Below are 57,671 nucleotides of genomic sequence, written 5' to 3' on the forward strand. Positions count from 1 at the left end.
ACGGCGCTCCGGGGACGGGCCAGAACGGTGGTGCCGGCGGATGGTTGATCGGCAACGGCGGGGCCGGTGGGGCGGGTGGCAACGCCGGCATGTTCAGCTTCGGCGATGGCGGCGCCGGTGGCGCCGGCGGGGAAGGACTCAACAACGGCCAGACCGCCGGCGGGGTGGGCGGTGCCGGTGGCAACGCCGGCCTGCTCACCGGCAACGGTGGCGCCGGCGGCGCCGGCGGCTTGGGGCGCACCGCGGGCGGCACCGGTGGCGCCGGCGGCAACGCCGGCCAGCTGTTCGGCTCCGGCGGTGCCGGCGGCAGCGGTGGGGCCGCTGTCACCACCGGCGGAGCCGGCGGGGCCGGAGGCAAGTCCGGGGTGTTCGGCACCGGGGGCGCCGGCGGCAGCGGTGGGGCCGGGGTCACGACCGGCGGAGCCGGCGGGGCCGGCGGCAACGGTGTGCTGATAGGAAACGGCGGCAACGCCGGCAGCGGCGGAACGGGCGGGGTGACCGCGGGCAAGACCGGAATAGGCGGCATCGGTGGGCAGCTGTTGGGCGCCGACGGCTTCAACGCACCTCTGAGCACCAACCCGGTGCACGTCCTGCAACAAGATGTGCTCAACATCGTCAATCAGCCCGTCCAGGCACTGACCGGGCGTCCGCTGATCGGCAACGGCGCCAACGGGACGCCGGGCACCGGAGCGGCCGGCGGAGACGGCGGCTGGCTGTTCGGCAATGGCGGCAACGGCGCGCACGGCGCGACCAACACCGCCGCCGGTGGGCACGGCGGGGCCGGCGGCAGCACCACCCAACAGGGCGGCGCCGGAGGCGCCGGTGGCAACGCCGGTCTCCTGGCCGGCTCGGGCGGCGCCGGCGGAGCCGGCGGGTCCGGTGCCAACGCCAACGGCAACGGCACCGGCGGTGCCGGCGGAAACGGCGGAAAGTCCGGTGTCTCCGGCAGCGGCGGCGACGGCGGGGCCGGCGGATTCGGAGCCACCACCGCGGGCAAGGGCGGCAACGGCGGCAACGCACTACTCGTCGGCGACGGCGGCAACGGCGGCAACGCCGGCAAGGCCGGCGGCACAGCGGGCACCGGCGGAACCGGCGGACTGCTCCTCGGCAACAACGGAACCAACGGGAAGGCGTAGCCGTGCGGGTGGTCGGCCGAAGCCCGAAGCTGGCTGACTTCTGGGCCTTACCCGGATTTCGTATCGCCCCCGCCGACCCAAGCTGTTGGCGTCGGCAGAAGGGCGACGGCATGATGAGCCGAACGCCGGATTCGAGGAGCCAGGACCAGCATGCGCAAGGCCGCCGTCAAGATCGTGATCTTGTTGGCGCTGACGTCTCTGTCGTTATGTGCCGCGGCGCGTGCACCACTAACGACCAACGCTCCGTCTGCCGCACCGGAACACCTTGAATTGTCGAACAATTGGACGCTGTCGGAGGCCGAGACGGTCAAGGCGGACGGCGACGCCCTGTCCTCGCCGGACTATTACTCCGCTGCGGAGTACCGGATTCGCCGCATGCCGGCCACCGTGCTGGAGATACTCCGCGAGAACGGTGTCTACCGAGATCTGTACGTAGGAAAGAACCTTCGCGATCACGTGCCGCAGGACCTCTATCGACACGACTGGTGGTACCGCACCCAGTTCACCGCACCGGCGGGCCGCCAGACCTACCTGTTGGAATTCCCCGGCATCAATTACCGGGGCGACATCTGGTTGAACGGCCGCAGGGTGGCGGGCGGCGACCAGGTCGTCGGGATGTACGCGGCTCATCGATTCGACGTGACGCCGCTGATCCGGGCGGGTCAGCCCAATGTTCTGGCGGTGAAAGTCACTCCGGAGCGTGCCCTGCAGGACATCGACGGCGTCGAGTTGGCCGACAGCTGGAACGACTGGATCAACTGGGACTACCTCGGCCTGCCCTCACCCGACCGTGATCCGGACCGGCGGGGAACGTCCTTCGTTCCCGACCGCAACGCCGGCATCTGGAAGCCGGTGTACCTGCATGCGCTGGGAGGCGTGGGAATCGGTTCGGCAACGGTCAATTCAGAGCTACCGCTGCCACGCACAGACAGCGCCCGGATCACGATCCGAGCCGACGTGCACAACTACACCACCGGACGCGCGCGCGGCGTTCTACGCGCCACCATCACACGTCCCGACCAGTCCTCGGTCTACGCCGAGCAGGCGGTCGCCCTGGCGCCTGGTGAGGATCGCCAGCTCACCCTGGCACCGGAATCGTTCCCGCAGTTGAGCTTTCAGCATCCCGACCTCTGGTGGCCCTACACCATGGGTCGGCCGAATCTGCACGGTCTTCGGCTCGAGTTCCGGGTGGACAATCGGCCAAGCGATGCCAAGGAATTGCGCTTCGGTATCCGGACCGTCACCCAGCACCGTGCCGAAGGTATCTCGGGCGACGGCGGGGATTTCTTCCTGGAAGTCAACGGCAAGAACTTCCCGATCCGCGGAGCGGCCTACACGCCCGATCTGCTCTTCAGGTACGACCCCGACCGGGAAACCGCAATCCTGCGGTACGCGAAGGACATCGGTCTCAACATGCTGCGGCTCGAGGGCAAACTGGCCAGTGAACATCTCGTCGAAGAGGCCGACGAGATGGGCATTCCGCTCATGGCCGGCTGGATGTGCTGCAACCAGTGGGAGAAATGGGAGCAGTGGGACGCCGAAGACGACCGGGTGGCGATGGCCAGCCTGCGTTCGCAGATCCAGGTGCTCCGACCACATGCGTCGGTGTTCATCTGGGCAAACGGCAGCGACGGTTTGCCGCCACCGGCCATCCGCGCCCGCTACCGGTCCATTCTCGATGAGTTGCATTGGCAGAACGCCACTGTCGACACCGCCTCCCTGCAGACGCGCGATGGCGACGGCATCGCGCAATGGGACGGAATCGACATGGCGGGGCCCTACACGTGGCGACCCCCTACCTATTGGTTCAGCCACCGATACGGTGCTACCTGGGGGGCATCCGCCGAACAGGGCAGCAATGAACAGATCCCCCCGTACGCCAGCCTGCGGAAGTTCATCCCGCCGGACAGACTGTGGCCCATCAACGACACCTGGTATTTCCACGCCGGCGGGCAGCCCAAGAATGCCGCGTTACTCAGTGCCCAGCGATCGATCGGCATGCGCTACGGACCGTCCGACAATGCCGAGATATTCGCCGCCAAAGCGCAATTGGCCCAGTACGAGGCCGCGCGGGCGCAGTTCGAGGCATTCGCCGCCGCCGGATGGGACAGCCACAAGATGACCATTTACTGGATGCTGAACAGTCATTGGCCGTCATTCTTCGGGCAGCTGTTCGATTACTACCTGCGCCCCGGCGGTGCATATTTCGGAGCCAAAAAAGGCCTACGGCGGCTTTCGGTGGTCTTCGACTCCTACGCCGGTGGCACCGGCAGCCCGGGGCGCGTCAGCGTCGTCAATCAGACGCAGCACCAAGAGGACGACCTCCGCGCTCGTGTCCGTGTCTACGACCTGCAGGGAACGCTGCAGGCCGATCAAACTTCAAGGCGCATAGATCTATCCGCGGGCGACGCCGTGGAAGCCATGACGCTACCGCACGGCATCGCCAGGACGCCGGTCTTCTTCGTTCGATGTCAGTTGACCCGCGGATCCGGTGAGGTGCTTGCCGAGAACGTCTATTGGCAGTCTCAACAGCCCGACGACGTGGGCGATCCGGATAATGACCGAGCCTTCGACTCGACGCAAGCGAGCTGGGCGGACATGACCGCCTTGCACTCGATGCCGCCCGTGCCGCTGGATGTCACGGCACACGCGACCGACGGGCACGTGGTCATCCGGCTACGCAACCCGACCGACAAGGTCGCGTTCTTCGAACGGGCCGAAATCGTGTCGTTGCGGGACGGCGACGAGATCCTGCCGGTCGAGTACGACGACAACTATCTGACCGTGTTTCCCGGAGAGACCGCCGAGATCCGCGGAACCGTCGCAGAGCAGGGCCCCTCAGCGCACTGGGTCCGGGTGACCGGACACAACACGTCGACGGTCACCGTCCCCGTTTCGTAACGCCCCGCGGGTCAAACCCGGTTGCGCGCAGGGGAAAACCGCTCCAGTTGCACTGGTGGTCCGTCCGCCGACGGCGGTGGCACCAGAGCAGCGACACCGTCGATCACACTGGAGACCGTCCGGCTCCGACGGTCCTGATTCAGCGTGCCGTGCTGGAAATTCTGGGCGATCCACTCAGGTTCTTGGATCTCGGCGCTGGTCGGCAGCCCTAAAGCGCTGTGTTCGTAGCCCAGTGCACCCCAGGCGGCGTAGATGGAGCCGGTGACAGGCTGGGCTCCGGTTACCGCTGACCAGTACATCGCGCCCTTGTCGAAGATGACGTATCGCGTGGTGCCCGCCCCTTGCGATTCCGGCGATCTCGGTGCCCCCAGTGCGCTGTTCATACCACCCATCGCCTGCCACCGGTCATAGATGGCAGTCCCTTCCAGCGACTGCGCCAGATCCGAGGCGCTCGGGCGCCGACTGAACTGGGCAGCAACGTCGCGAATCTGGTTCATCAGCACGTATCCCAGCTTGCCCGGGCAATCGGTGTCGCTGACGTCGCGATGGGCGAAAATGCTCGGCAAGCTCACAACGGCGCCGCGCGGGACGCGGGTGTAGGGCCCGCCGTCCGACGTCAACGCGGTACTGCCGCGGGGGTCGACGCCGTCCATGGCCAGCCGCCACCCGAGTAATCTCCCCGTCGTGCGCACCTGAACCGGCGTGGGGCCCACCGCATCGAACTCGCCGATCATGCACACGGCCCACGTGTTGCGGTTGAACCCACCGGTATGAGTGCCCTGAACCGGCCTGGCCAGTCCGCCGAACCGGCCCTCGAATACCTGCCCGTACTTGTCGACGAGGGCGTTGTAGGCGATGTCCGGCCAGCTCAGGTTGCGGGTGTGGTAGGCGTAGATCGACCGCACGATTGCCGCAGAATCCTGCGGTGCATACTCGTTGACGGTGGCGGTATGGTGCACGACTGCGGCCTTGATTCCGTTGTCATACACCGGGGCTCGGCTGCGAAGCGACTCGTCGGCGCCCCATTGCGCGCGGCTGATGACGTTGGGTGCCTGGCCGGGAGCTTCGACCGCCGCAACCAGGACGGGATCGGCTCCCGCATTCGGAGGTGCGGTCAGGCCCGATGCGACGGCTCCCAAGCCCAGCGCAACCGGTGCCGCCGCAACGTATTTCAACACATTGCGGCGGGAAACAGCGGGTGTCGCTGAGCACCCGCACGATAACGGCACGGCAACACCGTACTCGCGTCGGCGGAATTTCCACCGCGACCCGCCGCAACGGATGTCGTTTCAACACAGCGGATTCGCGGCACCGCCGACAGGATTTCAACGTGTGCCACACCCATCCGCGAAAATCCTGGTCGGCCAACGTATGTCAGGACAGCAAATCCGTAATCCGTTGGCGAATAAGCGGCTTCACGATTTCGCTGAAAGGACTCTGGCTTCGCTCAGCGGCTCGCCGTCGGCGGTGGGCTGGTCCCGGAACGCCGGTGAGCGCCGGTTGGGCGAGGTCTTGGCTGGAACACCCATCGGAAAAAGGGAGTCCCCAACGTCGCCGTCATTGTGCTATAGCAAATCTGTCGGGTAACGGCGGCAGCACTGGGAGAGGACCGGACCATGATGGTTGTTTCACGAGGCATCGTCTCAGCCGCCGTGCTCGCCGGATGGCTGACTGTCGGGTCAGCCGCTACCGCCTCGGCCGCTCCGGCGATGAGCGGCCACTACGTCTCGAGTGTGACCTCGACATCCGGGGAGGTCACAAGCAGCGACTGGTACTTCACGCCATGCGGTGACGGATGCGCATCGGTGTCCGGCACACCCGGTGGGCCCCCCTTCGGGGAGGCGCGGATGTTCGACGGGCAATGGACACTGGCGTGGCACTCTGACGCATTTTGTCCGTCGGGCACGCGGGTTCCGGGGGCGTACGCCAGCTATGCCACTTGGGATCCCAACACTTTGACCGGCAAGAATGAATCGGGCATCACGAAGCCGATTTGCGGCTCCGACAAGGGGTTGCCGCGGGTCATCCAGCATTTGGAGCTCACGCAAGTGGGATAGTGCTCGTCTGCTCGCCGCGGACCTCGTAAGGGCACCCCTGCGGCCAGTGGCCGGCAGAGCGCCCGTCCTCTCCAGCGTTGACCTGGTCCTACCGTGAGAAAACCAGAATTTCGCAAGCACGCCTTTGTACGGTGCTACTACAACGCTGACACCTACCGAAAAGGAGAACTCGACATGCAGCGAATCATTGCAGGAGCAGTGCTCTCGGGCGCGCTCGGCTTGGCAACGCTGGGGCTCGGCGCAGGGAGCGCGCAAGCCGACCCGGGGACGGGCATCTGTAACCAATTGGCGATGTGCAGCCGCATTTGGTGCCCCGGCAGTCCGCTGCCTATGCCGGACGTGGTCTGGGACATGAATACGTGCCACCACTACTACGGCGGCAGCCTCGGACATCCGGGAACCGAGGGCGGCATTCAGGTTGGCGCGCACATTCTCGAGGGAGACCCATCCCCGGCGAATACCTGCAATGGATCGCCCATCTGCTTGCCCGGCCTGTGACAGGCGGCACGCGATAGCCGGTGCTCACCTGGGCGACCAGGCGAACGCGTCCACACCCGTGTCGATCTGCCTGGGTGACCGATTGTCCACATCGGTCACCACCAGGTGTCGGTCCGAATCCACATACGCGACAACGTCTCCGGGTCCCCAAGCCGGACCTGGGCTGTCCGTAGCGACCTTGCCGACCGTCGTGCGGGCCACCGACGAGTGCGCATCGACAACTTTGAGGCTCTTGGATGATCCGTTCGCGCTCGTTTCGGTGAATGCGACGGCGCCCGACGAGAGTGCCGCGATGTCGCCGTAGAGCGTCTGTCCTTTGATCAGCAGTGCCGCCGCGCCCGGCGGATCGGCGGGTGTGCCGCCGGGAGTGGCGATCGAGTAGATGCCGCCGTCGCGCAGCGCGAATGCAATGCCGTCGAACAGCTCACCGGTCGCGTCCCCGTTGGCGAACCAGATCGCCTGGCCTGCAACGTCATAGGTGACGGAGAAAGCGTTGGTGCCTTTCGCGACCGGAACCGAGGCGGCGCCGACGGTGAGCACGTTGACGTCGACGGGGGAGACGTCGCTGCGACCGCCCGTCCAGGCGATGTGCCGGCCGTCGGGTGCCCACGCGTAGTGGTCGTCGGCGAACATTGGTTGTCGGTGCTCTACGGTCCGACCGGTTGTGGCATCGGCGACGAGGAGCAGTCCGCCGCCCTCGCCGGCCTCCAGGAAGGCGATCCGGTCTCCGCTGGGCGACCAGCGCGGGCGCACGATGGTCGAAACGCCGCCCGATGCCGGGTTGCTCACACCTGGCGGCAGCGCGCCCGGATCCACGAGTCGCCGCGGCGCGCCCACGGGTGCCAGCAGTGGCGACAGATCCAGAACCCACAACTCGCCGCCGTAGTCGGAGGCGTTCGCCTTGTGGATGTATGCCACATGCGTGAGGTCGGGGGAAGGTGCCGGCTCGCTGTCTGCCGGTCCGTCGGTGAGCTTGCGGCCCGGCGTGCCGGCCGGGTCGCTGAGGTAGAGCGAACCGGCTTTCGAATAGAAGAGTGCGGTCTGGCCGCTCCGAGAAGTGCTGGGTGTCAAGGGCTTTGATGGAGCCGGCGGGGGAGTGGACGTACAGGCGGCGACGGCCAGGACAAGGACCCATGCGGCGAGCGCCAGGCGTCGGTGATGTCCGGAATACCCCCAACCGGTCATCCCGGCGAGCGCCCTTGATAGGTCCCGTCGACGTACTCGTCGCAGTGGTCTTGGAAGCAGCAGTTCGAGTAGTAGATTCCGGCGTCGCCATGCCAGGCGGTGTACTTGCCCCCCGAGGCTGCGCAGTCGCTCTCGATCTGCTGTGCTCTCACCCAGTTGAACAGGCTGGCCGGATAGGCTTGGCCTTGATACCCGACATATGCCACACCCAGGAAGTGGTCGGCGTTGCGCGTCCACGCCACGGCTCCGTCTTTGGCTTGCCAATCGGCGCCGGTGCCCCGGCCACATGCGATGAAGCCGTACTGTTTGCCGTCCGATCCGAGCACCGCTGCCGGGTCAGACGATTGTTTTCCAGGGCATGTCGCGGGTGCCCACGTCGGGCTCTTCAGCCCGGCGGTGAAGGCGTCATACATTCCGTTGTAGTCGCGATACAGCGTGTAGGTCGCGTACGTCGGGCCGTCGGGTACCGAGTTGTCCTGGCACTCGACGGCGGCCAATGCGACCTTCGAAGTGGCCGGCTTGCAAGAGTCGCTGCTGTAGCCCGAAGGCAGCATCCTCATCAGGTCGGCCAAGGGATCTGCGCTGGCTCGCGGAGCTGCGCCAAGGGCGGTGGTCACCAGGAGGGTCGCAGCAAGAGGCAGTGCGCGAAGCATGAAGCTCATGTTCGGCCTGTCACTGTCGTAGCGACAGGGACTTTCTGCCCTACTTCGCCGGCCAATCCGGCGCACCGGGCTAAGGGCGTCTCAGCGGCGCTTGGCCCGATGCCGTGAACTGGTCCGGAGATGGACCCAGAGCACGAAAACCCCGGCCAGGACGATGCCCGTCAGGTTCACCAGGAGCTGCATGGCGGACTGCTGGGCGACCTGCCAGTCGCCCATGGTGGCGGCGACCACCGCGAACCCAGCGGCCGGAACCGTCGTCACCGAAATGAAAACACCAACCAGCGCAGCGGATTTCGCGGATACCAGCGAGAGCATCCCCGCCGCACCGGCGAACATCGCGACCACGAACGACAACGGGCCGACCTGAAAGATGAAGTCGACTTGATTCAGCTGTCGGAGGGTGCCCAGCTTGATCCAGCCCACCGCCTCACCGCCCAGCACCGCGATCGCGGTGACCAGCATCGCCACCGGAAAACCGACCAGCAATGCCAGGGCCGCCCGCCGGGCGAGGTAACGCCGGCGTCGCACGACCGCTACCGCGAGCGCGGCCAGCGGACCGAACTCCGGCCCGACCACCATGGCGCCGACCACCGTCACCGGCGAATCCGTCACGACGCCGACCGCCGCGATGAGACAGGCCAGTGTCAGGAACGTCAGGAAGGTGGCGTTCAGCGTGGACTCTTCCCGAGACCGCTCGGCCAGTTCGTCCCAGACGACCGCGTCGGCGGGGTCGCCTTCGGCCTCGTTCTCGGCGCGATATGCCGCCGTCGACACCACCGTGTCGACCACGTCGAGGGTGATCGCACCGCGACGTTTGAGGCCGAGCGCCTTGAGTTCGTCGATGACGTCGTTGGCGCTTTCGCGGGCGATGTCCGCGGTGATCTCGTCACCCGGTGGTTCCAGTGCGGCCTTGCGGTGCACGACGATATGGGTCACCCCCACCTCGCGGCGCAGGACTTCGAGGACCGAATCGCTCGACTCGGTCGGCGCGATCACCCGCAGATGGAGCATTCATCGCACATTAGCGGCAAGCCCGGTCGGGCCGGCGGACGCCGCCTATCGGGCCAGCAGGGCTTCGATGGCGCTGATGACCTCCGGAGCGTCCGGCTCGGTCCGGGGCCGAAACCGATTGACCACGTCCCCGTCCGGTGCCACCAGGAACTTCTCGAAGTTCCACTGGATGTCGCCGGCCTTGCCGTCGGCGTCTGCGGCCTTGGTCAGCTCGGCGTAGAGCGGATGGCGGTTGTCGCCATTGACGTCGGTTTTCGCCAGCAGCGGGAACGTCACTCCGTAGGTGGTCGAGCAGAACGTCTGGATCTCTTCGGCCGTGCCCGGTTCCTGGCCCATGAACTGATTACACGGGACACCAATGACCGTCAGGCCTCGGTCTGCGTAGTCCTTCGCCAGCTTCTCCAGCGCCGAGTACTGCGGAGTCAGGCCGCACTTGGAGGCGACGTTCACGACAAGCGTTGCGCCGTCTGACAATTGGGCCAGCGTGGCCGGTTTGCCGTCCAGGGTGGTCAGGGCGATGTCTTTGAGGGTCACCCCGCTGACGCTAGCACCGGGGCGTGTCTGTCCGATTTGTTCATGACGGCCACGGCTGCCGCGATCTAACGTCGCGCCCATGGACAACCAACTCGTTTCCGTTGCCACCGAAATCGTGGCCAGTGACCTGCCGCGCACGCTGGAGTTCTACCGCCTGGTGGGTCTGGCGATCCCCGACACCGATGCTTCGCACGTCGAGGTACCACTACCCGGCGGGAGCCGCCTGTTGTTCGACACCGAAGAGACGATCGCCAGCTTTCATCCCGGCTGGACGTCGCCGGCGTCCTGCGGACGGGTCACGCTCGCATTCGGCCTGGCCACGCCCGCAGAAGTCGACGCCCTCTTCGGCCGGCTCGCGAAGGCTGGTCATCCCGCGGTCCTGAAACCCTTCGACGCGCCGTGGGGGCAACGCTATGCCACGGTCACCGACCCGGACGGCACCTCGGTCGACCTTTACGCCCCGTTGCCGAGCTGACTGACGCTCACCCCGGCCAGGTCACGCACCTGCCGCGACAGGTGCGACTGGTCGGCATACCCGGCCAGGGCCGCGGTATCAGCGGCGGACATGCCGGCATCGAGCAACCGCAACGCCGTGCGGAATCGCAGAATTCGGCGCAGGGTGGCCGGGCCGTAGCCATACACCGCGACGCACTGTCGCTGCAAACTCCTTGTCGACCAACCATTTTCATCAGCTACCGATTGAACTGCCGCTCCGCAGCCCAGCCGTTCGGTGATGTGGCGCAGAACGGCGGGTCGCCACGGGGCGGTCTCGGCGGAAGTTTCCCGGGTCAACAGCCGGCCGGTAAGCGAAAGTAACGGACCGCCACTGATCTCAGGGCGCAACACTTGCAGGTCGACCCGTGCGTTGCGCAGTTCAGCGGCCGGGATCCCTAGCAGCCTCGGTAACACACCCGGGCGGAAGCGGATTCCCTTCGCGACGGCGCAGCTTTGATCGGTGATGAACGCGGTGGTGTCCGGCCCGGCCACCAGTACCCGGTCGTCCATCTCGATGAGGTCCATGCACCCGTCGGGCAGCACCCGCGCCCGCCGCGGCGCGTCGCTGACCCACATGCACTCCACCAGCTCCCGCAGCGGCCCGGGAGCCGGCAGCTCGCGATAGCTCACCCCATCCAGCCTATCGACGGCAGCGCATAACGCGATAAAGCCGCGGAAGCGCCGGGGTCGGTAGCCTGGTGGCGATGCCCGCCGTCTTCGATCTGCGCCGAATGGAGGTGCCGGTCGTTCAGGCCGGGATGGGCGCCGTCGCCGGCCACGAACTTGCGGCGGCAGTTTCGGAGGCGGGGGCTCTGGGAACGATCGCCGGCGCGCGTGCCCGAATCGCCGATGAGGTGGCGGCCGCACGCCGGCTCACCGGACGACCGGTGGCGGTGAATCTGCTGTTGCCGTTCGTGCGTCCGGGCGACGTGGAGGCGGCCGCTGCCGCCGATGTGATCGTGACGTTCTGGGGCGTTCCGCGTCGGCTTACCGCGACCACCTGGCTTCACCAGTGCGGGTCCGTCGAGGAGGCGAAAGCGGCCGCGGCCGCGGGCGCCGACGGTGTCATCGCACAGGGAGTTGAGGCCGGCGGCCACGTCCGCGGGACGACCCCGGCGCTCGAACTGCTCGAGCAGGTGCGCAGGGCGGTCGACATCCCGGTCCTGGTGGCCGGCGGAATCGTCGACGCCCAAGGCGTGCGCGAGGCGCTGGACGCCGGAGCGGCCGCCGCCGTCGTCGGCACTCGCTTCCTGCTCAGCGAGGAATGCCGCGCGCACCCGGCGTACAAGAGGCGCTGCCTACAGGCCAGCGAGACCGTGCTGACCGAACTGTTCGGCTTGGGCTGGCCGGACGCGCCGCACCGGGTGATCCCCAACGCTGCCACCCGCCGCTGGCTCGGCGACGACGCCCGCGGGCCGCGCTGGATCCGCGCCGGTAACCGCATGATGTCTCGTCTCGTCAACGCGATGCCGGCCGCGGCCCAGGATCGTGCCGTCAGGGCGCTCGCGCCCTCGTGGCTGCCCTATGCGATCGCCCAACCGCCCACCGACGACGGACCCGCCGAATTGGTCGACGGGCGTCCGCTCTATGCGGGTGCGAATGTCGGGCGCATCGACGACATCCGCGGGGCCGCGGATCTCGTCAGGGCGCTCACCCCGTAAGTACGCGCGAGCGACGTTATGCCGCTGCGTCATCTGGATGAGCGGCGACCGTCCGGCTTGCGGGAGGGTGGCGTCGTCTGGATGTTGTTGTGTCAGTACGTTCGGATTCTTCGCCGTCACCGGCATCGCATTTCGGTGCCAGCTGGAACCTCGAACCGTGGCGACCATCGGCGGCTGTCACGATGATCGCCGCTGCACCCGGCAGATCGAGCATCCACTCCACACTCGCGGCGCGCTGTCAGCATGGGGGTGCGGCGTCCTTTGATTGCGCACGAAACTACTCGCTGCCTATTTCGCCTCGCGGTACGATCTGGCCCGAAGTCGTTGGACGACGACCCCTACGAGAACTGGTTCAGCAACGGGGGAGTGGGCTATGCCGCACGTCAACGTTACGCCGCACGCGCTGAATGCGGCCGCTAATGACCTGGCCGCGATCAGCTCCAACGTGCACGGGGCCAACAAGGCTGCGGCCTCGCCGACCACAGGTCTGTCGCCTGCGGGTGCCGATCCCGTGTCGGCGCTCATCGCCGGACTCTTCACCCAACACGCGCAGTCCTATCAGGCCGTCGGCGCCCACGCGGCGACGTTCCACGACAAGTTTGTTGAGATCATGCGCGAAGGCGCGGGATCGTATACCAATACCGAAGCCGCCAACGCGTTGCCGATTGAGCATCTGCGTGACGCCGTCAGCACGGCCGCCCAGAGTCCGACGGGGCGCGGCCTGATTGACGGCGCCAATAGGGCGGTCACTGCCGGAAAGGATGCCGCTGGGCATTTGTTCGGCAACGACGGCACCGGCAGCGGTGGGTGGGGCGTCGCCGGCCAGGGCGGCGGGAACAGTGCGAATCCGGGGCTTCCCGGCGCCGCCGCCAACGGTTCCGGGTCGGCCGGCGCAAGCGGCGGTTCCAATGCCGGTCCGGCCGCTGCCGTCGGAGGCGCACACGGCGGCAACGGCGGCGCCGCCCCGCCGGGTGGTGTGCAGGGCACTGGCGGCGACTTAGGCGGGCACGGCACGACCACCGGGTCTGGCGGTGGGACTCAGCCAGGTGGCGGCGGCTCGACCGGAGGCGCCGGCGGCAGTGGCGGCAGTGGCGGCGGCAGTGCCGACTCCGGTCCCGGTACTGCCGGGGGCAGTAGCGTATCGCCACCGGGATGGGCCGGCGGTGCGGGCGCCGGCCCCTATTACGGCGGGGCTGCGGCAGGCATCGGCCCCGCTGGATGGCCATTCGGCGGCGGTCCGTTGGGAGCCGGTCCGGCTTGGACGGCCGGATTCAGCGGCGACTCCGGTGCCGTGTCCGGTATGGCTACTCCTGCTGGGGCGGCGGCCTCGATGCCATCGACGGCACCCGCCGCCGCTGAACCTGCGCTCCCAACGGCCAGTAGGGCTGCAGCGATGCCGCTGGGCCAGATGGCGCCACAGGGCAACTCGGTGCGTGCGGACCCCGCGGCACACCCTGCCGGTCCCGATGCCGACAAGTCGCTGCTGATCGTTCCGCTACCACGCCTGCGTCTTCGGGGGTTGCGGGAACGGTTACGGGCGCGTTCGGAGCTTCGGGACGGAAGTGACTCCGAGCTGCGGGCTGGAAGCGAATTCTTCCAACGCTCACGTGAAGCTCAGTTCACCCAGCTGAGCAGCCGAGACCAACTTTTGCAAGCTCTCGGACTTCGGGTGCCGGCCTACGAGTGATCGCGTCGGCTTCGCTGAGGCTCAGGTGTTCTCAGCGCCAGGGACGTGGAATCAGCATGGGCACGCGTCGCTGGTAACGCCGGTATTGCTCACCAAGCGCCGCCACCAGATCCCGCTCTTCGAACTGCACCGCGACCACTATGTAAACCGTGAAGGCCGCGGCGAACAGCACATGTCCCGCCGTCATGGTCGGGGCCGCCCAGAAGGCGATCACGAATCCCAGCATCAGCGGATGCCGCACCAGGCGGTAGAGCAGTACGACGCGAAAGCCCTTCTGCACGAGCGGCTTCGACAGCAGGTTGTGCAGCACCTGCCGAAGCCCGAAAAGCTCGAAGTGATCGATCATGAACGTCGACGCGAGCGCGATCAGCCAGCCGAGAGCACCGACCGAGTACACCACCATCCGCGCCAACGTGGAATCGACCTGCCAGACGATGGTGCCGATCGAGCGCCACTGCCAGAACAACAGCACGAAGACCGCGCTGGACACCAGCACGTAAGTGCTGCGCTCGATGGGCGCGGGTACCAATCGGGTCCACCATCGTTTGAAGGCGGGTCGCGCCATCACGCTGTGCTGCATCGCGAACAGCAACAGCAGGCCGAGATCGATCGGCACCGCCTGCGCAACGGGTCCGTCGATGGCGCGGTCGACGCTGCGTGGTACCGCGACATCAACCACGAAACCCACCAGGTACAAGAAGACTCCGAGGAATGCGGCGTAGCTGATGACACCATAGAGCAATGCAAGCAGGCGAAGGGGTGTCGCGGGGGCAGCCGTCGGAGTGTGGCTGCGCACCGGGCACCCGGTAGCCTTATCGTCAACACTGACAGGGTATTTCGGGATGTTGTTCATGGCGCCGTTCACCTCGCGGGGACGATGTTCTGATTGACACGGAACGTGTTGTCGGGGTCGTATTCCGCCTTGATCTCGGTGAGCCGGCGGTAGTTCGGCCCGTAGGTGGCGCGGACCCGGTCCTGACCTTCCTCCATCATGAAGTTGATATAGGCGCCGCCCGCGGAATACGGATGAGTGGCCGCCCAGTAGTCCGCCGTAAACTGCTTCAGGGCAGGGCCGTTCGCCGGATCGGGATCGACACCGACGATGACTTGCGAGAAGTTCACGTCGCGGTAGGCCCACGCTGTCTCGGTCTGCCCGACTCGGTGCACGGCCCCATCAATCGGGTACAGGTGCATCGCGGAGTGCATCGTCGGCAGTTCTTCGGCGAACCGGGCGTGCGCCTGCACGGCGCCGTCGTCGATCGTCCGGAAGAAGTCGCCGCGCCAGTACCACTGCAGCCCTTTGGGATACAACCCGTCGAACGTCGACTGTAGCGCCGGGTACGGGGCTTCACCGACAGCGTCGAAGGCCGGCTTCATCAGCCGGACAGGCGCGAACACCTCCTCGGCTCGCGCCGGATCACCGGTATAGCACCAGACGACAGAGCAGGCCTTCTGCAAGTGGAACTCCGGCGGGAAGGGATCGCCTGGCGGCACGGTCATCGTCGCGAAAAAGCCGTACAGGTCGTCGTCTTGAGCGGGAATGAAGTCGCGGAACCAGCTCAGGATGTCGGCGGTGGCGGCGGCCGGCCACGCGGTCGGACCGCAGATCACCGACTGCACCGGATGCAGCCGGAACATGAACGCGGTGACCACGCCGAAGTTGCCGCCGCCGCCGCGCAACGCCCAGAAGAGATCGGGGTGCTGCGACTCGGAGGCGGTGACCACCCGCCCGTCGGCCAGCACCACCTCGGCTGCCAGCAGGTTATCGATGGTCAGGCCGTACTTGCGCGACAGATAGCCGTGGCCGCCGCCCAGCGTCAGCCCACCGACTCCCGTTGTGGCGATGACGCCCGAGGGCGTCGCCAACCCGTATGCGTGGGTGGCGGAGTCCACCCGGCCCCACGTCGCGCCGCCCTGCACCCACACGGTGCGGGCGTCGGCGTCGACCTCGATGCGGTCCATCGGCGACAGGTCGATCACGATCCCGTGGTCGACGGCTCCGAAGCCGGGGCCGCTGTGGCCGCCTCCGCGGACCGCGACGGGCAGGCCGGTGGTGCGCGCGTGGGCGAGCACCGCAGCGACGTCGCCGGCCGATGCGCACCGGACGATCATGGCGGGCCGCTTGTCGATCATGGCGTTGTAGAGCGAACGGGCATCGTCGTACCCCGGGTCATCCGGGAGAATCACCCTCCCGTTCAACGACTCTGGGACCCTGACCGCGCTCGCAGCAGACATCTCGCCACCTTCCGTCGGGTTTGGAATCGATGTGGAGACGCTACGTCGCCGCGACGCCGCACCGCATGACCACAACGAAGCATTTCGCTGAGCGTCCGTGAATGGTCAGATCTGACTATCGACTCGGTGGCCGCGGTGCCGTTACGTTGGGCACATGGCGCAGTGGGTGCCACCACGGCTTCCGGCCGAGGTCGTCGTACGTCGCCGCGGATCGTTCGTGGGCCGTGCCGGTGAACTTGCGGCGCTGGAAAAGGCGTGGGAGCGGGTCGAAAGCGGCGATCGCCAAGCAATCTTCGTCGGCGGTGAGCCCGGGGCGGGCAAGTCTCGGCTGGTCGCCGAGATCGCCGGTTCCCTGGCAGACCACGGAGTCGCCGTCCTTCTCGGCAGCTGTACTGCCGATGCCGGCGTGCCCTACGAACCGTTCGCCGAGGCGCTCGACCGCCTGCTGTCGGCAAGTCCTGCCGGATCTTTCGCGGAACCGTTGGTCGATGCGGGACCTCAACTGAGCCGGTTGTCGTCGCACGTGCAGCGGCATACGTCCGGCTCGCCGATCACCGACCACGCGGCGACCGGCCGGCGGCTACTCCTGGATGCGCTGACCGGGTTCTTGCGGCGGTTGGCGGCGGACCGCCCCATTGCGCTGATCCTCGAAGACCTGCATTGGGCGCAGCTCCCGACGCTGGCCATGCTCGAACACGTGCTGGCCGGTTGCGCCGACGCACGCATGCTGGTGGTCGCGACATTCCGCACCACCGCGCCGGAGCGCTCCGATGAGCTGCTGACCCGAATGGCAGAAATGCATCGGTTCGATGGTGTGCGCCGCCTGGATCTGGACGGCCTCGACACCGAGTCGATCGCTGAATTCGTATGTCACACAGAACAATTGTCCCGGTCAGCGCTGCGCACCGCGGCGGCCCTGCTGCGCGACAAGACCGGTGGCAACCCGTTCTTCCTGACCGAGCTCTGTAAAGACCTGGAAAGACGAGGCGGCGTCGCTGCGCTGAGCTCACACCAATCCGTCCCCAGTTCCATCGGCGACGCCATTGCCGGGCGGCTGGCCGGACTGGGGGCTGGTGTGCGGGGGATCGTCGAGCAAGCCGCGGTGCTGGGCGAGACGTTCGACCTGCCGGCGCTGATCGCTGCCAGTGAAGCCGATTTGGCGGTGACGCTGGCGGCTGTCGATTCCGCCGAGGGCGTGGGCTTGATCAGGGCGGTGCAGGGATCCGACGGGGAATTCGCGTTCGTGCATGCGCTGACCCGCGAAGCCGTGATCGCCCGCATGGCGGCGTCACGGCTGCGGATTCTGCACGCCCGCGCCGCGGCAGCGCTCGAGGAACGCGCCGACCCTTCGGTGATCCCACGCGTGGCCAATCACTACCTGCTGGCCCACGTGCTCGGCTATCACGAGCAGGCCCTGCGCTACGCGCGGGAGGCGGCCCGCATCGCCGAGCACAGTCTGGCCTATGAGGACGCCGCGACGTGGTACGAACGCGCCTCCTCGCTGCCTGAACTCGGCCGCACCGAACGGGCCAGGTTGCGGCTCAGATCCGCCGCGAATCACGTCCGGGCCGGAGACTTCGCGCGCGCCCGCGGCATGTACGAGAACATCAGCGCGACCGATGATGCCTTGGTGCGACTCGAGGCGGCCATCGGTTACGAGGACGCGAATTGGCGTCCCGGACTGGCTGATTCGAAGGCGGCCGATCTGCTGGCCGCAGCGCTGGAATCATGCGGCCTGGACGCCGAGGACCCACGCTACGTGCAGGCGCTGGGCAGTTTCGGCCGCGCGCTGGCTTTTGCCGGTGAGACGAAGCGGGCCCGAGAAGTCAGCAGCCTCGCGATCGAACACGCACGCGTGGGGGATGATCCGGCGGTGCTTCTGCACGCCTTGGAAACAAGTCTCTGGCACGGTCTCACGCCGGACATGTGCGAACAACAGTTGGACCGGTCGACCGAATTGTCACGAATGGCGCTGTCGCGGCGGGACTACGAGGCGCTGGGCTCCGCTTCGCACTTCCGCGCGCTGGCCAGTTATCAAGCAGGCCGCCCGGACGACCTCTCCGCAGCGACGGGCGACATGGAGCGCGCCGGCCAGACCTCCGGACAACCTTTCTTCAGCTTCGTCGGCGCCTGTGCCCAAGGCGGCTTGGCCTACCTGCGCGGTGACTTCGACGATGCCGAGCGGTGGGCGGAGATCGCCGTGCGCACCGGCGGATTGTTCGGCAGCGACACGACGGAAGGCTCCTACGGAGTCCAGATGTTCATGATCCGGCGCGAGACCGGCGCCCTCAAGCGATTCAGCGGATTCGTCGACGGCAGTGAAACTTTCGCCGGCCGCTGGCTGCCCGGACTGCTGGCCCTGTATACCGAGTTGGACTGCGAGCGGGGCATGAACCGCGCTCTGAATCATTTGCTCAGCCGCAACCTCGGGGTACGGACCGAGGCGGCGCGGTGGCCGATGGAATTGATCTTCATGGTGGAAGCGGCGCTGGCGTTGGGGAACCGGGAAGCGGTCCATGCGCTACGCCCATTCGTCGCATGCTACGAAGGCAAGAACGTCATGGCGGGACAGTTCGTCGCGCTGTTCGGGAGTGCGGACCGATACCTCGCGCGGATGGCGGCGCTCAACGGCGAAACCGACGCTGCCGAAGCGTATTTCAACTCAGCGCTGGAGATGGATCGGAGGATGGGTTCGGTGGTGCACATCGCCGAGACGCTCGCCCGACGTGCGCTGTTCGCGCTCGCGCAGGGTCATACCGAGAAGGCCGGGCAGTGGGCCGACGAGGCGCGCGCCATCGCCGCGCCGATCGGGCAGACGCGCGTCGTCGACCTCATGGACCTGCTGATGACGCCGAACGGTCCGGACGGCCTGACCGAGCGAGAGGTCGAGGTGTTGCGACTGCTGGCCGAGGGCCTGAGCAACCGGGCGATCGGTGAACGTCTTTACATCAGCTCGAACACGGCCGCCAACCATGTCCGCAGCATCCTGCTCAAGACTGGCGCGGCCAACCGCACCCAGGCGGCGATGTACGCCGCCGATCACGAATTGCTCAGCTAGCGATCAAATCTCGGTCATCGCTCCGGTCGGCATCACCCGGCCGGAGACCTCGACGATCACATCTGCCGGCAGGCCGGCCCGCACCGCCGCGGACCTGATCGCCTCCGGCGTCGGCGCCTCATACAGGCAGTAGGTCTTGCGCTTGTCCGCGGACAAGAACGAGTACAGCCAGCGAACGCCCTCCTGGTCGTTGATCCGAGTGATGCCATCGGCGGCTTCCAGGCTCGGTTCCAACTCCTCGGCGTAATTCCGTTCGACCATGAATATCGGCACCGCGTCTCCTTCGCTTGCGGTCGAACCCCCCGCCACGGCCGCCGAATATAGGGCCGTGCTTTCTCAAGATAGCCCGCTCGCGGCGGGCTACATTACCCGCATGCGCATTGTTCGCCTGGTCGGTGTCGTCCTGTCGGTCCTCGCGGCGAGTTTGCTGCTGGCAATCCCCGCGAGCGCGCAGCCGCCGTCCAAGCTCACCGACCACATCACCGACACCACCGGAGCCTTGACGGATTCGGGGCGGGCAGCGGTCAGCTCGGCGGTCGATCGGCTCTACCGCGATAAGCACCTACAGCTGTGGGTGGTCTACGTCGACAACTTCTCCCGGTTCAAGCCCGAAAACTGGGCGACCCAAACCCGCAGCGCCACCGGGATGGGCGAGCACGACGCCCTACTGGCGGTGGCCATCAACACCAAGCTCTACACCTTCACCGCGCCGGGGATCGCGGCAGACGAAATGAGCAGTCTGCAGAGCACCCGCATCGAGCCGGCGGTGAACGCCAAAGACTGGAGCGGTGCTGCTGTCGCCGCGGCCGACGGGTTGAACAAGACGGCAAACTCGTCGAAGCGGATCTGGCTTGTCATCGCGATCGGTGTCGGCGCGGTGGTGCTCGTGTTGGTGGGTTTCCTGCTCTACCGCAGGCACCGCCGGCGGCGCGCCGCGCGGGCGATGGAAGCCGGCGACGCCGGGGCGAGTATCGACGGGCCCCGCGATCCGGCGGGGCGCGCATTGTCCACCGCGGAGGCCAGAGTGCGCCAGATCTCCGACTACGCCGCTAAGTACCGTCAGAGCGTCGGGTCCGAGGCCAAGTCCCGGCTCGACGAGGCGAAACGGCATTTGGCGGCCGCGCACGGCTGCTCGTCCGGTAACCAACGCGACGCCATCGCATACGCCAACCAGGCCTCGAAGCTGGCCGCGCAGGCACAGACGCTGGCAAACGCAGACGTCCAGGCAGCGCACCGCGCGCGCAGCTCTCGAAGCGCCCGCTGATCAGCTGCCTGGGGGCCGACCTGCGCGAGCGGCAGCGGGTGCGAATTATCCGGTGAGATAACGCTTTCCGACATACCGGTCGGCGTCGCGTCATTACGCCGCTGGCACTGCAGGTCCCCGCGGGAGTATCCGCTCGACAGACGATTCAAGGCGCGCGCCTGACGGCGGGGAAGCGCACCGAAGCGAGCGCTCTTCGGTTGCTTACCGTAGCCTCAACCCAGATGGCTCGATGCCCGAAGTTCCATGCTCCCGGACAACGGAGTCGAAACCAGGTGCCTGACACTGGTTTCGGTGCGCGGGACTCCGACAGCACCCCGAACCCGAGGACCTGATCTATGCCCGCCACAACCGCTATCCACTTCTTCCTCGAATTGGCCGTCATTCTGGGAGCCTGCCGTCTGGTAGGGCTGCTGGCCCGCCGCGTCGGCCAGCCGCAAGTCGTGGGCGAGATGATCGCCGGCGTCCTTCTCGGGCCGTCCCTGCTGGGCCGAATCGCGCCGGGTATACAACACCACTTATTTCCGCCGGGACAATCAAACACGGTGCTCTACACCATGGCGCAAATCGGCTTGGTGCTTTACATGTTCCTCATCGGTCTCAATTTCGACGCCAACCTCATCAAACATCGCGCCGGCACTGCCGTCGCCGTCTCGGCCGCGGGCATATTCGCACCGCTCGCGCTCGGATCGCTCCTCGCTATGCCCTTGCTGGCGCGGGGAATTTATTTCGACAAAAGCGTCACCCTCGTCATGGCCATGATGTTTTTGGGGGCATCAATCGCAACCACCGCTTTTCCGATGCTGGCCCGCATCATCTTCGAACAGCGCCTGTCCGGAACACCGTTAGGGACCCTGGCGCTGGCCTGCGGCGCTGCCGACGATGCGCTCTCCTGGTGCCTGCTGGCCGTGGTGCTCGCCATCCACCGCGGAAATCCCGCCCTGGCTGCCACGGCGATAATCGGCGGAATCCTGTACAGCGTGCTACTCGTGACGATCGGACGAAAGGCGCTTACTGTGCTGGGCACGATTCCCGAGCGGCGCAAGACGATCACCGCGCCCGTGCTGAGCACCGTCCTGATTCTGCTCATGGCATGCGCCTGGTTCACCGACACGATCGGCATCTATGCGATATTCGGCGCCTTTATCCTCGGCGTCGCGATGCCGTCGGGTTTTTTCGCACAAGAACTCACCACCAGGCTGGAACCACTGGTGACCACATTCCTGCTGCCACTGTTTTTCGTCTATTCGGGACTTAACACGCAGATCGGCCTGCTCAACAGCCCGGCGTTGTGGGCAGTGACATTGGGCATACTGGTCGTGTCGATCGCGGGAAAAGGTGTCGCGTGCACAGTGGCCGCCCGGTTGAACAAGGTCCCGCTCCGGGAATCGATCGCATTGGGATCATTGATGAATGCCCGAGGACTGATTGAGCTCATCCTGCTCAACATAGGTCTGCAGGCAGGGATTATCACACCGACGCTCTTCACCATTCTGGTCTTGGTCGCCATCGTCACAACCCTGATGGCCACGCCCATATTCGAATTCGTCTACGGGCGGCACCGCGTCGACGAGCCGAGCGTCCCCCCGGAGCACGCGACGACGCCGACGGAGGGCTAGTCCGGCCACGGATGTGGCCCGGCCCCGGTACCTCGGCCCCGGACGGCCGGCTCGACTTGCCCGCGAACCGGAGCCTGATTTCGTGTAACCTACTTAACTATTAAGGAACTTCGCCAAACGCACTTGCGAAGGGGGACGAGTGGACGTGCGAGCGCAGCTGTCGCAACTGAGCTCGGAGGCACGGGGGGCGCTGGCGCAGAAGATCAAGAATCAGCTGTCAGACAGCGGCACGAGTGCGCCGGAATACGACGTGGCCATCATCGGAGGCGGCGTCGCGGCGCTGACGCTAGCCCTGGAAATTCTCCGCGCGCGGCCGCAGACGCGGCTGCTCGTCGTCGAACCGAACCCCTATCCCGCTCCCGAGATCACCCACACGGTCGGTGAATCGACGGTCGAGATTTCCGCGCAGTACCTCCGCGACCGCCTCGGCCTGGCTGACCATTTGAACACGGCGCAGATCCGCAAAATGGGTCTGCGAATGTTCTTCTCCCACGACGGCAACACCGATATCGCCAGACGAATGGAACTTGGCAGTTCGTCGTTCACGGCTCAGGTGACCTATCAGATCGACCGCGGCAGGTTGGAGAACGAACTGACCCGACGCTGCCTTTCGGCGGGCGTCAGCATTGTTTCCGGCCGGGTCAGGTCCGTCGAATTTGGTCACGGAAATCGTCCCCATTCCCTTTCCATACAGGATGGCGAAGCCATTATCCACAAGACCGCTCGTTGGGTTGCCGACGCGTCGGGGCGAAATCGGGCGTTGCCCCGGCAATTGGAGCTGAGGCGGCCCAACGAGCACAACTGCAACGCCGTGTGGCTGCGCGTCGCGGCGGAGATAGATGTCGGTCAGTGGAGTGACGAGCCCAATTGGCAAGCGCGCCTCATCGAAGGCGACCGGGCGATGTCGACCAATCACCTGATGGGCGAGGGCTATTGGGTCTGGCTTATCCGGCTTGCCTCCGGAGCCACCAGCGTCGGCATTGTCGCCGACCCTGCATTCCACGCGTTCACCGATTTCAACACGCCGGCCAAAGCCAAAAACTGGCTACGCGAACACGAGCCGCAATGCGCCGCGGTATTGGCCGATATCGACCACCTGATCAAAGACTTCCGGGTGATGAAGAACTACAGTCACGGCGCCACCCAGGTGTATGACGGCCGCAACCGCTGGTGCGTCACCGGCGACGCCGGAATCTTCCTCGATCCGCTCTATTCGTCGGGACTCGACCTCGTCGCGATCGGCAACGGGCTCATCACCGACATGATCGTCCGCGAACTCGACGGTGAGGATGTCGTGGGGCGGGCCGGAATAAGTGATTCGCTGTTTCGTTCACTCACCGAAATGTGGCTTGCCATCTATTGCAACCAGTACATTCTGATGGGATCGCCGGCCGTCATGGCCGCCAAAGTGATCTGGGACATCGCATTTTACTGGGGATTTCTGGGTCTGCTCTACAGCAATGACCGATTTGTCAGTGTCGCTGACGATCCCGGGGTGGTACCCCATCTGGAGGGACTCATCGCGCTCAGCAACCGGATGCAACAGTTCTTCCGGGAGTGGGCGGCAGTCGAGGACCTGCGTCCATGCGGGGGCTTTGTCGACTTGTACGCCCCGCTGAACTTCATGGTGACGCTGCACAAGGCCATGATGGGACGCGCCGCCGATTTCACCGCTCAGTTCGACGCGAACGCGCTGCTACTTCGGCAGATAGCAGGCCAATTGGCCGAGACGGTAGTTGCGGAGAAACGCGAGAGGTTTTCCGATGACGAGGTCATGCGGCAGGTCCAGGCGTGGCAACGGGATTCCTTCCTGCAAGAACTCCGCGCGATCTACCGCCGGGAGCAGGCGACCAATCCGATCAACGACGAGTGGATTGTCAGCACCACGGCCGCGCTCGAATTCAGTTGACCCTGTTCGACATTCACCTCACAGACGGGCCCGTCCTCGCGCGGAACCGGCTGAACCCAGCAGCCTCGGCGGATCACCAGGCAACCTCCCGGCAGCGATCAAGCGATAGTCGCGATCGGTCTGTCGGTCAGAAAGGATGAACATGCGCGCCGAGCAAGGCACTCGAGAACCCTTGGCGGTAGTCGGAATCGGGTGTCGCTTTCCAGGCGGCGCCGACACCCCACAAGAGTTCTGGACTCTGCTGTGCAGCGGCACCGACGCGACCTGCGTCGTCCCCGAGACACGCTGGAACGCCGACAAATACCACGACCCGAACCCGGCCAAGGTCGGCAAGATGGTCACCCGCCGCGGCGGGTTCCTCCCCGAGATCGACAAATTCGACCCCCAGTTCTTCGGCATCTCCCCGCGCGAGGCGAACCTGCTCGACCCGCAGCAACGGTTGATGCTGCAGACCACGTGGGAGGCGTTGGAAGACGGCGGTATCCCGGCAGACGACTTGGCCGGCACCGACGTCGGCGTGTTCATCGGCGGCTTCACTCTTGACTACCAGCTGCTGCAGAACCAGGGCCGCACCAGTCGCTACCGCTTCAAGACCCATTCCGCCACCGGAATGATGATGACGATGCTGGCCAACCGGATCTCGTTCACCTTCGACTTCCGCGGTCCGAGCATGACGGTCGATACGGCATGCTCAAGCTCACTGGTGGCGGTACACCTTGCGGCGCAGAGCATCTGGAATGGCGAATGTCATCTGGCGCTGGCCGGCGGCGTCAACATCATGGTCGGCCCCAACACGGCCATCGCCGAATCCAAGAGTGGGTTCCTCAGCCCCGACGGGCGGTGCAAGGCATTCGACGAGTCCGCTGACGGTTACGCGCGAGGAGAAGGCGGCGCCGTCGTCGTCATCAAGCCACTCGATCAGGCGCTCCGGGCCGGGGACGAGATATACGCGCAGATCCTGGGCACTGCGGTGTCGCAGGACGGCCACACCGACAGCATCACCGTCCCCAGCGAGGCAGCGCAACAGGCCGCGATCACCACAGCCCTGCAGCGTGCCGGCGTGCGCCCCGACGAGATCGGGTACGTGGAGGCGCACGGCACCGGCACCCCGGTCGGCGACCCGGTCGAAATGCAGGCCCTGGCCAGCGCGCTCGCCGCGGACCGGCCCGCGACGAGTCCTCTGCTGATCGGATCGGTCAAGACCAACATCGGTCATCTCGAGGCCGGCGCCGGTGTCGCCGGACTGATCAAGACGGCCCTGGTGCTCAAGCACGGCTACATCCCAGCGAACCTGCATTTGAAGAACCCCAGCGGGCGCATTCCGCTGGCGGAACTGAACATCGACATTCCGCGAACCGGTCGGCAGTTTCCCGCCGGCAAACCGCGCCTGGCGGGGGTCAACTCTTTCGGCTTCGGCGGCACCAACGCGCACGTTGTGCTCGCCGAACCGCCGTCCGGCACCGGAGCGTCCGTGCCGTCTGGACGTCCCCCGCTGGCGGTGCTGCCCATCTCGGCGCGCAACGAGGACGCCCTGCTGGCGACCGCGCAGAACCTGGCGCAGCACCTGCGCGCCCATCCCGATCTGACGCTGCGAGATCTCGGTTACACGCTGGGCCGACGCCGCTCGCATCTGAACTATCGGCGTGCCCTCGTTGCCGACAGCGTCGCGGACGCGCGAGATCAACTGCAAGCACTGGCCGATGGCGGGCAGATTGCCGTGCAACGCATCCAGCCGACCACGCCGAAACTGGCCTTCGTGTGCACCGGCATGGGCCCGCAGTGGTGGAAGATGTGCCGGGGGCTGCTCGATGTCTATCCGGCCTTCACCGAGAGCATCGTGCGAAGCGATCGCGAGTTGTCCCGCTACACGGACTGGTCGTTGATCGATGAACTTCTGGCCGACGAGTCCCGATCCCGGATGGCGCAGACCGCGATAGCGCAGCCGGCCAACTTCGCGATCCAGGTGGCACTTGCGGCACAACTCGGGCAGTGGGGGATCAAACCCGACGCGGTGATCGGACACAGTGCCGGTGAGGTGGCCGCACATCACCTCGCCGGTGTGCTGACCTTCGAGGACGCCGTCCAGGTGATCTATCACCGCAGTCGCCTTCAGCAACGCACCACTGGACTCGGTCGCATGCTCGCCGTCGGCCTCGGCGCCGACGTGCTGGTGCACACGCTCGACGACAAAGCGCGCGACGAGATCGGGCGGCGGGTCTCCATCGCTGCCATCAACAGCCCGTCGGCGGTGACCATCGCCGGCGACAGTGACGTGCTGGACGACATCGCCGCCCAGCTCGACGACGCGAAGGCCTTCAATAGGTTCCTCAACGTCCAGGTGCCCTACCACACCCATTACATGGACGCGGTGAAAGACGACCTCCGCAGCGCTCTGCAGGGGCTGTCCTCGGATAACGCAACCATCCCGCTGTACTCCACGGTCACCGGTGAACTGTTGGAACGCTACACCGCCGGTGCCGCCTACTGGTGGCAGAACACCCGTGCCACAGTACTTTTCGAGCCCGCGGTCCGTCGTATGCTGGAAGACGGATACACGCACTTCGTCGAGTTGGGCCCGCACCCCGTTCTGGCGTCGTCGCTCGTCGAGATCGCCGGCAGCCAGAACACAGACCGCAAGACCGATGTCGTTGTCATCGCCGCCCAGCGTCGCGACGACGACGATGCGCGCACGCTGATGAATTGCGTCGGCGCACTGCACTGTCACGGCCACCGGATCGCGTGGGGGGCGCTCTATCCCGGCGGGGGAGCGCGACTGCTCAAGCTGCCCGGCTACCCGTGGCAATCCAAACGCTTCTGGAACGAGACCCAGGAGGCCGTGGAGGACCTGCACTACAACCCGATCCACCCCCTGCTGGGGCAACCGGTGAGTGCGGTGCACCCCACCTGGGAAGTCGAGTTGAGCACCGCCATGGCGCCCTTCCTCGCCGACCATCAGGTGCAGGGCAGCACGGTCGTGCCCGGGGCGGCGTTCGTCGAAATGGCGCTGGCGGCAGCGCAAACCAGTTACGGATCATCGAACCACTGTGTCGACAACCTCGTACTCAAACGCGCCCTCATCCTCGACGAAACCTGCGATCCGGTGCTGCGCACCACGCTCAACCAGGACACCGGAACCCTGGAATTCGCCGCATTCACCGCGACCCGCGATGGGGAACTGCAGTGGGCGATCACGGCCACCGCGGAATTGAACACTCGCCCAAGGACATCCGGGCCCGGCCGCACTGACACCGCGCAAGACGGCGAACTAGTCACCACGCTCAGCGGCGAGGAGTTCTACGACCGCACCCGCGCCGTCGGCTTCGCATACGGGGAGGCGTTTCAGACCGTCACGAAACTGACATGCGGTGATGGCTGGGCCACCGCCGCGATCTCCATTCCGGCGCCGATCACCGCCGAACTCGACCGATATGGATTCCACCCCGCGCTCATCGACGGCGCGTTCCAAACGCTGTTCGGCGCGAACATCCTCGGGCAGGACGCCGACCAGAGCCCCTACCTTCCCACCCGCATCCGCCGCAGCGTCATCTACGGTTCTCCGCGGGAAAACATGACCGCTCACGTGAGCGTCGTGTCGGCCACCAGGGAGCTGATCGAAAGCGACATCACGATCACCGACGGCTCGGGGCAGCCGCTTGCCGTCTTCACCGGTTTCACCGTCGAATCCCTCAGCGCCTCGTCTCGCCTGTCACCCGAGCGTATCGACAAGGGGCTCTACGAGATTCAATGGGAAGCGATCGAGGACACCGGGCACGAGGACACCGGGCACAATCAGGAGAACGCGGCCCACGAACGCGGCTGGCTCGTCCTCGTCGACAACGCCGGCGTCGGCGCCGAGGTTGTGGAACAGCTGCGCAGCCGTGGCCAGCGGGTGCATGCCGTCGAGCGCCGGTCCGGCGCGGCACTGACCGAAGTCGACGGAGGGTACGCGGTCGATCCTGAGCACCCCGCACAGCTACGCCAATTGCTGGCAGCATATGTGCAACGTGCAGACGACTTCGCCGGGGTGGTCAACTGCTGGCCGCTGGATATCGCCGACGGCTCCGAAACCGACTGCCAGGCAGGACTTTTTGCCATCCTGCGCCTCGTCAAGGCGCTCGCTGAGCACGACACTGTCCGCCCACGCTTGTATTTGATCACCGGCAACGCGCAACCGGCACCCGGAACGAGCACGCTTGCCGTCGACCAGGCCCCGGTCTGGGGGCTCGGCCGTGTCATCGGGCACCAGGAATTCGCCAATCAGTGGGGCGGGCTGCTCGACATCGACGACGCCGACGCCCCAGCGCAGAATGCCGCGCGAATCTGTGAGCACCTCCTCGCCGACGACCCCGAGGACCAGGTGGCGATACGGGGCGAGACCAGCTATGTGCCCCGGCTTCGCCTGTGCGGCGGCCTGACCAGACCATTCCCCACCAAACTCACCAGCGATGCCACCTATGTGGTCACCGGTGGGGGCGGCGCCCTCGGCCGGATCGTGGCCACCTACCTCGCCGAGCGCGGCGCGCGGCACATCGCATTGCTGAGCCGAACCGAGGTCCCGTCGCGGGAGGGGTGGCCGGCACTGGCCCGGAACAGCGCGCACTACGCCACCGTCGACACCATTCAGACGATCGAACGCTTCGGTGCGCAGGTGATCACCGCCAGTGTCGACATCACCGACGCCGACCAGGTCCAGGCGTGGCTGCGCAATCACATCCGGGCCGGCGGCCGACCGGTCCGCGGCGTCATCCACGCCGCCGGGTCAGTTGACGATCAACTCCTGGTGAACATGAGTGAAGCCGATTTCGCCACGGTGCTGGCTCCGAAAATCACCGGTACCCGGTTGCTGCACAACGCTTTCCGAGGCTGCGACCTGGAATTCTTCGTGATGTTCGGCTCGGCCGGTTCGGTCATCGCCTCGCCCGGGCAGGGCAACTATGCCGCCGGCAACGCGTTCCTCGATGCCTTCGCGCACTATCGGCAGGCCCACGGGCTGCCCGCGCTCACCATCGGATGGGGCCCCTGGTCGGTGGGCATGGTGGAGGAACTCAAGCTGGAAAAAGTGTACGCACAGCGTGGAATCGAGCTCATCACGCCCGCGGCGGGCACCCGCATACTCGACCGGCTGATCAATCAGCAGACCCCCAACGTCGTTGCCATCAGCGCCGACTGGAGGCGGGCCCGCACCGCCGGGATCGGCGCGGAGCTCCCGCGGATGTTCTCGGAGCTGGGTACGGCCGAGACTGGGCCTGATCCGGTGGATTCTCAATCGTCGGTACTCGAGTTCCTGTCGGCTATTCCTGACTCCGACCGGCTCGACGCCGTCGCGGGCCATGTTCGTCAGATAGCTGCTGCGGTATTCGATCTCGGCGTCGGCGACATCGGTCTTGACGACACCCTCAACGACATCGGCCTGGACTCGATGATGGCCATGGACTTTCGGGTGCGGCTCAATTCGATGTTCGTAATCGACCTGCCGGTGCTCGAACTACTCAGAGGCGTGACTGTCAACTCGCTGGCCGCCCGGATACTTGCGGAGCTGGCGCTGCCCGGTGCCGACGCCGCGGCGCCCGGGGATCAGACATCGGAACCGGCAGTCGCTGACGACGACGTCGAGCGACTCCTCGAACAGCTGTCCGAAGCCGAACTGCGGCAGCTACTGGCCGAACTCGAAGAAGGCGAGCGGCACGCCGGAGGGGCATCGTCGTGAGTTCGGCTCCGGGCACCGCCACCGATCAGCCGTCCGCGGTGCGCGTCCGCGGTTTGTCCAAGGCCTACGGACGGATTCAGGCGGTACGGGAACTGGACCTCGATGTCGGATACGGCGAGATATTCGCCATTCTGGGACCCAACGGCGCGGGCAAGTCGACCACCATCGAAATTCTCGAGGGCCACCGCAAACGCGATGCCGGTGACGTACGGGTGCTGGGCGCAGATCCCGGAACCGCCGGCAGGTCCTGGCGCGCCAGGATCGGCATCGTGCTGCAGGAGGCCAGCGACTTCGGCATGCTGACCGTGTCCGAAACCATCCAGATGTTCGCGAAATGCTATGGCAGATACCGGGTTCCCGATGAAGTGCTCGAACTCGTCGGGCTCGGTTCGGTGTCGGGTTCGAAGGTGCGGACGCTTTCCGGCGGCCAACGCCGTCGGCTCGACGTCGCGCTCGGCATCATCGCCATGCCCGAACTGCTCTTCCTCGACGAACCGACGACCGGGTTCGACCCGGAAGCCAGACGGCAGTTTTGGGACCTGATCAGGCTGTTGGCCGACGACGGCACGACCATCGTGCTCACCACCCATTACCTGGACGAAGCCGCCACCCTGGCCGACCGCGTGGCCGTCATCGCCGCGGGACGAGTGGTCGCAGTCGATTCGCCGGCCAAGTTGACCGGCTACGTGAACGCGGCGGCGACGGTCCGGTGGCTGGAGGGCGACCAGGTCCACGTGGAGGAGACCGATCATCCGACCGAGCTGATCAGACAGCGGTCCCGCGACGGAGCGGAATTGACTCAACTGACCGTCACCCGGCCAACGCTGGAAGACGCGTATCTGCAGCTGATCGGCCACGCATGATGTCCATCGACCAGGCAAGAAGCACCCGACCGATCAAACACCGCGCCGCTGAGCCGGATTCGGCGCTGCCTTCGTCGCTGTGCATCGGACTGTCGCGGGTGATCCCCGAACTCAAGATGTTCTACCGCCGGCCCGAGCAGGTGGCGCTGACGTTTTCGATGCCGGCTGTCATCTGCATCCTGCTGGGATCGATCTTCTCCGCGAAGCTGCCGGATAGCGATACCAGCACCGGCGCCGTGATAGCCGCGAGCATGCTGGCCTACGGCATCCTCTCGACATCCTTCATCAACCTGGGTATCAGCATCGCAGCCGACCGTGACACCGGCGCCTTGCGGCGGCTTCGCGGGACGCCGACAACCGCGTCGTCGTATTTCATCGGCAAGATCCTTCTGGTTACCGTCGCCAGTCTCGCCGAGGCCGTGGTGCTGCTTTCGGTCGGAGTGCTGATCTTCAAATTGCGGTTACCGGCAACCGTTTTCGGCTGGTTCACGCTGACCTGGGTGTTTGTGCTGGGCATCGTCAGCTGCTCGCTACTGGGCATCTTCATCAGCAACTTCGCCAGCAATGCGGTCTCGGCGGCCGTCCTGACCAACGGCCCAGCGGTCGGCTTGCAGTTCGTGTCCGGAACCTATGTGCCGCTGATGGTGTTACCGGCGTGGATGTTGACGCTGGGCTCCCTGTTCCCGGTGAAATGGATGGCTCAGGGCTTCCGGTCGGTGCTGTTGCCGCAGAACATGGTCGTATTCGAACCGGCCGGCAGTTGGGAGCACTGGCAGACGTTCTTCGTCTTGACGGGATGGAGTATCGGCGGGTTGATCGCCTGTCTTGCCGTTTTCCGGTGGTCCGACAAGAACTGACGCAACGCGATAGCATCCACCGCTGGGCAGCGCTTCTGGGGCGCACACGGGATGGCAGGAGTGGCGTCAATGTCGGTTGTGGTTGCCGAGCTGGACGCGATGGCCTCGGCGGCGACCGAATTGAGCCGGATCGGTGCGACGATCGGTTCGGCCAATGCGCAGGCGGTGCTGCCGACCACCCAGATCGCCGCCGCGGCGGCCGACGAGGTCTCTCGGGCAGTAGCCGCCACGTTCGGTGCATTCGCCCGCGACTATCAAGCGCTCGGCACCCAAGTGGCCGCATTCCACGACCGGGTGGTCGGGGTCCTCGAGTCCGCGGCGCAGGCGTACGCGAACGCCGAGGCTGCGGGTGCGTCGCTGCTGGCAGGCGGCGCAGCCGCGTCCGCCGCCGAGCCCGCGGCGGCGCCGGCCCTGACGCTCAACGCGTCCACGGCCCTCATCATGGGACCCACCGGAAACCCCAGGCCCTCAGGCCATTACCTCCGCCAGGTCTACAACCTCTACGTCCGGCCCTTCTTCCCCGGCGCGGCCCCGTTCGGCTTGACCACACCCGAACAGTTCCAGCCGTTCAGCGGGATTCCCAGCCTGACCTTCGACGAATCGGTGGCCCGCGGGGCGTCCATCCTGCATGGCGCAATCATGGCCGAATACGCGGCGGGACGAGACGCCGTCGTACTCGGCTTCTCGCAGAGCGCCTCGGTGGCCACCATGGAAATGCGGCACCTGGCAAGCCTGCCTGCGGACATGCGTCCGGGCCCGGATCAGTTGTCGTTCGTGTTGCTGGGTAATCCCAACAACCCCAACGGCGGCATCCTGGCCCGGTTTCCCGACGTGTACCTTCAGCCTCTCGGATTGACTTTTTCCGGCGCCACACCGGACACCATTTATCCGACGACTGTCTACACCCGCCAATACGACGGCTGGGCCGACTTTCCCCAGTATCCACTCAACGTCGTGTCCTCCGCCAATGCGATTCTGGGCATCTTCTATTCGCACGGGACCTACCAGGAGTTGACGGCCGCGCAAATCGCCGCAGGCATCGTTTCGCCGGTATCTCCCGGTGCCACCGACATCACCTACGTCCTGATTCCCACCGAGGATCTGCCGCTGCTGCAGCCATTGCGCGGGGTCGTGCCCGAACCTGTGCTCGATCTCGTGCAACCGAACCTGCGGGTGATCGTGGAGATGGGCTATGACCGCACCGGTTACGCGGACGTGCATACGCCGGCGGGCCTGTTTCCCACACATCTCGATCCGTTCGCCGTGACGGCCGATTTCGCCCGCGGCACCGAACAGGGCGTCAATGCTGCCCTGTTTGATCTGGGACTGCCGCAACTACCGGACAGCGTTATCCCTGAGGGTTTTTCGTTGCCGATCGCGGTCACACCGCCGGCCCTGCCCGCCGGCATTCCGGTGCCTCCGCAGCTCGCTCCCGCCATCAGCGGGCCCCTGGACAACCTGGATCGATTGGTGAGCACCGTCATCAACGATCAGATCGATCCCGTCATCACCTCGAGCATCTATCAGCTCGGTGATTCACTGTCGGACGCGGCGATCAGCCACGGCGCTCCCGCCGCCGTGGTCAATGCGATCGAAATCGGACGGCTGGTGTCACCCATTTTGATCGCGGGACCCGGGTACTTCGTGACGTCGGATCTGCACTACTTCGCCACTGGCGTCGATCATCTGGTGGCCGGTGACCTTGGCGGCTTCAACCAGTACATGCAACTCATTCCCGCAACCAACGCGATGTTCGGTGTCTTCGGGATCGGTATCGGCGCGGTCGCCGTGGGGTCGGCTCTCACGGGCCGGCCCTTCCCGTTCAGCGCCTGACCGGATTGACGCGCGGGATGGTCGACGCCGACCCCACCCGCGCCGCCTACAACACCGTCATCGCCACCGTGCTGGTCCGGCGATTCGCCGTAAGGGTGGCGGTCGGCGCCGCCGGCAGCGCTCATGTCAGCAACGGCGGTACCGGCGACAACGCGGTCACGGTGGTGTCCTTGGCGGCGCCGACCGGCTGACTTACGTTCGGGCACAGCATAATCGGGAAGACGGAGGTGCCCTGTGGCCGGTGTGCTGCGCCACGCCGGCACGTCAGGATCATTTTGAGCCTTCCCGCGCAGGTCGTGGCCTGCAAGACTCTCATATGCCAAAGATCAACCGATCGGGGTCAGGCCACTCAGGAGGTCCGCTCACCTATGCGCCATTGCCGCGGATCATCCACAAGTATCGATCACCGCTTGGATTCGGCTGTATTGATTCACCGTCTCAAGGAGTCGAAATGACAAACCAGCTCACTCGCCGCGCCGCTGCGATACTGGGTTGCGCTGCGGCACTTGCCTTTCCTACGGCGGTTGCCAGCGCTGATCCGCCTGACCCGCACCAGCCGGACATGACTAAAGGCTTCTGTCCCGGCGGCCGGTGGGGTTGGGGCAATTTGGCGGTATGCGACGGCGAGAAGTACCCCGACGGGTCGTACTGGCACCAGTGGATGAAGACCTGGATGGTCGGTCCGCAGTTCTACTACGACTGCGTCAGTGGCGACGAGCCGATGCCCGGTCCGCCGCCACCCGGCGGCTGCGGCGGAGCGATTCCGCCCGAGGGGGCCGCGCCGGCGAACTGACCGCCGCGGTCACAACGACGGCAGCTGGTCGAGTTCGACGATTGACGGCAGCGGTCGCCGCGGGTCGTCAATCACCACCGTCAACAGCTTCTGCAGGCGTTGAACGATGAGTTCCACGGCTGCGGGCGAGAAGACCGAAGTACGGTATTCAACGACCCCACTGATTCCGGCGGCTTCGCCGGTATCCGTGAAGTGCTCGGCCAGGGACAACAGAAAGTTCATCCGCGCGGTCCCGGTGTGTGCGGAAATCGGGGTGATGTCCAAATCGCCGAGTATCAGCTCCGCGGGTTTGTTGTTCTGCCACGCCAGCATGACCTGCGTCAACGGCCCCGGCGGGAACGAACGGGCGGCGTTGATCCGGTCGACGAGCATCCCGTAAGGCATGTCCTGGTGGTCGAATGCTTGCAAGCTGTGGTGCCGCACCTGATCCAACACACGTGCGAAGTCCATGTCGTCGGCCAACTCGACGCGTAGCAACACGGTGTTGACGAAGATGCCGACCAGGTCGTCGAGCATCGGGTGGCGGCGCCCGGCGACGGCAATGCCCACGACAACGTCGCTGCTGGCGGCCAGTTGTGAGAGCAGCACGGTCAACCCCGCTTGAACGACCATGAAGCTGGTGGCATGGTGCTCACGCGCCAGCCGGTTCACCTGGCGGTGCAACGTCGCGGGCCACTGTACGACCGCCGTATCGCCATGGTTGTCATACGAAGTGGGGCCGGCGTCGGCCAGGGACAACGCGGAGGGTGCGGGCATGTCCGCGAGCGTCTGTTCCCAGTACCGAAGTTCGGCGGCGATCACGCTGTCGTCGTCCGCCGGATCACCTAGATGTGCACGTTGCCACAGCGCGTAGTCGATGTACTGGATCGGCAACGGCTCCCAGAGCGGCGCCTGCCCGGCCCTTCTGCTGCGGTAGGCCACGCTGAGATCGGCGGCCAGCGGGGCCAGTGACCAGCCGTCGACCGCGATGTGGTGCAGCACGAGAGCCAGCACGTGTTCGTCATCGGACCGTCGGTAAAGCCGGGCCGACAGGGGCAGCTCGGCAGCGACGTCGAATTGGTGGCGGGCTTGCGAGGCAACGGCTTCGATGATCCGGTCCGGCGTCCAGCTGGTGGCATCGGTGACCTCCCAGCGCAATTCGGTCTCTTCCACCGGCAGGACCATCTGGTGCGGTACGCCGTCGACGGCTGGGTAGATGGTTCGCAACGGCTCGTGGCGATGCACCAGATCGGTCAAAGCCAGTGCCAGTGCCTGCGTATCGAATTGGCCCCGCAACTCGAAAACCCAGGGTATGTTGAACACCGCAGACGGCCCCTGCGCTTGGATGACACTCCACATGCGTTGTTGGGCAAGGGATAAGGGGACGGTTTTCGGCCGCTCAACCTGCGCAAGCGATATCGGCGCAGCGGTTCCCGTGTTGACGTGCGGCGTCAACTGGGCGACGGTCGGGGCGTCGAACAACACCCGCACGGACACGTCCGCGGCCAGGGCGGTGTTGACCGCCGCGACCACACGCATCGCCAGCAATGAGTCGCCGCCGAGGTCGAAGAACGACTGGTCGGCACCGACGCGCTCCAGGCCGAGGACCCGCGCAAAGATCCCGGCGACGATTTCCTCTACCGGCGTTGCCGGCGCCCGGTACCCGGCGGTGGTGTATTCGGGAACGGGCAGGGCGGCGACGTCGAGTTTGCCGTTGACGGTCAGCGGCAACTTGCTGAGCGCCATCACGGCCGCCGGAAGCATGTAATCGGGTAGATGGTCCCGGAGTCCGGCGCGGACCGCGTCGGGTTCGGCCTCGCCGGTGATATAGGCCACCAGGCGTTTCACGCCCGGACTGTCTTCGCGGGCGATGACGACGGCGTGCTCCACACCCGTCGACCGAACCAGCGCCGCGGTGATCTCGGCCGGCTCGATGCGGTAGCCGCGAATCTTCACCTGCTCATCGGAGCGACCCTGGTACTGCAGCTGTCCATCAGGACCCCAACAGGCCAGGTCTCCGGTGCGGTACATACGGCTTCCCGGCGCCGCGGCCCCAGCGAACGGGCACGCCACGAAGCGCGACGCGGTTAATCCCGGTCGACGCCAATACCCAACTCCCACTTGGCTTCCGGCGACGTAGAGTTCCCCGACGACGCCCACCGGCACCTGCCGCAACCAGCGGTCCAACACGAAAATTGCCGTCGCCGGCAGTGGTCGCCCGATCGGCGCCACCCCTGACCCGGCGGTCAGCGGTGCGCTGACCGACACGCAGACGGTGCATTCGGTAGGGCCGTAGGCGTTCACCATCACCCGCCCGGGGGCCCAGCGGTCCACTACCTCGGCGGTGCAGACTTCGCCACCGACAACCAGCGCCGTACCGGTCAACCCTTCGGTCGGCAACGCCGCAACGGCCGAGGGCGTCTGGGTCAGCGCCGTGACGTGCTCTGCCACGAGCAAGGCGTGGAACTCGTTGGGGGAGCAGGTGACTTCCTCGCCCACCACCACCAGTCGTCCGCCGTGCAACAGTGTGCTCCAGATCTCCCACACGGAGAAATCGAAAGCGTAGGAATGGCACTGCGTCACCGCCGACTCTGCCCGGTCGCTGAGCGGGGTCGGCGCCATCGCGAGCTGCACGATATTCAGATGCGGGATCGCCACGCCCTTGGGCGTTCCGGTGGTGCCGGAAGTGTAGAGCAGATAGGCGATTTCGTCGGAGGCCGGTGCCGGCAGAGCAGTGTCGTGCCGAGCCGCGATGGCCGGATCGTCGACGTCGATGACCGGCACGTCGTGGCGATCCAGAAGATGAGTCAGCCCGGCGGTGGTCAGCACGACCACCGGTCCGGTGTCCTCCAGCAGGAGGCTGACGCGGGCTCTCGGGTGGTCTGGGTCGAGGGGCAGGTAGGCAGCTCCCGCTTTCAGGACGGCGAGGATCGCGACGATGGCCCGGCCGCTGCGGGGCAGCAGCAACGCCACCACATCACCGGGTCCGATGCCGCGTCCGGCCAGAACCGACGCCAGCCGGTTGCTCGCGGTGTCGAGTTGCCGGTAGGTCAACACGCCGTCAGCGGACGTCACGGCGACGGCTTCCGGTGTCCTGCTTACTTGGGCCGCAAACATTTCTGGAATCGATGGGCCGCCAGCGACGGGGCGTGCCAACACGGCGCGGTTGCTCCACGTCTCGATTGCGCGGTCCGCCCGCCGGTCCAGCAGATTGACTGACGACAGCCGGCGCCCCGGATCGGCCGCCATGCGTGTCAGAAGCCCTGCCAGCCGGCCGGCCAGGGCGGCACCCGCGAAATCGTTCGACGGCGCCCCGACACCGGCGGTGGTGACCAACAGCCGTTGCCCTTCATTCATGAAGAACAGACCGAACCGATCCCCACGGCCGAAGTTGGTGTATACGAGCGAAGCCGGTGCAGCACCGAAATGCGGCACGCTCGTCGGCGGAAAGAAGTTCAGCGCGACTCCCCGGTAAGGCCCACTCAAGGTTTGCACCGGAAACCATTGATGCTGCACGATTTCGCGTATCTGCGAATCCGCGTGCCGGCAGAGATCGGCGACGGACGACCCGGGTGGTGTCGTCAACGTCAGTGGAACGACCCCGGCCACCATCCCCGGGATCGTCTTCAATCTCGCACTGGTGCGTCTGGCTACCGGGAAGTCGAGTATTACCTGCGGGCCGCTGCCGTCCCAGCTCTGCACGAGAAGTCCACATGCCGCCGCGATGACCGATGATCGCCTGATGCCCAGCGCCCCGGCCAGCCCGTCGATTTCGCGCACGACGACGGGGTCGAGTTCTGTCGGCTGCGAGGCGACGTAGTAATCGTGCCCACCGGCGGCATCCGCGGTCCGGTATTCCACCGAATCGTGGTGTGGCGGAAGGTTCCCATCCCAGAATTCCCGGTCCTCCCGACAGCCGCTGGACGCTTCGTACTCCGATTCGATGCTGACCAGGTCTTGCAGCGTGCCGAAGGAGGATTTCGGAACCGGTGCGCCGGCGACGAGGGCGGAGTAGACGGTGGCAATGCGGCTGACCAACAGCACCGAACTGAATCCGTCGACAACGATGTGGTGCAGACAGAAGAGCAAGAAAGATTGATTCGGGCCGGTGCGAAACAACGCGAATCGGAATAACGGCCCGGCCCATGACATCGGCTCGCGCTGTATCACGGCGGCGAGCCGGTAGGTTTCCGCGACCGGGTCCGCTGAGCCGCTCACATCGCGGAAGGGGACCGCCACGTCCGGGTAGTCGACAACCTTCTGATAGACCTGCCCTTTCGCCTCGACAATGACGGCCCTGAGCGGTTCGCAGTCGGCTATGGCTTGGTGGACCGCGCGTTCGATCAGGGTCGGCTCGACGGCACCGTCGATAACCGCGAAAAAGCTCGCCTGCCATGGAATTCCCGAGCCGCCGGTTTCCTGCGCGAGCCAAATGTCCAGCTGACTCCGGGTCAATGGCAGACGCTGCTCGTCAAATCCCATGTCGTGGCGTTCGCCCGTGGACTTCGGCATCAGGTACCGTCAGGTCGCCGAATGGCCAAGACGCGACACCTATCTCTCGTGTGGGTGCTGCCAGGTTAACCTCGACGCTGACCCGAACCCATGCGGGCTCCGTGTCCCCTGATGGGGGGACAACGCTGTCCACTGCACGGTGGACATACCAATCCGCCGCATTGACGGCCATTCGGGGGATGTCTCGTTACTCAAGAAGCGGCAGACTTCATGTCGAAGGATGGCAAGCGCCTCCGACAGTTTCAATCACAACTACTAGAGGAGACGCTCCCGATGGCCCACGAAATCCTGTTCTGCGAGGCCGAGGCCGTGTACAGCGCGCCCGCTTTCCACGCGGAGAACGTCGTCGACTGATCGCAGCACCACACCGGTAGGAGTTCCATCCGCCTGAATTCGGGCGGGGTGGGACTCCTATTGTCGTTGGCGGCTTGTCGTCAGGTGCCCGTGGGGATTTGATGGTCTGAGCATCCGTCGCGACACAGGAACGAGGCCCCGCCATGGCCGCAGCTTTGCCCGATACCGCACTGGAACTGCGTTCACTGGTAACTTCGGCTGGCAACCTTGAACTTTCGCTGCATGAGGTCGCCGTCCCGGTGCCCGGGCACAACGAAGTGTTGGTGCGGGTGGAAGCCGCACCGATCAATCCCTCAGACCTGGGTCTCCTCGTGGCAACCGCGGACATGTCCGAGGCGACCGTCGCGGGGACACCCGAACGTCCCGTCGTCACCGCCCCCATCGGGCAGTCCTCGTTGAAGGGGCTGGCCGCGCGACTCGACCAGTCACTGCCCGTGGGTAACGAGGGTGCCGGCACGGTCGTCGCGGCCGGCTCGTCGGAAGCCGCCCAGGCGCTCGTCGGGAAAACGGTGGCGATCGTCGGTGGCGCGATGTACTCGCAATACCGAGCGGTCGACGCGTCAGCCTGTCTGGTGTTGCCGGAGGGGACCGCCGCCAGAGACGGCGCGTCGTCCTTCGTCAATCCGATGACGGCACTGGGCATGATCGAAACCATGCGCCGGGAAGGACATTCGGCCCTCGTCCACACGGCCGCGGCGTCGAACCTGGGTCAGATGCTGGTCAAGCTCTGCCAGCGCGACGAGATTCCGCTGGTCAATATCGTCCGCAAGCCCGAGCAGGAGGAATTGCTGAGATCTGTTGGGGCGGAACATGTCTGCAACTCGTCGTCGCCGTCATTCGGAGCCGACCTGGTAGCGGCCCTCAAAGCGACGTCGGCGACCCTGGCTTTCGACGCCACGGGTGGGGGCACGCTGGCCAGCCAGATCCTCAACGGTATGGAGGAGGCGATCAACGCGACCGCTGCGCAGTACTCGCGCTACGGCTCCAGCGTGCACAAGCAGGTGTACATCTACGGCGCACTCGACACCGGCCCTACCGTGCTCACCCGGAACTTCGGGATGGCGTGGGGGGTGGGAGGGTGGCTGCTCACCCCGTTCCTGCAGAAGGCGGGCGGCGAAACCTTCGCGCGGCTACGCGCAAGGGTGGCAGCCGAACTGGGCACGACCTTCGCCAGCAATTACACCCGCGAGGTGTCACTGGCCGGCATGCTCGCGCCCGATGCGTTCAACGAATACATCAAGCGGGCGACTGGAGAGAAGTTCCTGGTGGCTCCGCATACTTAGCCGCCGTCAGTCGGTGAAGTCGATGCGCACCGACACCGGCGCCGTCTCCAACGCCTTCACCACGGTGGCTCCCAGTCGACCGAACTGGCGGCCCCGCGCGACCACGTCGTCGTCGGGCCGCAACGCCGCGACCCCGGTGCGCCATCGATTGCCCTGACGCACACGAACATTCGGGTTGTCGACGATGTTGCGGCCCCAACCGGAGCGGGTGCCGTGCTGACAGATCAGCCACGCCCCACCGTCATCGAATTGCACGGACACCGGGACTCGACGCAGTTGGCCCGTCTTGCGCCCGACGGTCTCGAGTTCGGTGGCCAGCGCGGTCCGCAGGCCCAGTCTGCTCAGGCCCCTCACCGCCGGATTGAGCACGTAGCGTCCCAGAGCGCGTTCCCGCCGGAACTTCTGCAAGGTCTTGTCGTTCACGTTGGTCATGGCGCCCTCCGCAGTATACCGATTGGTCTACTCAACCATAGTAGACCAATCGGTATACTGCAAGCGATGAACCGATGGAGGAGCCGATGACCGCCCGTGAGCGCCTGATCGACAGCGCCATCGAAATGCTGCGACGGCACGGGGTGGCGGGTACCGGCTTGGCCGAACTGCTCGAGCACAGCGGCACCGCCCGGCGGTCGGTCTACGTGAACTTCCCGGGCGGCAAATCGGAATTGATGACCGAGGCGACCCGCACGGCGGGTCGGCTCATCGATTCGACGCTGGCGGGCGCGACGCCCGGCTTGGACGTGCGGGCGTCGCTTGCGGCGTTCGTCGAGTCGTGGAAGGAGACGTTGCGCTCCAGCGACTACGCCGCCGGGTGCCCCGTCGTCGCTGCCGCACTCGGGCGAACCGAGTCACCCGCGGCCGCCGACGCCGCCGGTGAAGTCTTCGCGGCCTGGCAGCACGTGCTTGCCGAACGGCTGCGCGACGAGGGAGTCGCGATCGACGAAGCGGAATCGTTGGCCACCACCATCGTGGCCGCCGTCGAGGGCGCCGTCATTCTTTGTCTGGCCGCACGGTCCACCAATCCGTTGGAGCGGACCGCGCGGATGCTCGACCGGCTGGTGGATCACGTCTGATCACTGTGCGCCATGCGCCGCAGCATCACCACGGGGATCTGCCGGCTCGTGCGCTGCTGATATTCGGTGAAGTACGGATACATCTCGACCAGACGCTGCCACAACTGCGGGCGTCGATCCGACGGGGCGAGTTGCGCCTCGACGTCGAATCGTTCATCGCCCACCTGCGCCACCGCGCGCGGATTTGCCTGCAGATTGAGCCACCAGGCCGGGTCGGTGTCGCTGCCGGCGTAGGCGGCGGCGATAACGAGCCGCTCGGCGTCTTTGACGTAGATCAGCGGAACCGTCTGCGGCTTGCCGGTCCGGCGCCCGGTGACGGTCAGCAGCATGGTCGGGTACTTGCGGTTCTGTGCCCTGCCCCCGGTCCATCGGTACATCGCGGCGTGCAGGTTGCTGAAGGTGCGGGTGAACGGGCGCATGGCCGGCCTGCTGAGTACGCGTCCGGCCGCGGAGAACGCTGCGGATGTTCGGGGCTGCCGAGTCATGGACGAAAGCTCCTCTCTGGCCGGACACAGCTTAAGGTCGTTGACAGGTGATGCGCGCCGACCGACAGGGGTAGCACGATGAAGTTCGGGATCTCCACTTTCGTCAACGACGACAGCATCGACACGGTGTCGTTGGCGCGGGCGATCGAAGAGCGCGGATTCGAGTCGTTGGTGATCGCCGAGCACACCCACATCCCGGCCAGCCGCGAATCGGCCTACCCGCTCGGCGGGGAGTTGCCGAAGATCTACTACCGGACTCTGGACCCGTTCGTCACGCTGGCCGCGGCCGCGGCCGTGACGTCGACGATCGAGCTTTTCACCGGAATCGCGCTGCTCATCCAGCGTGACCCGATCATCACGGCCAAGGAGGCCGCCAGCATCGACCTGATCTCGGGTGGGCGGTTCGTGTTCGGCGTGGGCGCCGGGTGGAACCTCGAGGAAATGCGCGACCACGGCACCGATCCGAAGACCCGCGGCGCGCTGCTCGACGAACGCATCGAGGCGATCAAGGCGCTGTGGACCGACGAACCCGCCGAGTATCACGGCAAATACGTGGACTTCCCGCCGTCCTACATCCGGCCCAAGCCGGTGCAAAAGCCGCATCCGCCCATCTACATCGGCGGCAACTCCGATGCCACGATGAAGCGGGTGATCCGGCACCAGGCGGGCTGGATCTCCAATCCGTTCCCGATCGAGGAAGTCACCCGACGCGTCAAGCAGTTGCGTAGCGGCGCCGGCCACGAGGTCCCGCTGGCGATGTTCGGCACCCCCAACAACCTCGAATACTGGCGCGCTGCAGAGGATTTGGGCTTCGGCCAGCTTGGTCTGCTGTTGCCGACCAAACCGCGCGACGAGTCGCTGCGGTTGCTCGATGACTACGCGGCCCGAGTCGCGCAGTACCGCGGCTGACGTTTCCCGCCGAGCAGACGCAAAAGCCCGTCGGAGCATGCGCTCCACGGTGCTTTTGCGTCTGCTCACCCAACAGGCTCGCGGAGCGAGTGACGGGATTCGAACCCGTGTGTACGGCTTTGCAGGCCGCTGCCTAGCCACTCAGCCACACCCGCGCGAATCCCTACCGTGCCAGCACGGACCGGTCGTGGCCCAGTGTTTGCCTCGGCCTGATCGCTACCTACCGGGCCGACCGGTCGATCTCGGTGACCGTGCCGTCCGCGGAGATTCGCGGTGTCGGGACGCAGAACAGCACCTTGTCCCGGTCCGCCAGATCGATGCTCCCGAGTGGTTGGCGATTCAACATGTGCAATGCGCCATCCTTCGGGTGCAGCGCTGGTCCAGATCAACGTAGCCTTCACGCCCGGTTCAGCCGCCGCCGAGTTTGCGGACCGGTGTTGGTGGGTAGGGATTGCGGGTGCTGTGATTGAACGTGCGGCATTCGGGCGCTGCAGGCAGTGAGACTCCCGACGACTAGGCACGAACTGATGAACAATGACCGGGGTGAACAAGAATCACCTGGTAGGGCAGGCGCAAGGCAGTGAGCCGCATCCACGAACAGCTTGACGAGTTGGTGGCGGCTCGCGACCAGCTTCAGCAACTGGTGCGGGTCATCGTCGAAATCGGGTCCGATCTTGACTTGGACCGGACGCTGCATCGCATCGTCAGTGGCGCGATGCAGCTCACCGGCGCCAGGTACGGATCTGTGGGCCTACGGGCGAACGACGGTTCTCTGTCCTCCTTCATCTACGAGGGCATCAGCGACACCACATCGCAGCGGCTGGGTGGTCTGCAGGTGGGCGACGGTTTGCGAGTGGATGATTTGAGCGCCTATCCGCAGTCCACGGCCCTTCAGGCCGACGACCCGCCGATCCGGGCGCTGCTGGCGATCCCGATCACCGTGCGAGCCGCCGATTTCGGCAACCTGTACCTCGCCGACGACCGGCCCGGCCGGGTGTTCTCTGATTCTCAAGAGGGCGCGGTGCGGGCATTGGCTACGGCCGCGGCCGCGGCCATCGACAACGCGCGGCTCTTCGAGAGAGAGCGTGAAACGGCGAGGTGGACCAACGCGAGCCGCGAAATCACCACCGCGCTGCTGTCGGGTGACCCGCAGACGGGGCCGCTGCAGCTGATCGTCAACCGGGCGCTGGAGTTGGCCGATGCCGAGCAGGCCATCCTGCTGGTGCCCGGCGAGCCCGACCTTCCGGCCCTTGAAGTCAATACGCTCGTCGTGGCCGCGACCGCGGGCCGCTACGCCTCGCAGGTCGTCGGCCAGCAAGTGCCGATGGACGCCTCCACCACCGGTGGAGTCGCGCGCCGTGGTCTGCCGCTGATCACCGATTCCTTCCAGTATCCGATCGAGGGTTTCACCGATGTCGGTGAACGCTCGGCCATCGTCATACCGCTCATCGCCGACGAGACGGTGCTTGGCGTGATCGCTGTCGCGCGTGGCCCGCAGCAGCCGGCGTTCGGCAGTGACTACCTCGAACTGGTCAGCGACTTCGCCCGGCACGCGGCGATCGCCCTGGCGCTGGCCGCGGGACGCGAGCACGCGCTCAATCAAGAACTGGCACAAGCGGATACGGTCGATGAAGCGGTGCACACCGCGGCTGAGGAACTGCGTCGGTTGTGGCGGGCGCGTCGCGTGCTGGCGGTCACCTTTCCGGCTCGCAGCGATGCCACCAAGTCGGTCGCCTACGGCGAACCGCTGGTGGTCTCCGTCGGTGAGGCGACGCAGTGGGCGGACCTGCCGCCGGAGGTGCGCGAGCGGCTCGCCTCATTGCGTGACGGTGACCTGCTCACGACCAACACCGCGACGCCGGGGACGGCAGGCATCGCCCTGCAGCACCCCGAGGGTGTGCTCGTCGTATGGATCGACCTGTCCGAACAACGACTGTTCACCCTCGAAGACCAGACCTTGCTGACGGTGCTGGCGGGCCGCCTCGGCCAAGGTCTGCAGCGGGTGCACCAGGTCGACCAGCAGCGCGAAACGGCGCTGGCGCTGCAACACGCCATTCTTGGACCCGCCGAGTTGCCGCACGGCTTCGCGGTCAGGTATCAGGCCGCCAGTCCGCCGCTGCAGGTGGGCGGGGACTGGTACGACATCGTGGACCTGGACGACGGCCGCATCGCGCTGATCGTCGGCGACTGCGTCGGCCATGGCCTGGCCGCCGCCACGGTGATGGGCCAGGTGCGTAGCGCTTGCCGCGCACTGCTTTTCGACAACTCCAGCCCCAGCGCCGTCCTCGCCGGGATGGACCGGTTCGCCGCGCGATTGCCAGGGGCAGCCTGTACCACCGCCGTCTGCGTGGTACTCAATCCCGACACCGGCGAATTGGTGTATTCCAGCGCCGGCCACCCCCCGCCCATTGTCGTCGACGCCGACGGAACGATAAGAAGGCTCGACGAAGGGCGCACCATTGCACTGGGAATGCGGCCGGGGTGGCCGCGCAGCGAGGCCCACGCGACCATGCCGGCGCGCGCCACCCTGGCCCTCTACACCGACGGGCTGGTCGAACGTCGCCGCATACCGATAGAGCACGGCATATCGCGCGCCGCCGCGTTCATCCAGGACGGCCGTACCAGCGAACTCGACGGTCTGGCAACACAGATCATGGCCGGTCTGGCCCCCAGTGACGGCTATCAGGACGACGTGGTGTTGATGCTCTATCGCCATCCCGCGCCGCTGGAGATGACGTTCCTTGCCGACCCGGAGAACCTGGCGGCGTCGCGCTCGGCGTTGCGCGACTGGTTGTCACGCGCGCGCCTGGGTGAGGATCAGGCGGCGAAGGTACTGCTGGCCGCCGGGGAAGCCGTGGCCAATGCCATCGAGCACGGCCATCGCCACAGACCCGGTGGCACCGTGACACTCGGTGCGACGGCACTGAACGACCACGTGCAACTGACCATCACCGACACCGGCTCCTGGAAGATTCCCGACCCGGACTCCTACCCCCGGCGGGGGCGCGGCATCAAGCTCATGCGCGCGCTCATGCACGACGTCACGATCGATTCCGACACCGCCGGGACAACGGTCCACCTATCCGCGAGGATCATCTGATGCCCACGTCGCTCACCTTGGACACTGCCCACGGCAAGGATGGCGCACCTGTGCTGCTGGCGGTGGGCGAAATTGATCTGAGCAACATCGACGCTTTCGACCGGGCACTGAGCGCGGCCACCGACGAGGTGGCAAGCGGCGGCCGAAAGCTGACGGTTGACCTCAGTGCTGTCGAGTATCTGGACAGCGCCGCGATCAACGCGTTGTTCACCCACGCCGAGCACATCCACCTCATCGCTCATCCGCTTCTGATGTCCATCCTCTCCATGTGCGGCCTCACGGAGTTGGTCAGCACCGAACCCGCGGCGGCAGGACACTGACGCAGCCCGGCCCAGGGCGGTTGCTCCAAAACGTATGTGGATTCCCATCTTGGTGATGGCTCTGGCGGTGAGCCTCGAACCGTTCCGGATCGGCATGACGGTCCTGATGCTGAACAGGCCCCGACCGGTGCTGCAGCTTTGTGCGTTCTTGTGCGGCGGGTTCGCGATGGGCATCGCGGTAGGCCTGGTCGTCATCTTCGTCTTCCGGCGACGGCTGGTGGCCGCTGCTCATCTCACGCTGCCCACCGTTCAGGTCCTGATCGGGGGGCTCGCCGTGGCGGTCGCCGCGATGCTGGCGGTTCGGGCCGCCGTCGACCATTTCCGGAACGAGCGGCAGGGAAGCAGTGACGCGGTCGAGCGCGAAACCCGCGTTCAGAAGCTGCAAATGTGGCTTCGGCAGCTGCTGACGGGACGGCAATTGTGGGTCGCAGCTCTGGCGGGCCTGGGTATCGCGCTACCGTCGGTGGACTACCTCGCCGCGCTGGCCGTCATCCTGGCATCTGGCGCCGCAGCCGCCAATCAGGTTGGGGCTCTGGTGCTTTACAACGTCGTCGCCTTTGCGTTGGTGGAGGTTTCGTTGCTGGCCTACCTGCTGGCTCCTAAAACGACGCACCGGTCTCTGACGGCGCTGAACACCTGGGTCGGCTCACGCCGCCGCGTGGAAGTCGTCGGTCTGCTCCTCGTCGTCGGCGTCGTGCTGATCGCCGTCGGCATTGTGGGCACGTAGTTGGCTGGGCCAGAACGCTGTTCGAGGTTGCCTTCGACGCCCGCGCGTCACGCGGCCGCCGCCAGAGGACGGGCGCGGGCCTCACTCCACCGGAATGGGGTTCGGCGTCACCGGTTCGCCGATCGTCGCGTTGTATTGCGGGCAGTACGCCAGGGTCGCCGCATTGACGACGTTCAACGCCGTCTGCTCGTCTCCCGCCACCGATCCGGTCCCCAGACCGATGGTTTCGACGCCGTTGCCGGCCACCACGATATTGGCGGCCTGGAGATCGGTTTGACCCTGGGCTCTGGCCTCACAGACCTGTTGAGCCAGCGGAATAATCGCCCGTGCCGCGGCCTCTGACGTCGGGGGAGTGAACACCCGCGTCAGGTAGTCGACAAAGAAGGTCTCGCCACTTCCCGGCCCCGGCTCCGCGGAAGCCGCAGGGGCCGCCGCGACCGCCGCGATCGCCAGTCCCGCCAGCGCCCTGCCTGCTTTGCCCGCCACTGTTCCTCCTGGTCAGCCCGCCTCGGATTGATCGCCAGCAGAAGGTAACACCGCAGCGCTGCCGACGCCCCGATTCGCGCCGTTTAGGGCCTCGCGCGTCGGTGAGATAGACTGTGGTCAACGTTGGCCTTCCATCACTACCGCCAACACGTCGTGGAACGTTCCTCATCCCACCGGCGCCGGCCCGAAATTCGGGGCTCAGCGCGTCGTGTTCAGATGATCCGTGCATCAAGCACTGCGGTCTCGCGGCGATCGATTTTGCCCACCGGCAATCTCGCCAGCTTGTGCCAGCTCTGCGCGAACTCCTCGCGACGATCCGGCACACCCGATGCCCGAAAGGCACCGACAAGTGACTCCAACAAGCACTCCTGACAAGACTTTTGCCGACCTCGGCGTGAGCGCACCGCTGATCAGCGTGCTCACCGCCGCCGGCATCAACGCCCCATTCCCGATCCAGGTGCAGACCCTGCCCGACACGCTGGCCGGCCGAGATGTCCTCGGGCGCGGAAAAACCGGCAGCGGAAAGACACTCGCCTTCTCGATCCCGTTGGTCAGCCGTCTCTCGCCGGCCAAGCGGCGCGCGTCCCGGCCGACGGGTCTGGTCCTGGCGCCCACCCGTGAGCTGGCCTCCCAGATCACGGCCACACTGGAACCCCTGGCCGCCGCCCGCAATCTGCGCGTCACCACCATCTTCGGTGGCGTGTCGCAGAACCGGCAGGTAGCCGCGCTGCAATCCGGTGTCGACATCGTCGTGGCCTGCCCGGGCCGGCTGGAAGACCTGATGAAACAACGCCTGGTCAGCCTGGACGCGGTCGAGATCACCGTCATCGACGAAGCCGATCACATGGCCGATCTCGGGTTCCTGCCGGGCGTCACCCGCATCCTGGCCGCCACCCCGGCCGGCGGGCAGCGCCTGCTGTTCTCCGCGACCCTTGACAACGGCGTCGACAAACTCGTCAACCGGTTCCTGCGTGATCAGGTGCTGCACTCGGTGGACGAGGTGAACGCGCCGGTAGCGGCGATGACCCACCATGTGTTCCATGTCGCCGGAGCGGAAGCCAAAAAGGAGCTCGTGCACCGGCTGGCCTCGGGCAGTGGGCGCCGAATCCTGTTCATGCGCACCAAACATCACGCCCGCCGGCTCGCCAAGCAGCTGACCGATGCCGGCATCCCGTCAGTTGACCTGCACGGCAACCTTTCTCAGCCGGCGCGCGACCGCAATCTTGCCGCTTTCACCACCGGTGAGGCCAGAGTCCTGGTGGCGACCGACATCGCGGCGCGCGGCGTGCACGTCGACGAGGTCGAACTCGTCGTCCACATCGATCCACCCGCCGAGCACAAGGCCTACCTGCATCGGTCCGGCCGCACGGCGCGCGCCGGGAACGCCGGCGATGTGGTTACGCTGGTGCTCCCCGAGCAGCGCACGGACACTCGGGCGTTGCTGCGCAAGGCGGGGATCCGCGTGGAGCCGCAGCATGTGACCGCCGACTCCGCCGAGGTGCACGCGTTGGTCGGCGAGGTCGCGCCCTACCGGGCCCCGGCTGCCAAAGTCGCTGCGCCGCAACCGCCTAAGCCCGCCCAGCGTCGTGGGTCGGGAGCAGCCGGTCAACGGCGCCGTCGGCGGTCCGGCGAGCTGCAACGCAGTGCTCGCTAGACGGTGATGCGGCCTGCGATCAGGCAGGCTCGCATTCCGGGATCGTGATGTTCTTCAGCTTCAGCTCGTCGCAGTACGCCTGAAAGTTTCTGCCTGCGGCCTCGTCCTCGGCGATCTGGTTCTCCAGACCGCAGGTGTTGTTGAGCAGACAAGGGTCCTCAGGGGTGGCCGTGAGGGATGCCGGTGCGTTGTCGCCGAGCGTCTGGGCCTCGGCGGCGCCGAAACTGATTGCCACGCCACCGATCACCGCGGCAACCCAGATCAACCGGATGGGCCGGCGCACGCGCCGAGGCTGCGACTGCGCAGCGGGTGCTGACATTTGCTCGGACATCTACCACTCCTTGATAGTTAACGGGCCAACCTGACGGCTGAGCGGGATCGTAGCTGCTCAAGCGGAAATCCGCTTGTCGTAATCGACCCAACTGCAACTATTGCACATGGCATCAATAGTGGTCAAGGCCCGGTAGCGGCGTCGCGATAGATCAGAAGCGGATCAGCCCGCGCAGATTTATCCCGGCGTGCATGTCGGCGTAGCCTTCGTTGATCTCTTCGAGTGCGTACTCGCGGGTGATCAGTTCGTCGAGCTTCAACCGCCCGCAGCGGTAGAGGTCGAGCATTCTGGGAATGTCACGGCGAGGATTGGACGATCCGAAAAGTGATCCCCGGACCTGCTTTTCGTACAGCGTCAAATCGAACAAGGACATGGCGACGCTGGTGTCGGTGGGGTGGGGGATGGCGGTCATCACCACCCGGCCGCGTTTGCCGACCAGGCTCAAAGCCTGCGCCACATAGGCGCCCTCGGCCGAATCGGTGCTGACGACGCAGACGTCGGCGAGCTGACCCCGAGTCAGGTCGGTGACCAAAGACAGCGCTTCCTCGACGGTCGCCGCGGTGTGGGTGGCGCCGAATTCCAGAGCTCGGCTGCGTTTGTACTCGATCGGATCGAGCGCGACGATCACCCGGGCGCCGGCGATCCGGGCGCCCTGAACCGCGTTGATGCCGATACCGCCCACACCCATCACCACCACGGTGTCGCCGTCACCGGCCTCACCGGTGCGCACCATGCTGCCGTAACCGGTGGTGACCCCGCAGCCGACGAGCGCCGCGGTGTCCAGCGCGGTGTCCTGATCGACCTTGATGACGGAGGCCATCGGGACCACGGTGTACTCGGAAAAGGTTCCCAGCACGCACATTTGACCCAGCCCCTGACCCTTGGCGTGGAAGCGGAAGGTGCCGTCGAGTTGCGGCCCGGCGATGATCGCCGCCCCCAGTACGCACAGGTTGCTCAGGCCGCGCGCGCACGGTTCGCAGCGGCCGCAGGCCGGGATGAAACTCAGCACCACCGAATCACCTTCGGCGACCTCGGTGACGCCCGGGCCGAGCTCGACCACCACCCCGGCGCCCTCGTGCCCGCCGACAACCGGCAACTGCATCGGCATGTCACCGGTGATCAGATGATCGTCGGAGTGACACAGGCCGCTGGCGGTCAGCTTGACCAGAACCTCGTTCTCCCGCGGGCCGTCGAGGTCGACCTCGTCGACCTCCCACTTCTGGTGCAGGCCCCACAACACCGCGGCTTTCGTCTTCATCGTTCCGGCGTCCAGGTCGCGGGCAGGCTGTTGATGCCGTTGATGAAGTTGGCCAGCGCATACTGCGGCTCCGGCGCCGAGATGTCCGGGATGCGGGTGTAGACCTCGGTCAGCAGCGCCTTGAGCATGGTGCGGGCCAGCGCGGCGCCAAGGCAGAAGTGCGGCCCGCCCCCGCCGAAGGCGATGTGCGGGTTGGGGTTTCGCAGAATATTGAAGGTGTGCGGATCGGCGAAGACGTCTTCGTCGCGGTTGCCTGAGTAGTACCACAGCACGACCTTGTCGCCGGCCTTGATCTCCGCGTCGCGCACGGTGATGTCCCGGGTGGCGGTGCGGCGCATGTGGAGCAACGGTGATCCCCAGCGCAGCACCTCCTCCACCGCAGTGCCGACCCGGCCCTCGACGTCCTCGGCCAACAGCGCACGCTGGTCGGGGAACTTCGACAGGGCGGCGATCGCGTGCGCCGAGGCATGTCGGGTGGTGTCGTTGGACGCCACGCCCATCAGGACGAAGAAGGCCCGCAGTTCGTCGTCGGTCATCTTCTTGCCGTCGAACTCGGCCTGCACCATCCAGGTCATCAGGTCGTCTCCGGGGTTGGCGCGCCGCTGCGGTATCAATTCCGAGGCCACCGCGTGCAGGTCCAGCACGGCGCCCATGAACAGCTCCAGTTCGCTCTGCTCGCCGCGGATGTTCGGGTCGGTCCAACCGACCAGCCGCTGCGCGGCGGTGACGGCCTTGTCCCGTAGATCGCCTTCGGGGAGGCCGAAGAAGCTGCCGAAGATCCGGCCGGGCAGCTTCACCGACACCAGCTGGACGAAATCGCCCTCGCCCAGCTGCGCCATCTCGCTGACCAGGTCGTGGGCGTGGCCACGGATCCAGCCCTCCAGCCGGCGCACGTTCTTGGGCTTGAACGCCTCGGTGGTGATGCCGCGCAGCTGGGTGTGCCGCGGGGCGTCCATCGCGATGAACGACTGCGCGATCTCAACCGCTTCGGGCGCGAAGTCCTCCATCGTGATGCCCTGGGCCGACGAGAAGATCTCGGGGTGGCGACTGGCCATCCGAATGTCGTCCTGTTTGGTCAGCGACCAGAAACCCCGGTTGTTGAGTTCGGGCGGCAGCAGGTCCGATTCCGCCGGCCGGCTCCACGGCACCGGATTTTCCGCACGCAGCACAGCGAAGGCCGCGTCGCGCTCCTCGGGCGGCTTCGCCCAGAAGGCGCGGGCGCTCAAGTCGATGTCTTTGTGGGTGGGGTTGGTGGTGGGTGCGGTCATCCGGAAGGTCCCTTTCTGGCCCAGCGATAGCACCCATGCTGACCAGCCCCGAGCCGCTGCGGCACCGACGCGCGTGCCAATCACTGGCCTGCGTGGGCCAAACGGTCAGCTCACCGGGGCGCGGAAGGTGGCGATCAGCCCGCCGCCGTCGCGTGCGGCGAAGTCCACGCGACCGCCCATCGCCTCGACGATCTGTTGCACGATCCACAGTCCGAGACCCGCCGTCCCGCGCTGGCCACCGAGGCTGACGTATTTGGTGGTCAGCTTGCCGAGGCTGTCGGCCGGGATACCCGGACCGCGGTCGGCTACGGCGACGACCAGCTCCTCGCCGTCGCGCCGGCACGTGACGTCGACCCGTTCGCCTCTGCCGTGCCGGGCCGCGTTCTCGAGCAGATTCGTCAGCACCCGGCGCAGCGCTTGGGCGTCCACCGCGACGGCGCCGACGTCGGCCTGCACGTGCAGCCGCGGCGGAGTCAGGCCGACGGAGTCCGCGGCGTCGAGGATCAAGTCGACAACCTCGACGCGACGGACCCGGCCCGTCGAGAACGTCGGGCGGCGGCTCAGCGCGACGTCGGATAAGGCGTCGAGCATGTCGGCGATGTGATGCACGTGCCGCGCCACCAGCTGCAGGCTGGTCTCCCGGTCAGCGTCTGACATCGGCTGCGCGGCGGTGAGAGCTTCGGTCAGAGCCTCCAAAGAGGTTACCGGAGTGCGGAATTCGTGCACCAGAACCTGCAGTCCGTCTTGCTGGGACTGGTAGGAGCGCAGCAGGCGGGCCCGCAGGTCACGTTCCTCTTCGGCGGCCGCGTGTTCGGCTTCGGCTTCTACCAGCGCGCTCACCCGGGAGCGGTGTTCGCGTTCGGCGAGTGCGGACAGTCCGGCGGTGATGATTGCGACGAACAGCAGGTACAGCGCCGACCAGCCGGCCAGTAGCGCCGGTGCCGCGGTGACGGGTTGCCGTGGTGATGCCGTCAATGCCACCGGGACATAGGCCGCCCCCAGAAGCAAAGCAACGCAGAGGGTTTCGACCAGAGACAACCGGGCCGCCGAGGCGATGACGGCCAAGGCCAGCACCGAGACGACCGGGCTGTACACGCCTCCGCTCAACGCGATCAGCGCCAGGGTGAACGCGGAGTCGAATGTGGTGACCAGCCAGGCATACCGGGTGCGCCGAACCTCCAGCTGCGGGTGGGCCATCAGCGCCGCCGCATAGGTCAGCGCACCGCCGAGCACCAACACTGTGGCCAGGGCGTGTTCGCGGACCCAGTACGGTCCGATCGCCAACAGCACACCGATCGAGATGACCACGGCGACCCGGACCGCCACCACGGTGCGGGCCAGTCCGTAGTCCTGGACGCCGAAGTCGAACTGATCGAGCGGTCTCACCCGGCTGACCATAGGGTTTGGGCTAGCATCACGGCAATGAGCCGCTCGCCATATGTGGTGGTGATCGTCGACGACCACGAGCTGTTCGCGCAGGGCCTGGCCCTGTTGCTGAGCCGCGAATGGGGCGAATTGTTCACCGTCGGCGGCCAGACGACGTACGTGGAGGAGGCCGCCGATCTGGTGGCCCGCTGCAAGGCCGACGTGGCCATCATCGACCTGTCCATGCCGCCACTGGGCGGGGTAGCCGCCATCCGGCATATCAAGGCCCGCCACCCGGACACCCGGATACTCGCTTTGTCCGGGACCGACGACCTGGGCCTGGCCGAGGAGGCCTTGCGCGCCGGCGCCGACGGTTTCCTGCCCAAGACCGCCCGCCCGGAGGCGCTGGCCGGGCCGCTGTGGACGATCGCCGAGGGCCTGCGGGTGATCGACGGCGCACTGCTCGACGCGCTGCTGAGCAACACGCGCAAACCGCCGTCGGCGCTGTTGACCAGTCTCAGCGCCCAGGACCTCCGGCTGTGGACGTTGCTGGCGACCGGTGCGGAAACCGGCGACATCGCCCAGCGCATGCTGGTGTCGGAGCGGACCGCCAAACGGATGGTCGCCGCGCTGTTGCACAAACTCGGGGTCACCAACCGCATTGCGGCCGCCGCGCTGGCCGGACGGTTCGGCATCCTGGACGAGTCCGGCGAAACCGGCGGGCTCAGTTGAGGATTCGGATCGCCTGTGCGGGACACATCGCGGCCGCTTGAATCACCAACTGGCGCTGGGTTTCCGGCGGATCCGGGTTGAGGACCACCACCTGGTCGGCGCCGTCCGGAAGATCGAACACCTCCGGTGCGGCCAGCAGACACTGGCCGTGGCCCTCGCACACCTCATAGTCGACAGTGACGTGCATGAACAACCTCCGGATCTCACTGGCTGCCGTTCAGGCTGCCACCGGGGCCGGCGCGATGGGCGGCCCGCCCGCGCCAGAACTGGCCTGCACGGGCCAGTTTCACGACCTCGAGTTCAACAGCTCGTTGATCTTCTTGAGCCGCTTGGTCACCAATGTCCCGATATCCACCGAGCGGTCCGGCGAACACGTCACGATCTCGGCGACCACGTTGGCCTTGGCCAGCACCGCGAATTCACAAATCCACTGCTGGTCAGCAAGATTCGTCGTCCACTGCGCGGCTTCGGGCGGGCTCGGGGTCAACGGCGCCGGGTTCACGGTCATCTTGCGCCCGTCGTCGCCCCAGGCCGTGACCGGATGCTGGCACCCGGACACCGTCTTGCGAACCGAGTCGAGGAACGCCGGGGCGTCGAAGCCGGCCGGATAGGTGGCCGACACCTCCAGAAGTTGATGTTGGTCCGTCCGGTGGTCCTGATGGGTGCGAGCCTCACGCCCGGTGTAGTTCGTCGGGAACAGGGGATAGCGGCCGAACGCGACGACGCCGTGGCACTCTGCCGGATCGGCGCCGACGAACAGTGCCGACTGCATGTCGTCCTCGGTGAGCGGGCTACCGGCCACCACCGAAAACGAACCGGAAGGCGTCAGCAGATCCTCGAGTTGTGACGGTTGGATGGGTCCACTGGACGCCGGCCCTCTCGTTGCCGCCTTCGGGCTGCCGTCGACAACGATGGTGCAACCCGGAAGGGCGATGCAGCACAGAGCCACGAGGCACCCAACCGCTGCCGACTTGCGCACGATCCCAGCATCCACGAACCGACCGCGGTGCGCGCGACGACGCTGCAGTGCCACGTCAGATGTCGCTGAAGTTTCTCAACCGAGTGATCTGGTGGGCCACGTCGATCAGCTTGGTGTTGCGTTCCTGCGACAGGCGTTTGAGCAGTTCGAAGGCCTGAACGGCGTCGATGTTGAACCGGGCCATCAGGATGCCTTTGGCCTGCCCGATGACGTCGCGGGTGGCCAGCGCACTCAAAAAATGGCCTTCGCGACGCACGGTATCCCAGGCCAGGGCCGCGTGGGTGGCCAGGACGTAGCCTATCTCTTCAGCCGCTTCGTCGAAGGCATACGGCTGGTCGGCGTAGAGGTTCAGGGCGCCCAGTGTGTGTTCGGAGGCGAACAGGCGAAACGACAGGATCGACCGCACCGGCGTGGCTGCCAGCGCCTCTCGCCGGTAGCTCGGCCAGCGTTGGTCGTTCCTGAGGTCGTCGATCCGGATGGTGTGCTGGTGCCAGGCGGCGACGAGGCAGGGACCCTCTTTGTTCCGCTGTTGAATACCGTCGAGAAGTGCGGGATAGCGGTGGGTCGTCGCGGGTGTACGAATCTCTCTGGCCGGTGTCACAAGGGTGATTCCGGCGTACTGCGCCGCGTCTACGGCGTGGACGGCGTACTCGACCATGCGCTGTGCCACCGTGTCGGCCGCATCTGGGGGACTGCTGTGCAGACTTCGAGCAAGGTCAGCTATGCGGTGATGAATGTCCCTGCCACGGCCGTCCTCGCTCAGCTTTCCTCCCCTTGCTCGGTGCGTGAATACGACCATATCGGCGGAAACGTTGCTGCTCAGGCCGTCAAGCGAATGCGAGCGTGACTTTTGCCTTCGCGTAGTGGACACTGGGAGACAAGATCGGCTCAACCACGATGCCGTGTGGGTTTTGCCGACTGAATGGAACGTGGCGATGTCTACCGTTCTTCTTGATACCACCGATCCCGCCGAAGCTGTGAATGGCATTTGTGCGGCCTATGAGCGAGTGCAGCTGTTTCGGCAGCCCAGCAGCGAGGGGGGACGCACCCGTATTCGCCGAACAACCCTGGGTTCGCTCGATGTCAACGAGATACAGCTGGGTTGCGAGCTGGGTTTTCGGACGGATCCGCCCGACCGCATCTACCTGGCCCGGATGCGCTCGGGCACGTTCGTCTATGAGTGGATGAAGCATCGGCAGCTGATCTTCGGCACTGACGACGTCGCGGCGTACGACGGTTCGGAAGGTGGGCCGTTCACCGGCTGGGCCGCACGCACGCACTGTGATGTCCTGTCCATCGACCGGCGCGCGCTCAGCGAGGTGGCGACCGGGCCGGGCAACGCGCCCGTCCGGCTTACCGGGCTGGTGCCCGTCTCACCGGAAGCCAAGCGACACCTGCTGCGCGTCGCGGACTACGTCTGCGAGAGCGTGTCGGAGGATATACCGGTCGTCCGAGAACCGTTGATCAGCAGCACCATTCAGCGCTACCTGGCGGCAAGCATCCTGGCCGCTTTCCCCAGCACCGCGGTGCTGGACACCACCGTCGAGGACCAGCGGGACAGCACCCCCCAATTATTGCGCCGCGCAGTCGCTTTCATCGATGACAACGCACATGCCGACATCTCGCTGGCCGACATCGCCAATGCGATCTTCGTGACGCCGCGGGCATTGCAATACATGTTCCGCAAACACCGCGACTGCACTCCTACGGAATATCTGAGGCAGGTGCGCCTGCACCACGCCCACCTGGAGCTGGTCGCGGGCAACCGCGACACCACCTCCGTAGGCGAGATCGCGCGCAAGTGGGGGTTCGGCCACATGGGGCGGTTCGCCGCCTATTACCGGCAGCACTACGGCCAGAGCCCGCACGTGACCTTGCTCGGGTGAACACGGCCGCCAGACATTGACAGTGTCATGTTAACAGTGTCAGTATTGAGTCATGCCGGAAGAGGCGGCCTGGACGCTGGACGAGTTGGTGGGGCGGGTAGGCGCCGTCCTGGCCACCGTCACGTATCCGGGATCGCCCAATGGGCGGGTCCGCGATCTGCCCGACCGGCGCGCAGTGCGGTGGTATACGACGACCGGACTCGTCGACCGGCCGGTCATGCAGGGGCGCAACGCGATCTACCAAACCCGGCACTTGCTGCAGATCGTCGCCGTCAAACAGCTGCAGGCGCAGGGGCTTTCGCTGGCCGAGATACAGGCGAAATTGGCCGGAGCCACCGACGAGACGCTGCGGCGGATCGCCGACGTGCCCGGCGAGACCACGGCTGAGCCGGCACACAGCACACCGCCGGCGACGCCAACGGGTACTGCCCGGCGGAGCCGATTCTGGACCGAGCCCCCCGCTGCCGAACCGACGATCGACCGCGCTGACACTGTCACGGCCCTGGCCGCCGTGAGCCTGCCCGGTGGGGCGATGCTGCTGGTGCCGGCGCGACCCGACGACAACGACATTCCGGCGATTCGCTCGGCCGCCGCGCCCTTGCTCAAATTACTGGCCGATCGCGGCCTGCTGTCCCTCGATGATCGGAGCGCGCTATGACAGTCCGCATTACGTCGGTAACCGACGGCCAGACGCAGTGCGCTGGTGACGACGTCCCGGGCAGTTTGCGTACCGAGCGTGGCAATCTCCCGCTTGACCGCATCGACATACGCGTCGACATCACCGGTCTCACCAGCCAGGTCGAACTGACCCAGGACTTCGTCAATACCTTCGACGTACCCCTGGAAGCCAGCTATGTGTTCCCGCTGCCTGAGCGAGCCGCGGCGACCGGCATGCGGGTGACCACGAACGGCCGTGTGGTGCGGGCGGTGCTGGCTGAACGTGAGGTTGCGCGGCGAGATTACGACCGTGCGGTCACCTCGGGGCGACGAGCCTCGATCGCCGAAGAG

49 protein-coding genes, 1 tRNA gene and 2 pseudogenes (1 of these 52 running past the window's edge) are annotated in these 57,671 nt (G+C 66.2%); 30 read left to right on the plus strand and 22 right to left on the minus strand.

The genetic code is table 11. The annotated features are described in order from the left end of the window. The 3 genes and pseudogenes from AWC08_RS39920 to AWC08_RS34055 all read left to right on the plus strand — a co-directional run. Positions 1–533 (plus strand): annotated as a pseudogene (locus AWC08_RS39920) (PE family protein); the annotation flags it as partial. Positions 534–617: 84 nt separating this feature from the next. Then, positions 618–710: pseudogene (locus AWC08_RS39805) on the plus strand (PE family protein); the annotation flags it as partial. A 576-nt stretch (positions 711–1,286) separates the two neighbouring features. Further along, entirely contained in the window at positions 1,287–4,037 is a 2,751-nt protein-coding gene (locus AWC08_RS34055; protein WP_082986192.1) for a glycoside hydrolase family 2 protein, read from the plus strand. Positions 4,038–4,048: 11 nt separating this feature from the next. Here AWC08_RS34055 and AWC08_RS34060 read toward each other — a convergent pair whose 3' ends face one another. Next, positions 4,049–5,266 carry an N-acetylmuramoyl-L-alanine amidase gene (locus tag AWC08_RS34060; protein WP_256100539.1) on the minus strand — a complete coding sequence of 406 codons (1,218 nt, stop codon included), beginning with the start codon at positions 5,264–5,266 and terminating at the stop codon, positions 4,049–4,051. Positions 5,267–5,653: 387 nt separating this feature from the next. Here AWC08_RS34060 and AWC08_RS34065 point away from each other — a divergent pair, with 387 nt between their 5' ends. Together AWC08_RS34065 and AWC08_RS36115 are read left to right on the plus strand one after the other, a co-directional pair. Continuing rightward, positions 5,654–6,094: a hypothetical protein gene (locus AWC08_RS34065; protein ID WP_065132945.1), complete on the plus strand. Its 441-nt coding sequence runs from the start codon at positions 5,654–5,656 to the stop codon at positions 6,092–6,094. Positions 6,095–6,268: 174 nt separating this feature from the next. Then, positions 6,269–6,592 (plus strand): hypothetical protein, encoded by a 324-nt coding sequence (locus AWC08_RS36115; RefSeq protein ID WP_142283972.1) that lies wholly within the window; start codon positions 6,269–6,271, stop codon positions 6,590–6,592. 24 nt (positions 6,593–6,616) lie between these two features. Here AWC08_RS36115 and AWC08_RS34070 read toward each other — a convergent pair whose 3' ends face one another. The 4 genes from AWC08_RS34070 to AWC08_RS34085 all read right to left on the minus strand — a co-directional run bounded on the left by AWC08_RS34070 (position 6,617) and on the right by AWC08_RS34085 (position 9,984). Continuing rightward, the gene (locus AWC08_RS34070) at positions 6,617–7,663 is read right to left on the minus strand and encodes a TolB-like translocation protein (protein ID WP_232008041.1); all 1,047 of its coding nucleotides are present in this window, start codon (positions 7,661–7,663) and stop codon (positions 6,617–6,619) included. A gap of 110 nt (positions 7,664–7,773) precedes the next feature. Then, positions 7,774–8,439 carry a hypothetical protein gene (locus tag AWC08_RS34075; protein ID WP_069434678.1) on the minus strand — a complete coding sequence of 222 codons (666 nt, stop codon included), beginning with the start codon at positions 8,437–8,439 and terminating at the stop codon, positions 7,774–7,776. Positions 8,440–8,520: 81 nt separating this feature from the next. Continuing rightward, positions 8,521–9,450 carry a DUF389 domain-containing protein gene (locus tag AWC08_RS34080; protein ID WP_065132942.1) on the minus strand — a complete coding sequence of 310 codons (930 nt, stop codon included), beginning with the start codon at positions 9,448–9,450 and terminating at the stop codon, positions 8,521–8,523. A gap of 45 nt (positions 9,451–9,495) precedes the next feature. Then, positions 9,496–9,984 (minus strand): glutathione peroxidase, encoded by a 489-nt coding sequence (locus AWC08_RS34085; RefSeq protein ID WP_065132941.1) that lies wholly within the window; start codon positions 9,982–9,984, stop codon positions 9,496–9,498. 79 nt (positions 9,985–10,063) lie between these two features. On the opposite strand from AWC08_RS34085, the gene AWC08_RS34090 reads away from it, so the two are divergent. Then, positions 10,064–10,459 (plus strand): VOC family protein, encoded by a 396-nt coding sequence (locus tag AWC08_RS34090; protein ID WP_069434677.1) that lies wholly within the window; start codon positions 10,064–10,066, stop codon positions 10,457–10,459. On the opposite strand, the gene AWC08_RS34095 is transcribed toward AWC08_RS34090, so the two are convergent. Further along, positions 10,438–11,109: a helix-turn-helix domain-containing protein gene (locus tag AWC08_RS34095; RefSeq protein ID WP_069434676.1), complete on the minus strand. Its 672-nt coding sequence runs from the start codon at positions 11,107–11,109 to the stop codon at positions 10,438–10,440. The genes AWC08_RS34090 and AWC08_RS34095 overlap by 22 nt on opposite strands. A 74-nt stretch (positions 11,110–11,183) precedes the next feature. Between AWC08_RS34095 and AWC08_RS34100 the strand changes: the two genes are divergently transcribed. Continuing rightward, positions 11,184–12,140, plus strand: coding sequence for an NAD(P)H-dependent flavin oxidoreductase (locus tag AWC08_RS34100; RefSeq protein WP_069434686.1), 957 nt, complete (start codon positions 11,184–11,186; stop codon positions 12,138–12,140). 373 nt (positions 12,141–12,513) lie between these two features. Further along, complete coding sequence (locus AWC08_RS39325) at positions 12,514–13,827, plus strand: PE family protein (RefSeq protein ID WP_069434675.1); 1,314 nt, start codon at positions 12,514–12,516, stop codon at positions 13,825–13,827. A 31-nt stretch (positions 13,828–13,858) separates the two neighbouring features. On the opposite strand, the gene mddA is transcribed toward AWC08_RS39325, so the two are convergent. Both mddA and AWC08_RS34115 read right to left on the minus strand, forming a co-directional pair. Further along, on the minus strand, positions 13,859–14,569 hold the full coding sequence (gene mddA / locus AWC08_RS34110; protein WP_232008040.1) for a methanethiol S-methyltransferase: 711 nt from the start codon (positions 14,567–14,569) through the stop codon (positions 13,859–13,861). 119 nt (positions 14,570–14,688) lie between these two features. Further along, positions 14,689–16,062 carry an FAD-binding oxidoreductase gene (locus tag AWC08_RS34115; protein WP_085088812.1) on the minus strand — a complete coding sequence of 458 codons (1,374 nt, stop codon included), beginning with the start codon at positions 16,060–16,062 and terminating at the stop codon, positions 14,689–14,691. A gap of 154 nt (positions 16,063–16,216) precedes the next feature. Here AWC08_RS34115 and AWC08_RS39330 point away from each other — a divergent pair, with 154 nt between their 5' ends. Continuing rightward, positions 16,217–19,120, plus strand: coding sequence for an ATP-binding protein (locus tag AWC08_RS39330; protein ID WP_065132934.1), 2,904 nt, complete (start codon positions 16,217–16,219; stop codon positions 19,118–19,120). Between the two features lie 3 nt (positions 19,121–19,123). Here AWC08_RS39330 and AWC08_RS34125 read toward each other — a convergent pair whose 3' ends face one another. Next, the gene (locus tag AWC08_RS34125) at positions 19,124–19,393 is read right to left on the minus strand and encodes a DUF4242 domain-containing protein (RefSeq protein ID WP_065132933.1); all 270 of its coding nucleotides are present in this window, start codon (positions 19,391–19,393) and stop codon (positions 19,124–19,126) included. Positions 19,394–19,493: 100 nt separating this feature from the next. On the opposite strand from AWC08_RS34125, the gene AWC08_RS34130 reads away from it, so the two are divergent. From AWC08_RS34130 to AWC08_RS34165, 9 genes are all read left to right on the plus strand, one after another. Beyond that, the gene (locus AWC08_RS34130; protein WP_065132932.1) at positions 19,494–20,384 is read left to right on the plus strand and encodes a TPM domain-containing protein; all 891 of its coding nucleotides are present in this window, start codon (positions 19,494–19,496) and stop codon (positions 20,382–20,384) included. A 335-nt stretch (positions 20,385–20,719) separates the two neighbouring features. Then, a complete protein-coding gene (locus AWC08_RS34135; RefSeq protein WP_065132931.1) occupies positions 20,720–22,000 on the plus strand; it encodes a cation:proton antiporter in 1,281 nt (426 codons plus the stop codon). A gap of 145 nt (positions 22,001–22,145) precedes the next feature. Beyond that, positions 22,146–23,909 (plus strand): NAD(P)/FAD-dependent oxidoreductase, encoded by a 1,764-nt coding sequence (locus AWC08_RS34140; protein ID WP_065132954.1) that lies wholly within the window; start codon positions 22,146–22,148, stop codon positions 23,907–23,909. Positions 23,910–24,051: 142 nt separating this feature from the next. Beyond that, on the plus strand, positions 24,052–29,616 hold the full coding sequence (locus tag AWC08_RS34145) for a type I polyketide synthase (protein ID WP_069433973.1): 5,565 nt from the start codon (positions 24,052–24,054) through the stop codon (positions 29,614–29,616). Next, positions 29,613–30,479 carry an ABC transporter ATP-binding protein gene (locus tag AWC08_RS34150; RefSeq protein WP_065132929.1) on the plus strand — a complete coding sequence of 289 codons (867 nt, stop codon included), beginning with the start codon at positions 29,613–29,615 and terminating at the stop codon, positions 30,477–30,479. Before AWC08_RS34145 ends, AWC08_RS34150 begins: the two co-directional genes overlap by 4 nt. Further along, positions 30,479–31,336, plus strand: a complete 858-nt coding sequence (locus tag AWC08_RS34155; RefSeq protein ID WP_069433972.1) for an ABC transporter permease — start codon at positions 30,479–30,481, stop codon at positions 31,334–31,336. Before AWC08_RS34150 ends, AWC08_RS34155 begins: the two co-directional genes overlap by 1 nt. Positions 31,337–31,405: 69 nt before the next feature. Next, the gene (locus AWC08_RS34160) at positions 31,406–33,169 is read left to right on the plus strand and encodes a PE family protein (RefSeq protein WP_069433971.1); all 1,764 of its coding nucleotides are present in this window, start codon (positions 31,406–31,408) and stop codon (positions 33,167–33,169) included. A gap of 17 nt (positions 33,170–33,186) precedes the next feature. After that, positions 33,187–33,360, plus strand: coding sequence for a hypothetical protein (locus AWC08_RS36925; protein WP_156803089.1), 174 nt, complete (start codon positions 33,187–33,189; stop codon positions 33,358–33,360). A 260-nt stretch (positions 33,361–33,620) separates the two neighbouring features. After that, positions 33,621–33,962: a hypothetical protein gene (locus AWC08_RS34165; RefSeq protein WP_065132926.1), complete on the plus strand. Its 342-nt coding sequence runs from the start codon at positions 33,621–33,623 to the stop codon at positions 33,960–33,962. 9 nt (positions 33,963–33,971) lie between these two features. Here AWC08_RS34165 and AWC08_RS34170 read toward each other — a convergent pair whose 3' ends face one another. After that, the gene (locus tag AWC08_RS34170; protein ID WP_069433970.1) at positions 33,972–38,453 is read right to left on the minus strand and encodes a non-ribosomal peptide synthetase; all 4,482 of its coding nucleotides are present in this window, start codon (positions 38,451–38,453) and stop codon (positions 33,972–33,974) included. Positions 38,454–38,663: 210 nt separating this feature from the next. Between AWC08_RS34170 and AWC08_RS36930 the strand changes: the two genes are divergently transcribed. Further along, positions 38,664–38,807, plus strand: a complete 144-nt coding sequence (locus AWC08_RS36930) for a hypothetical protein (RefSeq protein ID WP_156781132.1) — start codon at positions 38,664–38,666, stop codon at positions 38,805–38,807. 143 nt (positions 38,808–38,950) lie between these two features. After that, on the plus strand, positions 38,951–40,090 hold the full coding sequence (locus AWC08_RS34175; protein WP_069433969.1) for a zinc-binding dehydrogenase: 1,140 nt from the start codon (positions 38,951–38,953) through the stop codon (positions 40,088–40,090). Between the two features lie 6 nt (positions 40,091–40,096). On the opposite strand, the gene AWC08_RS34180 is transcribed toward AWC08_RS34175, so the two are convergent. Continuing rightward, positions 40,097–40,513: a nitroreductase/quinone reductase family protein gene (locus AWC08_RS34180; protein ID WP_174900804.1), complete on the minus strand. Its 417-nt coding sequence runs from the start codon at positions 40,511–40,513 to the stop codon at positions 40,097–40,099. A gap of 95 nt (positions 40,514–40,608) precedes the next feature. Here AWC08_RS34180 and AWC08_RS34185 point away from each other — a divergent pair, with 95 nt between their 5' ends. Beyond that, positions 40,609–41,163 carry a TetR/AcrR family transcriptional regulator gene (locus AWC08_RS34185; RefSeq protein WP_065132953.1) on the plus strand — a complete coding sequence of 185 codons (555 nt, stop codon included), beginning with the start codon at positions 40,609–40,611 and terminating at the stop codon, positions 41,161–41,163. On the opposite strand, the gene AWC08_RS34190 is transcribed toward AWC08_RS34185, so the two are convergent. Further along, the gene (locus tag AWC08_RS34190; RefSeq protein ID WP_083271187.1) at positions 41,154–41,648 is read right to left on the minus strand and encodes a nitroreductase family deazaflavin-dependent oxidoreductase; all 495 of its coding nucleotides are present in this window, start codon (positions 41,646–41,648) and stop codon (positions 41,154–41,156) included. The genes AWC08_RS34185 and AWC08_RS34190 overlap by 10 nt on opposite strands. Before the next feature lie 78 nt (positions 41,649–41,726). Here AWC08_RS34190 and AWC08_RS34195 point away from each other — a divergent pair, with 78 nt between their 5' ends. Beyond that, positions 41,727–42,557, plus strand: coding sequence for an LLM class F420-dependent oxidoreductase (locus AWC08_RS34195; protein ID WP_069433966.1), 831 nt, complete (start codon positions 41,727–41,729; stop codon positions 42,555–42,557). 84 nt (positions 42,558–42,641) lie between these two features. Here AWC08_RS34195 and AWC08_RS34200 read toward each other — a convergent pair. After that, positions 42,642–42,712 (minus strand) — tRNA-Cys (locus AWC08_RS34200). A gap of 65 nt (positions 42,713–42,777) precedes the next feature. Beyond that, positions 42,778–42,903, minus strand: a complete 126-nt coding sequence (locus tag AWC08_RS39335) for a hypothetical protein (RefSeq protein ID WP_269456603.1) — start codon at positions 42,901–42,903, stop codon at positions 42,778–42,780. Positions 42,904–43,146: 243 nt separating this feature from the next. On the opposite strand from AWC08_RS39335, the gene AWC08_RS34205 reads away from it, so the two are divergent. From AWC08_RS34205 to AWC08_RS34215, 3 genes are read left to right on the plus strand one after another with little or no spacing between them, the layout of a single operon-like run. Continuing rightward, positions 43,147–45,657, plus strand: coding sequence for a SpoIIE family protein phosphatase (locus AWC08_RS34205; protein ID WP_083271188.1), 2,511 nt, complete (start codon positions 43,147–43,149; stop codon positions 45,655–45,657). Further along, a complete protein-coding gene (locus AWC08_RS34210; protein WP_065132919.1) occupies positions 45,657–45,977 on the plus strand; it encodes an STAS domain-containing protein in 321 nt (106 codons plus the stop codon). Before AWC08_RS34205 ends, AWC08_RS34210 begins: the two co-directional genes overlap by 1 nt. A 34-nt stretch (positions 45,978–46,011) precedes the next feature. Further along, the gene (locus tag AWC08_RS34215; protein ID WP_069433964.1) at positions 46,012–46,704 is read left to right on the plus strand and encodes a GAP family protein; all 693 of its coding nucleotides are present in this window, start codon (positions 46,012–46,014) and stop codon (positions 46,702–46,704) included. Positions 46,705–46,785: 81 nt separating this feature from the next. On the opposite strand, the gene AWC08_RS34220 is transcribed toward AWC08_RS34215, so the two are convergent. Further along, complete coding sequence (locus AWC08_RS34220; protein WP_065132917.1) at positions 46,786–47,190, minus strand: DUF732 domain-containing protein; 405 nt, start codon at positions 47,188–47,190, stop codon at positions 46,786–46,788. Positions 47,191–47,518: 328 nt separating this feature from the next. Between AWC08_RS34220 and AWC08_RS34225 the strand changes: the two genes are divergently transcribed. Further along, complete coding sequence (locus AWC08_RS34225; RefSeq protein WP_065132916.1) at positions 47,519–48,844, plus strand: DEAD/DEAH box helicase; 1,326 nt, start codon at positions 47,519–47,521, stop codon at positions 48,842–48,844. A gap of 19 nt (positions 48,845–48,863) precedes the next feature. On the opposite strand, the gene AWC08_RS34230 is transcribed toward AWC08_RS34225, so the two are convergent. The 4 genes from AWC08_RS34230 to AWC08_RS34245 form a co-directional block, all read right to left on the minus strand. Continuing rightward, on the minus strand, positions 48,864–49,175 hold the full coding sequence (locus AWC08_RS34230) for a hypothetical protein (protein ID WP_085088815.1): 312 nt from the start codon (positions 49,173–49,175) through the stop codon (positions 48,864–48,866). 151 nt (positions 49,176–49,326) lie between these two features. Next, positions 49,327–50,433: an NDMA-dependent alcohol dehydrogenase gene (locus AWC08_RS34235; protein ID WP_069435114.1), complete on the minus strand. Its 1,107-nt coding sequence runs from the start codon at positions 50,431–50,433 to the stop codon at positions 49,327–49,329. Next, complete coding sequence (locus tag AWC08_RS34240) at positions 50,430–51,701, minus strand: cytochrome P450 (protein ID WP_065132913.1); 1,272 nt, start codon at positions 51,699–51,701, stop codon at positions 50,430–50,432. Before AWC08_RS34240 ends, AWC08_RS34235 begins: the two co-directional genes overlap by 4 nt. A 105-nt stretch (positions 51,702–51,806) precedes the next feature. Further along, a complete protein-coding gene (locus AWC08_RS34245; RefSeq protein ID WP_232008103.1) occupies positions 51,807–53,087 on the minus strand; it encodes a sensor histidine kinase in 1,281 nt (426 codons plus the stop codon). 36 nt (positions 53,088–53,123) lie between these two features. Between AWC08_RS34245 and AWC08_RS34250 the strand changes: the two genes are divergently transcribed. Next, positions 53,124–53,798 carry a response regulator transcription factor gene (locus tag AWC08_RS34250; RefSeq protein ID WP_174900803.1) on the plus strand — a complete coding sequence of 225 codons (675 nt, stop codon included), beginning with the start codon at positions 53,124–53,126 and terminating at the stop codon, positions 53,796–53,798. On the opposite strand, the gene AWC08_RS34255 is transcribed toward AWC08_RS34250, so the two are convergent. From AWC08_RS34255 to AWC08_RS34265, 3 genes are all read right to left on the minus strand, one after another. After that, positions 53,791–53,985, minus strand: a complete 195-nt coding sequence (locus tag AWC08_RS34255) for a ferredoxin (protein WP_069435112.1) — start codon at positions 53,983–53,985, stop codon at positions 53,791–53,793. The two genes, AWC08_RS34250 and AWC08_RS34255, sit on opposite strands and share 8 nt — an antisense overlap. A gap of 99 nt (positions 53,986–54,084) precedes the next feature. Next, complete coding sequence (locus AWC08_RS34260; protein ID WP_232008102.1) at positions 54,085–54,747, minus strand: sensor domain-containing protein; 663 nt, start codon at positions 54,745–54,747, stop codon at positions 54,085–54,087. 85 nt (positions 54,748–54,832) lie between these two features. Further along, entirely contained in the window at positions 54,833–55,576 is a 744-nt protein-coding gene (locus AWC08_RS34265; RefSeq protein ID WP_069435111.1) for a GAF and ANTAR domain-containing protein, read from the minus strand. A gap of 136 nt (positions 55,577–55,712) precedes the next feature. On the opposite strand from AWC08_RS34265, the gene AWC08_RS34270 reads away from it, so the two are divergent. The 3 genes in view from AWC08_RS34270 to AWC08_RS34280 are tightly spaced (at most 52 nt apart) and all read left to right on the plus strand, a layout consistent with a single transcriptional unit that may run on beyond the window. Beyond that, complete coding sequence (locus AWC08_RS34270; protein ID WP_069435116.1) at positions 55,713–56,663, plus strand: helix-turn-helix transcriptional regulator; 951 nt, start codon at positions 55,713–55,715, stop codon at positions 56,661–56,663. A 52-nt stretch (positions 56,664–56,715) separates the two neighbouring features. Continuing rightward, a complete protein-coding gene (locus AWC08_RS34275; protein ID WP_069435110.1) occupies positions 56,716–57,321 on the plus strand; it encodes a MerR family transcriptional regulator in 606 nt (201 codons plus the stop codon). Then, positions 57,318–57,671 carry the start of a DUF4349 domain-containing protein gene (locus tag AWC08_RS34280; protein WP_069435109.1) on the plus strand. Its footprint extends 2,517 nt past the window's final position, so 354 of the gene's 2,871 nt are visible here — the first part of the coding sequence; it begins with the start codon at positions 57,318–57,320; the stop codon falls past the right edge of the window. Before AWC08_RS34275 ends, AWC08_RS34280 begins: the two co-directional genes overlap by 4 nt.

It is taken from the genome of Mycobacterium gordonae (assembly GCF_002101675.1).
GTDB classification, from domain to species: Bacteria; Actinomycetota; Actinomycetes; order Mycobacteriales; family Mycobacteriaceae; genus Mycobacterium; species Mycobacterium gordonae.

Excerpts from the sequence above, each read along its gene's own strand:
- AWC08_RS34055 (WP_082986192.1), top strand. The coding sequence starts at position 1,287 with ATGCGCAAGGCCGCCGTCAAGATCGTGATCTTGTTGGCGCTGACGTCT.
- AWC08_RS34065 (WP_065132945.1), top strand. The coding sequence starts at position 5,654 with ATGATGGTTGTTTCACGAGGCATCGTCTCAGCCGCCGTGCTCGCCGGA.
- AWC08_RS36115 (WP_142283972.1), top strand. The coding sequence starts at position 6,269 with ATGCAGCGAATCATTGCAGGAGCAGTGCTCTCGGGCGCGCTCGGCTTG.
- AWC08_RS34075 (WP_069434678.1), bottom strand. The coding sequence starts at position 8,439 with ATGAGCTTCATGCTTCGCGCACTGCCTCTTGCTGCGACCCTCCTGGTG.
- AWC08_RS34080 (WP_065132942.1), bottom strand. The coding sequence starts at position 9,450 with ATGCTCCATCTGCGGGTGATCGCGCCGACCGAGTCGAGCGATTCGGTC.
- AWC08_RS34090 (WP_069434677.1), top strand. The coding sequence starts at position 10,064 with ATGGACAACCAACTCGTTTCCGTTGCCACCGAAATCGTGGCCAGTGAC.
- AWC08_RS34100 (WP_069434686.1), top strand. The coding sequence starts at position 11,184 with ATGCCCGCCGTCTTCGATCTGCGCCGAATGGAGGTGCCGGTCGTTCAG.
- AWC08_RS39325 (WP_069434675.1), top strand. The coding sequence starts at position 12,514 with ATGCCGCACGTCAACGTTACGCCGCACGCGCTGAATGCGGCCGCTAAT.
- AWC08_RS34115 (WP_085088812.1), bottom strand. The coding sequence starts at position 16,062 with ATGTCTGCTGCGAGCGCGGTCAGGGTCCCAGAGTCGTTGAACGGGAGG.
- AWC08_RS39330 (WP_065132934.1), top strand. The coding sequence starts at position 16,217 with ATGGCGCAGTGGGTGCCACCACGGCTTCCGGCCGAGGTCGTCGTACGT.
- AWC08_RS34130 (WP_065132932.1), top strand. The coding sequence starts at position 19,494 with ATGCGCATTGTTCGCCTGGTCGGTGTCGTCCTGTCGGTCCTCGCGGCG.
- AWC08_RS34135 (WP_065132931.1), top strand. The coding sequence starts at position 20,720 with ATGCCCGCCACAACCGCTATCCACTTCTTCCTCGAATTGGCCGTCATT.
- AWC08_RS34145 (WP_069433973.1), top strand. The coding sequence starts at position 24,052 with ATGCGCGCCGAGCAAGGCACTCGAGAACCCTTGGCGGTAGTCGGAATC.
- AWC08_RS34155 (WP_069433972.1), top strand. The coding sequence starts at position 30,479 with ATGTCCATCGACCAGGCAAGAAGCACCCGACCGATCAAACACCGCGCC.
- AWC08_RS34160 (WP_069433971.1), top strand. The coding sequence starts at position 31,406 with ATGTCGGTTGTGGTTGCCGAGCTGGACGCGATGGCCTCGGCGGCGACC.
- AWC08_RS36925 (WP_156803089.1), top strand. The coding sequence starts at position 33,187 with ATGGTCGACGCCGACCCCACCCGCGCCGCCTACAACACCGTCATCGCC.
- AWC08_RS34165 (WP_065132926.1), top strand. The coding sequence starts at position 33,621 with ATGACAAACCAGCTCACTCGCCGCGCCGCTGCGATACTGGGTTGCGCT.
- AWC08_RS34170 (WP_069433970.1), bottom strand. The coding sequence starts at position 38,453 with ATGCCGAAGTCCACGGGCGAACGCCACGACATGGGATTTGACGAGCAG.
- AWC08_RS36930 (WP_156781132.1), top strand. The coding sequence starts at position 38,664 with ATGTCGAAGGATGGCAAGCGCCTCCGACAGTTTCAATCACAACTACTA.
- AWC08_RS34175 (WP_069433969.1), top strand. The coding sequence starts at position 38,951 with ATGGCCGCAGCTTTGCCCGATACCGCACTGGAACTGCGTTCACTGGTA.
- AWC08_RS34185 (WP_065132953.1), top strand. The coding sequence starts at position 40,609 with ATGACCGCCCGTGAGCGCCTGATCGACAGCGCCATCGAAATGCTGCGA.
- AWC08_RS34190 (WP_083271187.1), bottom strand. The coding sequence starts at position 41,648 with ATGACTCGGCAGCCCCGAACATCCGCAGCGTTCTCCGCGGCCGGACGC.
- AWC08_RS34195 (WP_069433966.1), top strand. The coding sequence starts at position 41,727 with ATGAAGTTCGGGATCTCCACTTTCGTCAACGACGACAGCATCGACACG.
- AWC08_RS39335 (WP_269456603.1), bottom strand. The coding sequence starts at position 42,903 with ATGTTGAATCGCCAACCACTCGGGAGCATCGATCTGGCGGACCGGGAC.
- AWC08_RS34210 (WP_065132919.1), top strand. The coding sequence starts at position 45,657 with ATGCCCACGTCGCTCACCTTGGACACTGCCCACGGCAAGGATGGCGCA.
- AWC08_RS34215 (WP_069433964.1), top strand. The coding sequence starts at position 46,012 with ATGTGGATTCCCATCTTGGTGATGGCTCTGGCGGTGAGCCTCGAACCG.
- AWC08_RS34225 (WP_065132916.1), top strand. The coding sequence starts at position 47,519 with ATGCCCGAAAGGCACCGACAAGTGACTCCAACAAGCACTCCTGACAAG.
- AWC08_RS34230 (WP_085088815.1), bottom strand. The coding sequence starts at position 49,175 with ATGTCCGAGCAAATGTCAGCACCCGCTGCGCAGTCGCAGCCTCGGCGC.
- AWC08_RS34235 (WP_069435114.1), bottom strand. The coding sequence starts at position 50,433 with ATGAAGACGAAAGCCGCGGTGTTGTGGGGCCTGCACCAGAAGTGGGAG.
- AWC08_RS34240 (WP_065132913.1), bottom strand. The coding sequence starts at position 51,701 with ATGACCGCACCCACCACCAACCCCACCCACAAAGACATCGACTTGAGC.
- AWC08_RS34250 (WP_174900803.1), top strand. The coding sequence starts at position 53,124 with ATGAGCCGCTCGCCATATGTGGTGGTGATCGTCGACGACCACGAGCTG.
- AWC08_RS34255 (WP_069435112.1), bottom strand. The coding sequence starts at position 53,985 with ATGCACGTCACTGTCGACTATGAGGTGTGCGAGGGCCACGGCCAGTGT.
- AWC08_RS34265 (WP_069435111.1), bottom strand. The coding sequence starts at position 55,576 with ATGGTCGTATTCACGCACCGAGCAAGGGGAGGAAAGCTGAGCGAGGAC.
- AWC08_RS34270 (WP_069435116.1), top strand. The coding sequence starts at position 55,713 with ATGTCTACCGTTCTTCTTGATACCACCGATCCCGCCGAAGCTGTGAAT.
- AWC08_RS34275 (WP_069435110.1), top strand. The coding sequence starts at position 56,716 with ATGCCGGAAGAGGCGGCCTGGACGCTGGACGAGTTGGTGGGGCGGGTA.